This window comes from Achromobacter sp. SD115 (genome assembly GCF_017355315.1).
Classification (GTDB): domain Bacteria; phylum Pseudomonadota; class Gammaproteobacteria; order Burkholderiales; family Burkholderiaceae_B; genus Achromobacter; species Achromobacter xylosoxidans_B.
The window spans coordinates 226,689-281,837 of record NZ_JADIJM010000007.1 but is presented as its reverse complement, the minus strand read 5'-3'; the positions used below and the strand labels follow the sequence as shown (position 1 = coordinate 281,837).

Genomic DNA, 55,149 nt, shown 5'->3' with positions numbered 1-55,149 from the left:
GTCAGGATCAGCGTCATGATGAGATAGAAGGCGGCGGCGACCAGGAACGGCGTGGTCGTGAAATCGCGCTGCACGATGCCGCGCGCGGTGCGCAGGATGTCGTTGAGCGCCAGCACGTAGATGAGCGAGGTGTCCTTGACCAGGGTGATGGTCTCGTTGCTCATGGGCGGCAGCACCCGCTGCACCATCTGCGGCAGCACGATGCGGCGCAGGGTCTGCAGATAGGTCATGCCCAGGACCTTGCTGCCCTCGTACTGGCCGCGGTCCACCGACTGGATGCCGGCGCGGAAGATCTCGGCGAAGTAAGCCGCGTAGTTCAGCGCGAAGGCCACCACGGCGGCCGGGAAATCCGGCAGCCGGATGCCGATCACGGGCACGAACGGCAGCGCGAAGTAGATGAACAGCATCTGCAGCATCAGCGGCGTGCCGCGCATGAGCCAGATATAGCCATTGACCAGGTTGCTGGCCAGCCGCCATTTCGAGATCCGCACCAGCGCCAGCACCAGCCCCAGGGGGACGGCCAGCGCCAGCGTGATGAAAAACAGCGTCAAGGTGACTTTCGCGCCTTGCGCCAATGGCCCCAATAGGGAGAGTACGTAGTCCATGCAGTGGGTTCGCGCCGTCAGCGTCCGTGGACGCCAAGGTTGGATCGATTCATGAGCAAGCCCGCCTGGCGCACCGGCGCCGCGGCGGGCTATGGAACTTGGGTCTGGACGTCCGGGCGCGATGGCCGCGGGCGCCGCTGGCCCCTTACTTGATGATGTTGGCGCCGAACCACTGGGTGGCGATGCGGCCGGCGGTGCCGTCCTGCTTCATCGAATCCAGGGTCTTGTCCAGCTTGCCCAGCAGTTCGGTGTCGTCCTTGCGCACGCCCACGCCGTAGTCTTCGGTGCCGAAGTTCTCGTCCAGCACGCGGTATTCGCCGGCGCGCTTGCTGATCAGGTAGCGGCCCACCACTTCGTCCACCACGATGGCGTCCAGGCGGCCGGCGGCCAGGTCCATCAGCGCGGTGACGTTGTCGCCGAACTTCTTGACTTCCTTGATCTGGGCGGCGACCGGGTCCTTGGCGATGGCGTCGGTGGCGCTGCTGCCGTCCTGGGCGCCCACGACCTTGCCGGCCAGGTCAGTCTTGAGCTTCACGGGGGACGCATTGCCCACGATGATGATCTGGTGGTTGGCCATGTAGGGGGCGGTGAAGCTGATGTTCTTCTTGCGCTCTTCGGTAATGGTCAGGCCGTTCCACAGCACGTCGACGCGCTTGCCGTTGAGTTCGGCTTCCTTGGCGCTCCAGTCGATGGGCTTGAACTCCACTTCCAGGCCCAGGCGCTTGCTGGCTTCCTTGGCCATGTCGATGTCGAAACCGACGATCTGGTTGTTCGAGTCGCGGAAACCCATGGGCGGGAAGTTGTCATCCAGGCCAACCACGACCTTCTTGGCGGCGGCAGGCGCCTGCGCGCCGGCGGCGGGCGCATTGTCGCTGGGGCCGCAAGCGGTCAGCAGCGCGGTGGCGGAAGCGAGGAGTACAGCTGTCAATTTTTTCATCGTTATGGATGCGCCGGGCGCAAGAATGAAGAATGCCGGAATGGCCAGTCAAAAAGCCGCGAGCCGGTATTTTATCCTCTTGCGGGGGCGCGAGCCGTCCCCCCCTGGCAGATACCACAGGAAAGCGCGGGTCGCCGCCGCCCGGCGACGCCCGGAGCCCGCGTCAATCCTGCTTGATGCCCGCGGCCTTGATCAGGGTTTCGTAGCGGCCGGCCTCCTCCTTCATGGCGGCCAGGGTGGCCTCGGGCGTTGAACCGCGCACCAGCAGGCCGCGCGCCTCATACGTCTGGCGGAAGGAAGGATCCGCCGTGACCGCCGTCACCGCCTCGTTGATCCGGGCCACTAGCGCGTCGGGGGTCTTACCCGGGGCCAACAGCGTGAAGACCGTGGACGGAATGCTGCCGGCCTTGCCGCCGGCCTCCTGCAGGGTCGGCACGTCGGGCAGCATAGCGGCGCGCTGGTTGGCGCCGGCCACCAGCAACCGGATTTTGCCGGCCTTGTACTGTTCCGACACCGCCAGGCCGCCGGCCATGACGCTGTCCACGTCGCCGGCCATGGTCGCGGTCATCGCCGGCGCCACGCCCTTGAACGGCACATAGGTGAACTGCACCCCTTCGGCGCTGGCCAGCATGGCCATGCCCAGGTGGTTCACGTGGCCCTGGCCGCCGGTGCCGACATTGATGCGCTGCGGATTGGCGCGGGCGTAGTCGATGAATTCCTTGTAGGTCTTGGCCGGAAAGGCGTTGCTGACCGCGACGTACAACTGCACCTGGCCCAGGTCGGTGACGGGTTTGAAGTCTTCCTGCCAACGGTACGGCACCTTGGCGTACAGGAAGGGATTGGTCTCCAGCGCCAGCCGGTCCACCATCAGCAGGGTGTTGCCGTCGCCCGCCGCCTTGGCCACGTAGTCGCTGCCGATGATGGCGTTGGCGCCGGGCCGGTTCTCCACCACCACGGTCTTGCCGCTTTCCTTGAAGAGGCGGTTACCCAGGTCGCGCGCCAGCACGTCGGGCTCGGTGCCGGGCGGATACGGGACCACGATCTTCACGGTGTCCGACGGCCAGGCCTGGGCCGCGGCCTGCGCGGCCGGCAGCAGCGCGAGCGCCGCCCACAATACAGGTTGAAAACAACAACGGTACGGCGATCCCATGGTACTTCCCCTTGTATGCGTCGTTCCGGTCGAAGCCGGCGACTGAATTGCCGCCCAGGGCCAGAACGGCCCTGGACGGCTGGAAACCCAGATCAGGACCGGCGCGCTTCACCAGCGGCCGATCAGAATGCCCATCATCCGTTCGTGCGCATGCGTGCGCTCGCGCACCTCCTCGTCGGTTTCACTGGCGCGGCGCTTCAGGCCCTGGTGCCAGTCCAGCAGCGCCGAGCGCATCCGGGCCGCGACCGGCGCCATGCCTGGATCGGCGCCCAGATCGTGCAGTTCACCGGGATCGTCGCGCAGGTCGAACAACTGGCTGCGATAGCCTTGCCAGTGCAGGTACTTGTAGCGCTCGTCGCGCAGCATGAGCCCAGTGCATTCCCGCTCGCCGCGCCCCAGAAACAATCGGGCCTCGCGGTAGGCGTAGTCCAGGCTGCCGACCACATACTCGCGCGCGGGCGGCGCCGAACCGGACTCCCCGCGAATCCCGGGCAGCAGCGACCGGCCCTCGACGCGGTGCGCCTGGGGTGGCAGGTCGAGCGCGTCCAGCACCGTGGGAACGATATCTATGCATTCGACGAAGGCGTCGCTGCGGGTGCCGCGGGTCGCGTCCGCCGCGGCCGCCGGGTCATAGACCAGGCAAGGCACGCGCATGGCGCTGTCGTAGAAGTATTCCTTTTCGCCCAGCCAATGGTCGCCCAGGTGGTCGCCGTGGTCCGAGGTGAAGAGGATCAGCGTGTCCTGCAGCCGGCCGCTGCGCTCCAGGAAGTCCAGCACCCGGCCGATCTGGTCGTCGATCTGCTTGACCAGCCCCATGTAGACCGGCCGGATGCTGCGCCAGACCTCGTCGCGGGCGAAGGACTCCGACTCCTCCAGCCGCTGGTAGGCGCCGTGCACCGGATGCGGGCGTTCCCGTTCCGCCTGCGAGCGCACGGGCGGCGCGCAGTCATCCGCGCCGAACAGGGCGTGGTAAGGCGCCGGCGCCTTGTAAGGCCAGTGCGGTTTGATGTAGGACAGATGCAGCGCCCAGGGCTGGTCGCCCTGCTCCCGCATGAAACCCAGGGCGCGGTCCGTAAGGTAAGCCGTCTCGGAATCGGCCGCGTCCACCCGGGCCGGCAGCGGCGCGTTGCGCATCAGCCAGCCGCTGGCGAGGCTGCCATCGGCCGCCTGGCTGCCCACCACATAGTCTTCCCAGGGCCGCTCGCTGTCGTAGCCGCGTTCGCGCAGATAGCGGCGGTACGGGCTGTCCTTGGCCAGTTCGAAATGGCCGTCGTAGCGTTCGATCGGCACGAATCCGCCCTGCAGGAAGCGTTGCTCGTCTTCGGCGGCGTAGCCCTTGGCGCGCAATCCGGCGCGGTCCGGCACGAAGTGCGTCTTGCCCAGCAGGTGCAGCGGCAGCCCGGCCTGGGCCAGGTGTTCGCCCAGGCACCATTCGTCCACCGGATGCGGCACGCGGTTCCAGGTGACGCGGTGCGACAGCGGATAGCGGCCGGTGTAATACGACGCGCGCGACGGGCCGCAGACCGCGGACGTCACGTAGGCGCGGTCGTACTGCACGCCCATGCGCGCCAGCCGGTCGATATTGGGCGTGCGCAAGGCGCCGGCGCCGCCGTAACAGGACAGGTGATCCGCGCGCAGCTGGTCGCACATGATGAACAGGACGTTGCGGACCTTGGGGTTCGCGACCGGGGCGGACGCGTTCATGGCTGCGCTCCGTTCAGGATGGCCCCGGGCACGTGTGCGGCGTTGTCCGCCGGCTGGGCGGCTGCCTGGGTTGCCCCAGGCACGAAGCGGACGGCAAAGCGGCCCAGGGCGTCGGCCGCGTCCTCGCTGCGGCCCAGCGCCGCCACGTAGCGGTCGGGACGCACCAGCACCCAGTCGGCGCGCGTGCGCTGGAACCAGAAGTGCAGCGCGTTCTCCGTGTCCTGCAACACCGGCAAGGCCCCGGCCTGCAGCGCTTCGGGATCGCAACCGCTGCGCGCGCGCTGCGCCGCCACGTAGCGGCAGCCCAGCTTGTCCAGCTGCGCCCGCAGGGCCGGCGGCAGCCCGGCGCGCGGATCGCGGCGCCAGCCTATCAGGGCGAAGCCCGCGCCCAGCGCCTCGTCCAGGCGCAGCGTGGCGCCGTCCTCGCATTCCACCAGCGGCTGGATGAACATGCGGCCGATGCACTCGCGCTGCGCGCGGTCCGCGCTATCGCCCACCACGCCGCGGCTGTAGCGCGGCATGGGCTTGAACTTCATTTGCAGCACATAGTCCCGGATCTTCGGAATATTCCGGATCGACAGGAAGAACGTGTCGCGCAACGCCGCCAGCACGGGGTTGGTCTGCGACAGCATGGCGCCGAACATGTCGGCCAGCGAGATCATGGCGCGCGCGTGGCTGTGGCGTTCGTCGTGGTAGCTCTGCAAGGCGGCCGGGTCCAGGCGGCCTTGCACGATCCAGGCCACCTTCCAGGCCAGGTTGAAGGCGTCGCGCAGGCCGGCGTTCAGGCCCTGCCCGATCCAGGGCGGGGTCAGGTGCGCGGCGTCGCCCGCCAGGCAAACGCGGCCCGAGACGAAGCTGCGCGCCACGCGGGAATTGTGGGTATAGACGCGGGCGCGGATGACATTGAGCTTGCTGGGGTCGGCCACGTGGTGGCGCAGCAGTTCCTGCACTTTTTCCGGCTGCAGCATTTGTTCGCCGTCCTCGCCGGGGAACAGCATGAACTCCCAGCGCCGCAGGCCGTAAGGCAGGCGCAGGCAGACATAGGGGCGGCGCGGCTCGCAATGCAGCGCGGTGTAAGGCGCGTCCAGCGGATCCTGGTCGCATTCGATGACCACCCACTTGCGCGGATGGGTGTTGCCGTCGAACGGCAGTTGCAAGAGGCGTTCGCGCACCGTGCTGCGCCCGCCGTCGGCGGCCAGCAGGTACTGCGCGCGGATCTCGCGCTCGGCGCCGTCGGCCTGGCGCACCCGCACCGTGACGCCGCGCTCGTCCTGCTGCAGCGACAGCAGCTCGCTGCCCAGTTCCAGCGTCACATGCGGAAAGCGCTGCAGCCCGGCGCGCAGGGTGCGTTCGCCCAAGGGCTGCGAAAACAGGTTGCGGCGATACCAGCCGTACTCGCGCGTGGCCGGCAGGATCTCGGCGAAACAGCGCTTGGTGCGCGTGTACATGCGCATGGGTACGTTCTGGATCATGTCGCGCAGCATCTCGTCGGCCAGGCCCGCGCTCTGGAAAGTGCGCATGGCCTCGTCGTCCAGGCCCACCGCGCGCGGATAGTCCAGCACGTCCTGGTTACGCTCCAGCACCAGCGTTTCCACGCCATAGCTGCCCAGCAGGTTGGCCAGCGTCACGCCGACCGGCCCGGCGCCCACCACCAGCACCGGCACTTCTACGATATGCGCCATATTGGCTCTCCCTTGGATTCTTGTTGTTGGCCTTGCGGGCGGCGGGTCAGGCGCGCCGCAGGAACCCGCCCACGGCCTGATTGAAGACCTCGGGCTGGTCGTCGTGGATGTAATGGCCGGCGCCGGCGATCTCGATCCACTCCACGTTCGGGTTGCGCGCCGCCATATCGCAGGCGGTCTGGGCTTGCAGGTAGTCCGAGCGCCCGCCGCGCACCACCAGCGTCGGACACGCCAGCGCCGCCACTTGCGGCCACAGGTCCACCACGCGCGCCGGATCGGGGTCCAGCCGGGTGGCGGCGATGCCGGCATGGTCGTGCCGCCAGGTCCAGCCCCCCGAGCCGTCCTCCTTCAGCATGTGCCGCAGCCGTTCCTCGCGGGCGGCCTCGGTCACGCTGGGCCGCAAGGCGCGCAGGTACTCGCGGGCCGCGCCGATGTCGGGAAAGGACGCGGGCGTCTCGCGCAGTTCGCGCTGGATGCGCGCCGCGCCCGCGCTGCCTTCAAATGCAGCGGGTCCGGCGTCCTCGACGATCAGGCGCCGCACGCGCCGCGGATGGCGGGCAGCGAAGACAATGGCGGCGATGCCGCCCATCGAGTGGCCCAGCAGGTCGAAACTGTCCAAACCCAGGGCGTCGGCCACGCCCGCCAAGTCGTCCACGTAGGCGTCGGTGTAGTAGTTGCGCCCCGGATCCCAGCTGCTGGCGCCGCGGCCGCGCTGGTCATAGGCCAGCACGCGGAAGTCCGGCTGCAAGGCCTGCGCGATGCCGGCAAAGGTCTCGGCGTAGCCGCGGATGCCATGCAGCATGAATAGCGGGCGCCCGTCCTGCGGGCCCCACTCGGTCAGATGCAGGGTCATGCCGTTGACGGCGATGTCGGTGTCGCGACGTTGCATGTCGGGTTCCTTCAGCAGAGTCCGTCTTTGCCCTGGATTTCGCTGGCGGGGATGCCGCCCAGGCGCGCATGCAGGCGGCCGCGGGTAGCGAAGGCGAAGGCGATCAGCACTTCGTCGCGGTTGGGCGCGTCGCCGAACAGCGCGCTCACGCTGTCGTAGTGCGAACGGACATAGAGCGCGTCCTTGTGCGCCAGCGGAATGTCGATGACGGTGCCGGGACCGCCGCGCTTGCCGGTGGACGGGACCCAGGCCTTGCCGCCACCGAGCGCCGCACGCACGGGTTCGGCAAAGATGGTGGTCAGCAGCGCGTTGCCGTGCTCGTACTCGCCGTCCGTGCCCACCACGCAGGCCTTGCCGTAGCTTTCCAGCGGCTGGCCGCCAGCGGCTGCGATGACGCGCCGGCCGAATTCCTCGCCCAGCATGCCCGAGGGTTCGACGTAGGCCGACAGGTCGCGCTCGAAGCGGCCCGCATAGGGGTTGTGCAGCGCCGCCGCGACGACGATCTTGCGCAGCGGTTCGCCGTCAGCCGGTTCGCCGGTCTCGGTGGCCAGGGTGTCTTCGATCTGCAAATACCATTTGCGGATGCGGTAAGGGCCGAAGTTGGTGTTGCTCATGGATGCTCCAGAAAGTGTCGGATCGGGAATGGATGCGCCGAGCGGGCGCTCAAAGCGGTTCCAGCGTCATCGGGACGCTGGGCGCGTTGTGGTCGTGCAGGACCTGCTTGCCCTCTTCGTCGCCGTGCACGGTCTCGCAGAAGAATTCGAAGCGGTGGCCGTCGGGATCGGAGAAATACAGCCCGTAGCCCACCTTGTGGTCGGTGATCTTCACCACCTCAACGCCCTTGGCCAGCAACATGCCGTACAGGCGGCGCAGTTCGTCCACGTCACCCTCGATCTCCAGGCCGTAGTGCTGCATGTTGACCGGGCCGCGGGCGGGCTCGCCTTCGGCCGCGCGGATCAGGGCGATGTCGTGGTGCTTGCGCCCGAAGGACAGGAACACCCATTGCTCGCCGCGCGCCGTCTCCTGCATGCCCAGCACGGATTCGTACCAGGGCGCCGAAGCGAAGGGGTCCCGCACGAACAGGGCCAGGTGGGTGCGCGCGATGCGCGGCCGGCGGTCTGCCGGCGCAAGCGTGGTATTCGTGGACATGGCGGTCTCGGGCTTGGGTATCAGTTGATGGACTGGGGATGCGCGGTCACGGGCGCGGCGTACGGCGTCCAGGCCACGGCGGTGATTTCGCTGAAATCGCGCCATTCCTTGAACCAGCTGCGGCCGCCGTCGGTAGAACGGAACAGATGGCCGTACTTGGTGCCGGCAAAGGCCAGCCGCGGATCGGCGGCGTGCACGCCGAAGGCCCAGAAGGTGGAATTGGGCGCCGTGTGCAGCAAAGCCGGCTGCCAGTTGCGGCCCCGGTCGGACGAGCGGTAGATCTTGCTGCGCGTGCCGGGCGTGCCGTCGCCGATGGCCAGCAGCAGCGTGTCGGGGTCGTCCGGCAGCGCCTGCACGGTACGGGTGTAGTACATGCCATCGAAGCGCGACTTCGACGCCACGCCGTCCCAGCGCCGGCCGTCCTCGCTGAGATAGACGGAGTTCACGGTCAGCACCATGGCCGTCTTGGGCGCGCTGGCCGTGGCCGGCAGCACCGCAACGCAATGGATGTCGGGGTTGGCGATGGCGTCGGCATTGCCCTCCTCGTCCTGGCGCGACCAGTTGTCGCCGCCATCGCGGCTGTGCCAAAGCCCCCCTTCCTCGACCCCGAACCAGACTTCGCGGCCATCGTCCGGATCGACGCAGACCGACAGGATGCGCGGGCGGTTCACGCCGCGGCAGAACTCCGGCAATTCCGGCGACAGCCGCTGCCAGCTGGCGCCGCCGTCCACCGAACGGAACATGGCGGCGCGCGACGGCGCGCCAGTACCCGCATACATGCGCCGCGGATCCTTGGCATCGATGGCGATGGCCCAGACGGTCATGCCGTTCATCGGGCTGTCGACCCGGGTGAAATGCGCGCCGCCGTCGGTGCTGACGCACATGCCAACGTCAGCGCCGGCAAACACGCGGCGCGGGTCGGCCGGGTCCACGGCCAGGCTGCGCACCGTGCCGTCGAACTCGATCGCTTCCTTCAGCCCCAGGCGATGCCAGGTAGCGCCGTCGTCCACGCTGCGCAGTATTCCTTGGCCAGCCGTGCCGACCAGTATCGTGCCTTGCATATTCAGACTCCCGAACAAGAATCAGCGGTTCAAAGAAAGATGCCGCGCGTGATGCCGCCGTCCACCCCCAGCGATTCGCCCGTAATGGCCCCTGCCCGCGGCGATGCCAGGAACAGCACCGCGTCGGCGATCTCCGCCGGCTGCAGCACCCGGCGTATGGGCGTGGCCTTGGCATAGTTGGCCTCGACCTGGGCGGCGGTCAGTCCCTGCCTGGCGGCTTCCTTTTCGTACAGTTCGTGGATGTGGGGCGTCTCGACCACGCCGGGATGGATCACGTTGACCGTGATGCCGTGCGGACCCAACTGGTCCGACAGGGTCTTGGTCAGGTGGCAGATGGCCACATTCCGCATGCCCGACAGCTGCTTGCTGCCGCGCCCGGTCAGGCCGCCGATGTTGACGATGCGGCCGAAACCGCCCTGGCGCATGTGCGGCGCCGCGGCCTTGGCGCAGCGCATATAGCCCACCACCTTGATGTTGATGTCTTCCAGCAGACCCTCGGGATCGGCCTCGTCGATCTCGCTGCGCACCAGGCCGCCGGGATGGGCGGCGCCGTTGACCAGAATGTCGATGCGGCCAAAGTGTTCGGCCACGCGCTGCATCATGGCGTTGACCTGGGCCGTGTCCGACACGTCGGCGGCCACGCCCAGCACTTCCACGCCCGTGGCCTTGGTGATCTCGGCGGCCACCTCGTCCAGCTGCGCCTGGCGGCGCGCCACGATGGCCACGCGCACGCCCTCGGCCGCCAGCGCTTCCGTCACCGCGCGCCCGATGCCCAGGCTGCCGCCGGTGACCACTGCGACTTTCCCCTTGAGTTGCAAGTCCATGCTTTGAAGCTCCTTGTATATGGCGGCGCCTACAGCGCCATCTCGATCAGGACCGGTCCCGGCTGGCGCAGCGCCGACTCCAGCTGCGCGGCTAGTTCTTCCGCAGTGGCGGCGCGGCTGGCCTGTACCCCGTAGCTGGACGCGAGCCCGACCCAATCGATGCGCGGGCGGTCCAGCGACGTCAGTTCGGCGGCGCGTTCGCCCAGCACGGCATTGCCGCGGCGCAGCTCGTTGCGCAGGATGGCGTATTGGTGGTTGGCGGCGATCAGCACCGTGACCGGCAGGTTTTCATGCGCCAGCGACCACAGCGTCTGGATCGTGTATTGGGTGCTGCCATCCGACAGCACGGCCACCACGCGGCGGTCCGGGCAGGCGATCGCCGCGCCCATGGCGACGGGCAGGCCCTGGCCGATGGCGCCGCCGGTATTGGTCAGCACCGTGTGCGGCGCGGCGCCGGCGGACGCGGCGTACAGCGGATAACCGCAGGTGCCGCCCTCGACCGAGACGATGGCGTCATCCGGCAAAGCGCGCGCCACCACGGCGGCAATCGACTGCGGCGTCAAGACGCCCGGGACGGGCTCGGGGAGCATCGCCGCGGCGGGCGCAAAAACAGGCGCACCCGCCAGCTCGGCCAGCGCTTCCAGGCGCGACGCGGCATCCTGGCCAGGCGCCGCCAGCTCCAGCAGGCGCTCCGCCGGCACCAGCCGGCTGGGGTGGCCGGCATAGCCGAAGTAGGTCACCGGCGGCAGCGCCCCCACCAGCACCACCAGATCGGCCGCGTCCAGCGCGGCGCGTGCCGGTTCCGGGAAGTACGGCAGCCGGTCGAAGTCCGGCAGGCCCCGGCCGCGCTCCGATCTGGCGGGGAAAGTCTCGGCGTAAGCCTTGCCGCCCAGCGCCGCGCACAAGCGGGCGGCGGCAATCTGCGCGCGGCGGCCCAGGCCGCTGGCCGGCCCGCCCCCGCCCAGCAGGAACAGCGGGTTTTGCGCCCGGCTCAGCCGCTGCCATGCGCTGGCGGCGTCGAAGGCCACAGGTTCCGAAGCGGCCTCGACGGCAGCGACATCCGCGGGCTCGTCCACGACGCTTTCCGCCTGGAAGTCCGCCGGAAAGATCAGCGTCGCGCCCTGGCCGCCATCGGCCAGGCTGGCCCGCACGGCGGCGCGCGCCGCGCTGGCGGCGTCCTGGGCGGACGCGATGCGTTCCACCCAGCCCGATACCGGACGGGCCAGCGACTCGATGTCCGAGGTCAGCGGCGCGTCGCACTCCAAGTGCCAGCTGGCGTGGTCGCCGATGATGTTGACGATGGGGGTACGGGCGCGGCGCGCGTTGTGCAGATTGGCGATGCCGTTGGCGAATCCCGGCCCCAGATGCAGCAGGGTCGCGGCCGGCTTGCCGGTCAGGCGGCCGTAGCCATCGGCCGCGCCGGTGCAGACGTTCTCCTGCAGGCCGACGACGCAACGCATGCCGGGCACCTCCTCCATGGCCCGCACCAAGTCCAGCTCGGTCGTGCCGGGATTGGCGAAACAGACTTCCACGCCCTGCTTGCGCAAGGCCTCCAGCAAGACACTGGCTCCGCTCATGATTACCGCCTCCTTTTTTTGCTACTTTATCGTAATTTGATAAATGTGCAATTTCTTTTGGCGGATTGATGCCTGATAATTTATTAGAATTATCTATTTGATAGTTCTGCGCGGATCTTCTATACGCACGCATGCGCGCCGCGCGCGGCGCGGCGATTTGCCAATACGCGCCCCTTGGTGCACCCTCGCAGCACGTCAGCTTTCCCCACACCTCGCACCCATGAACAGTCTTCGCCGCATGCTCGATGTCCTGGACCTCTTTCAGCCCGACCGGCCGGTCCTGGACGTCGACGCCATCTGCCAACTGCGCGGCTACGCGCCCGCCACCGCCTACCGCTACGTGCGCGAACTGTGCGCCTGCGGTTTGCTGGTGCGCCTGCCCGCCGGCTATGCGCTGGGGCCGCGCATCATCGCGCTGGACCTGCAGATGCGGGAATACGACCCCATGCTGACCGTCAGCCGCGACCTGATCGAGGAACTGTCCGGCCAGACCGGGCTGGACGTGCTGCTCAGCGCGCGCTATGACGACAAAGTGATCAACGTGCATCAGCAGCCGGGCCGCAATACCCAAGCCTTGAATTTCGGCCGCGGCCGCTTCATGCCGCTATTGCGCAGCGCGACCGCGCGCGTGATCCTGGCCAATCTGGGGCCGCGCCAGTTGCGGCGGGTGTACGACGAGCATGCGCAGTCGCCTGACATGCAGCGGCTGGGGCCCGACTGGAAAGCGTTTTCCCGCGCCATGCTGCAGGTGCGCAAGGCCGGCTACTGCGTATCGTCGGGGGAGCTGGATTCCGGCAAGACCGGTATCGCCGCGCCGATCTTCGATGAAGAGAACCATGTGCTGGGCAGCATCACCATCATCGGCGCGCAGGACGCCTACGCGGCGTTCCGCGAGGACTATCTGGCCGGCCTGATACTCCGCGCCGCCACGGAAATCACGCGCCGCATCGCCCAGGCGCCGGCCAAGCTGCAACATGCGGCCTGATCCTCAACGCCCGCCGCAGGCACTTTCATGACGCCCGCCATCCGCATCGGCCCCCTTGTCTTTCCCTCGGAGCTGCTGGTTCTTATCGTTGCCGCCGCCATCGGATTGCTGGCCGCCAAGCTGTTTACCCGCAAGCAGGCGGCCGCGACCATCGCGCCGCCCGACACCGGCGCGGTGCTATGGCGCGCGCTCATCATCGGCCTGATCGTCGCCCGGCTGGGTTTCGTCTGGCAATACCCGGCGCATTTCCTGGAGAACCCGCTGCGCATTCTGGACCTGCGCGACGGCGGCTGGGCCGGCATGGCCGGGCTGACCGCGGCCTGGCTTTATACGCTGTACGCAGCGCTGCGCCGCAAGGCGCCCCGGCCCGCCCTGCTGGGCGCGCTGACGCTGGCAAGCGTGGTCTGGATAGGCGGCGGACGCTGGCTCGCGCCCACGCCCCAGGCGCAACCCGAACTGGCCGAGCTGGTCCTGCATCAGTTGGACGGCGGGCCGGCCGGACTGGCGGCCTATCAGGGCAAGCCCACCGTCATCAATCTGTGGGCGAGCTGGTGCCCGCCCTGCCGCCGCGAAATGCCCGCCTTCGCCGCGGCGCAGGCGGCGCATTCCGGCGTGAATTTCGTCTTCCTGAACCAGGCCGAGGCCCCGCCCGACGTCACGGAGTTCCTCGCACAGCATGCGCCGTCCCTACGCAACGTGCTGCTGGATCCCGCAGGCGCGGCCTCGCGCCAGATGAGCAACCGCGGCCTGCCCGCCACGCTGTTCCTGGATGCCCAGGGGCGGCTGGTGGACCTGCGCGTGGGCGAGCTGTCGGCCGCCTCGCTGGCCCAGCGCCTGGATGCGATCCAGGAGCCGGCCAGCGGCGATTGAGGGGACACCCTTCAGGTTTGCGGCTCGGCCGGGACACGGGCCCAGGGCAAAGCCTGCCCATCCATATCCCGTTCGAACAGCGACAAGCGCTGGCCTGCCTGGACGGGAGATTCTTCCAGGCGCACAACCAGCACCGGTCCCGCAGGCAGCGCCCGGACGGTCGCGACTACCGTGGCAGGCGCGCCGTCCCTGGACGGCAACACGGTCCAGGCCTGCAGCTCCGCATGTTCGACCGCAGTTGCCCGCGCCTGATCATCGCCGCAAGCCGGACACCACAAGCGGGCGGGATAGACCAGATGGCCGCAGCTGCAACATTGGCTGACCTTGATGCTCATGCTTCCTCCCGGGCCAACACCGCGGCGTTGGCGCACATGCCGTAGCGCAACTGCACCATGCCGTAGCCGGTGGCTACGCCATGGCGCGCGCCGCGCACCTGCCGGTCGCCCGCCTGCCCCAGCAGTTGACGAGCCACCTCGACCAGGCCATGCATGCCGCCCGCCGTGCCGGCTTGCCCCGCGGACAACTGACCGCCCGCGGTATTGACCGGCAAGTCGCGGCCAGCCAGGCGGCGCGCGATGAATCCCGGCAGATCGTCCGTCCTGGCGAAACCCAGATCGCATAGCTGCGCGAGCGCCATGGCGGGATAGTCATCGTAGACACTGACTACGTCCATTTGCTCCGGCCCCAGGGCCGCGCGCTGCCAGAGCGCGAGCGCAAATTCGGCGATACCGGTCTGCAGCCCGTCTCCTTCCTGCTGGTCACCGTTATAGCGGGCATCGCTAGCCAGCAGCCTGACGCGGATCCCCGCCGGACGCGCGCTCAACACCAGCGCGCAAGCGCCGCTGACCACCGGCACGCAATCCATGCGCCCCAAGGGAGGCGCGACCATGGGCGCCGCCAGGTACTGTTCCAGGCTCAGGGGCTGGCGATACGCGGCATTCGGATTCGCTGCCGCCCATTGCCGTTGCGCCACGCACAGCGCGCCATAGTCTTCCCGCGTGAGCCCGGTCTGCGCCATCTGCCGTTGCGTAAGCATGGCGAACAAGGGGTTCGGGCCCTCGCAGCCCAAGGGACTGAGATAGTCGCGCGCGCTGCGGTTATAGCCGCGCACCAGTCCGGCGAAATCGGCCCCGGTGAAATGGTCTCCCGCCACCAGCACGATCGTCTCGGCCTGCCCGGCTTCCAGCGCGAGCCAGGCCTGGCGCAGCAGATTGATGGCGCTGGCGCCGCCCATCTCGTCCTGCATGCACCAGTTCAGCCGCAGCCCCAACTGCCACGCCAGATCGATGGCGCGGTCCGGACGCAGCGTGAACGAGGCCACGCCCAATCCGTCCACGCGATCTGGCGCCAACCCAGCGCTGCGCAGCGCCTGGGTGATCGCCTCGGCCATCAGGCCGGCCGTGCTGATCATGGGACCGGGATGGCGCAGGGCGGGCGTTTCGCCCACGCCGATGATGCCCGGGCCGCGGGCCGCGCTCACGCCGACTCCTCGCGCGGCGGTTCGCGCGTCAGCAACAAGGTCAGCACGGTAACCGCGGCCATGCCCACCAGGAACCACGCCACGGGCGTCGCCGATTCATACTTACGCAATAGCGCCATGGCGATCAGCGGCGACAAGCCCCCGGCGAAAACAGAGGCAAGTTCGTGCCCCAGCGCCAGTCCCGTGTAGCGGACTTCCGCGGGGAACAGTTCGGCGAAGTACGCCGGCTGGGTCCCGATCATGGCGGCATGGCACACCGTGTTGCCCAGGAAAAACGCCAGGAAGATCCACATCGGCTCCTTGGTCTGCACCAGCCAGAAGAACGGAAAGGCCACCAGCACCAGGCCGGCCGAACCGATCAAGTACACCGTGCGCCGGCCGATCCGGTCGGACAGGTGGCCAAACCAGACCAGGGTCCCCAGTTCGATGAACATCGACACCAGCACGCCGCCCAGCATGACGTCGTTGGGTATGCCAAGGAACTTGCCATAGGCCAGCGCGAACGCCAGGAAGATGTACGAGCCGCCGTTCTCGGCCACGCGCAATCCCATCGCGGTAAAGACCTGGCGCGGATAGCGGCGAAACACTTCCACCGCCGGCATGCCGCGTTTGGCGGTCTTGGCGGCCTGCACGAATTCATCGCTTTCCGGGATGTGCTTGCGGATGTACAGGCCCACGCCGAAGATCAGCACGCTCAAGAGAAACGGCAGGCGCCAGCCCCAGCTCATGAAGGCCTCCTGCGGCAGCTGCTGTGCCAGCATGAAGACACCCGATGACAGCACGAAGCCGCCCGCCACGCCCAATTGGCTGAAGGACGAGAAGTAGCCGCGGCGCTTGCCCCCGACCGCCTCGCTGATCAGCAACACGCCGCCGCCCCACTCCCCGCCCGCAGCCGCGCCCTGCAGGATGCGCAGCACCACCATGGCCACCGGCGCCCAGAAGCCCACCTGATCGTAGGTGGGCAGCAACCCGATCAGGAACGTGGCCGCGCCCATCAGGCCCAGGGTCCACTCAAGCGCCAGCTTGCGGCCGTAGCGGTCGCCGATATGGCCGAAGATCACGCCGCCCAGCGGCCGCGCCAGGAATCCCACGGCGAAGCCTGCAAAGGCCCCCATGGTGCCCAGCAGCGGATCGGTGCCCTTGGGAAAGAACAATTCGCCGAACACCAGCGCCGCCGCCGTGCCGTAGATGAAGAAGTCATACCATTCCATCGCGTTGCCTGCGACGGAGGCCATCACCACGCGCCGCGTGCGCTTTCTGCGCGCATCGTCGCCAGCGGCCGCGGCCGCCCCCTTGTATGCCATCGTCATTGCCGCCCCTTGTATGTTTTGAATGGAACCATGGCGCTCAGCGCGCCACGCGATAGCCGGCGGCGTCCCGGTCCCAGGCGTCGCCAGTGATACCTTCATCCCGCAACTGGAACTTGCGGATCTTGCCGTTCTCGGTGCGCGGCAGATCGCCCAGCACGCGCAGATAGCGCGGCACGGCGAAATACGGCATGCGAGGCTGGCAGAAATCAAGCAGCGACTGAGGCGGGACGGCCTGCCCGGCCTTGTAGACCAACGCCGCCATGACCTCGTCCTCGGCCAATTCCGAACGCACCGCGTAGACCGCCACGGCGGCAACCGACGGATGCGCCAGCAGCACCTGCTCCACCTCGTACGAGGAAATGTTCTCGCCGCGCCGGCGGATCGCGTCCTTCATGCGGTCCAGGAAGCGGAAGTAGCCGTCCGCGTCGCGAACCACGCGGTCCCCTGTGTGGAACCAGAGGTTGCGCCATGCGTCCACCGTCTTGTCGTCCATGCCGAAATAGCCGGTGGCGATGGCGAACGGCATGCGCGCGCGCAGCAGCAGTTCGCCCGGCGTGCCGTCGGGCACTGCGGCGTCGTGCTCGTCGGCCGCCATCGCGTCGAATTCGGGCGCGGCGCGGCCCATCGTGCCTGGGCGCTGTCCGGCCAGCGTGCCGCCCAGCGCGAAATTGGTCTCGGTGGAGCCGTAGCCTTCCAGCAGCGCGATGCCGGTGCGCTCGGCAAACGCCGCGTGGAAGCGTTCGGGTACTCCTGGCGCCAGCGCAATCCGCGCACGGTGGCGCCGTTCGGCCGCGGCAGGCGGCTGCGCCAACAGCATGGGCACCATGGCGCCCAGCAGATAGGTCACCGTGGCGCCCGTGGCCTCGAGCCGGTCGAAATAGCGGCTGGCGGAAAAGCGTTCATCGCAGACGATGGTCGCGCCCGTGACCAGGGCCTGGAAGCAGGCGTTCAAGGCATTGGTGTGAAACAGCGGCAGGCTCGTGTAGAGCACATCGCTGTCGGTGATTTCCAGATTGCGCGCGGCGATCCTGCCCCACCAATAGAACTGCGCTTGCGGACAGCACACGCCCTTGGACAGGCCGGACGTGCCCGAGGTGTACAGGATGGCCAGGGTATCTCCCGGCCCGACGTCGGCCGCCGGCGGGAGCGGCGTGTCCGGGGCAGGCGGCGGCGCGCTGGACGGGACCGGGAGCGCGTCGGCATCCCCGTCCAGCAGCCAGATGCGGTTCAAGGCCAGGGACTGCGTGTCCAGCGCCGCCAACGCGGGACAGGACGCGGCGTCGGCCACCAGCAACCGGCAACCGCTGTTGGCCAGGATGTGCTGCAACTGCATGCCGCGCGACGCCGTGTTGATGGGCACCACCACCGCGCCCAGCCAGCCGCAGCCCAACACGATGGACAGGAATTCATGCCGGTTGCCGGCCATCAAGCCGACCCGGTCGCCCCTGGCGACGCCGGCCGCGATCAGGCGCGCGGCCCACGCCGCCGCATGATCGGGCGCATCGCCATAGCGCAGCGAGCCGCCCGGCGCCTGCACCCATGTGCGTTGGCCCCAACGGGCGCCTTGTTCCAGCAACAACGACGGCAGTGTCAACGCATGCATGGCGGTGCTTCCCCTGTGTTGCGGCCATTGGCAAGCGTTGCCCCAGCCTTTTGAAATTAGTCTAGGAATCAACTATTTATATGTCAAATTTATGGATATTATTTATCTTATAAATCAGGCTGATATGAGAGGCATGCATGGACTTCGATCTGAACCTCATGAGGGTTTTCCTGACCGTGCTGCACGAGCGCAGCGTCACCCGGGCAGCGCAGCGCCTGAACCTGACGCAGCCCGCCGTGAGCTACGCGCTGGCGCGTCTGCGCGAAAAGTTCGACGATCCCTTGTTTGCCCGCACCGCGTCCGGCATGCAGCCCACCCCGGTGGCGTTCGCCCTGGCCGAGCCCATCGAACGCGGCATGAACAGCTTCGCGGAAGCCGTGAGCCTGCGGCAGCGCTTCGAGCCAGCCAGCAGCACCCGGCGCTTTCGCCTGTCCATGTCCGATATCGGCGAAATGGTGTTCCTGCCGTCCCTGATGGAACGCGTTCACGCCTTGGCGCCGCGCCTGCAAGTCGAGGTATTGGAAATTCCATTGGAACGGCTGCCGCAGGCGCTCAAGGAAGGCGAGGTCGATCTCGCCATCGGCAACCTGGCCGGGCTGGGCAGCGAAACCTGCCATGCCGAACTGTTCAGCGAGCGCTACACGTGCATGGGACGGCGCGGCCATCCGGTTTTGTCGGCCGGCCTGACGCGCAGCCAGTTCAAGCGGCTGGACCACATCCTGGTAGCCTCCCGCGCCAGCGCCCACCGCTTGCTGGACGACGTGCTGAGCGAGGCCGGGCTGCCGCGCCGGCCGTATCTGACCTTGCCGCATTTTTCAGCGGCGGCCGAGATCGTGCGGCGCACCGATCTCACCATGACCTTGCCCCTGCGGGCGGCGATCTGGTTCAACCGGGACGACGCCTTTCAGATACGCCCATTGCCCATCGCCCTGCCGCCGCTGTCCGTGACCGTGCATTGGCACGCGCGCTTCGAAAGCGACCCCGGCACGGTCTGGCTGCGCCGCCTGGTGGTGGAGACGCTGGCGGACCCTGCGTAAGCCAGAGCTGGCCACGCAGGCTCTTACCGCCGCGCTACCTGATCGCGGCCAGCATCAGGTCCAGGTTCTGCACCGCCGCGCCCGACGCGCCCTTGCCCAGGTTGTCGAACACCGCCGTCAGCAGCACCTGCCCTTCCCTGGCATTGCCATAGACCGCCAGGCGCAGATCGTTGGTGCCATTCAAGGCCTGCGGATCCAGGTGGGTATGGGCGGCCGCCTCCTGCGGCGCCACCACCTGCACGTGCCGCGCGCCCTCGTAATGCTGTTGCAGGCAGGCGTGCAGGCGCTGCATGTCCACGCCCTCAGGCAGCAGGCGCAACTGCAGCGGCACCGTCAGCACGATGCCCTGGCGATAGGCGCCATAGGCCGGCACGAACACCGGCCGCTGCGTCAGGCCGGCATGGCGTTCGATCTCCGGCGTGTGCTTGTGCGCCAGGCCCAGCCCATAGAGCTGGAACGCCGGTCCGCCAGCGCCGTCCGCGGCCTCGTAGGCGTCCACCGCGGCGCGGCCGCCGCCCGAGTAACCCGACACCGCATGAATCACCACGGGATAGTCGGCCGGCACCAGCCCCGCCCGCAGCAGCGGACCCAGCAAGGCGATCGCCCCCGTGGGATAGCAGCCGGGATTGCTCACGCGCCGGGCCTGGGCGATCAGCCCGGCCTGCTCCGCATTCATTTCCGGGAAACCGTAGACCCAGCCTGCCGTCGTGCGGTGGGCGGAACTGGCGTCTATCACCCGGACTGCGGGATTGACGATGGAAGCGGCGGCCTGCCGGGCGGGTTCGTCGGGCAGGCACAGGATGGCGATGTCGCAGCCGTTGATGGCCTGCGCGCGGCGCTGCGGATCCTTGCGTTCCGCCTCGGGCAGCGTCAGCAGCCGCAGGTCCGCACGCCCATGCAGGCGTTCGTGGATCTGCAGGCCGGTGGTGCCCTGGTCGCCGTCGATGAAAACTAGAGGATGAGTCATGGCGCTTGCGTCCTGGATCAAAAGGGAGCGCCGGAACGTTCCGGGCGCAGGACCTCATCATCGGTCTGGATCGTAGATAACAAAAGTCGAATATCATGACTATCCAATTCAGCTTTCCTGAACGAGACCGCCATGCGTGAAATCAGCCTGGACCGCCTGCGCACCCTGGTCGCCATCGCCGACCTGGGCTCGTTCGCCGACGCGGCCCGCGCGCTGCATCTGGCGCCGCCCACCATCAGCCTGCACGTGGCCGACCTGGAGGCGCGCATCGGTGCGCCGCTGCTCACGCGCAAGCGCGGCCAGGTCCGGCCCACCTCCATCGGCGAAACCCTGCTGGAGCGCGCGCGCCGCCTGCTGGCCGACGCCGACCAGGCGCTGGATGACGTGCAGCGGCAGGTGCAGGGGCTGGCCGGACGCGTACGGCTCGGCGCCTCCACCGGCGCCATCGCCCATCTGCTACCGCAGGCCCTGGAAACGCTGGGGCGCAATCATCCGGGCATCGACGTGCAGGTGGCCGTGCTGACTTCCCAGGAGACCCTGTTGCGCCTGGCCGACGGCTCTCTGGATGTGGGGCTGGTGGCCCTGCCCCAGCCGCCGCTGGAAGGCCTGGTGCTGCGCCCGTGGCGGCGCGACCCGGTCATGGCCTTCCTGCCCGCAAGCTGGAAGGCGCCCGCGCGCCTGACCCCAGCCTGGCTGGCCGGACGGCCGCTGATCCTGAACGACGCCAGCACTCGGCTGTCGCGCCTGACGGGGGAATGGTTCGCCGCAGCAGGCCTGAATCCGCGTGCCCGCATCCAGCTGAACTACAACGACGCGATCAAGAGCCTGGTAGGCGCGGGCTACGGCGCCACCCTGCTGCCGCACGAAGCCACCGCGCCGCAGCCGGATCCGCGCATCGAGATGCGCCCGCTGCGGCCCGCGCTATGGCGTCCGCTGGGCATCGCGCACCGCGCCGGGCAAGTGGAGCAAGCCACCCGGCACGTGCTGGACGTGTTGTGGGAACTGCGGGCCTCATCGGCCCGGTGAAGGCGTGCGGCGGAAGTAGGCGTTGCGCTGGCTTTCCTCGCGCAGCCGGCGCGCGCGCGAGCGGAACAGGTCCTTGCGCCCCACGATGCCCACCAGCCGGCCGTTGGCCCGGTCCAGGATGGGCACGCGGCCCGCACCGGTCAACGCCATGCGGTCGGCGATCTGGCTTGCCAGCTCCTCCGGATGACCGTACACCAGGTCGCGGCCTTGCAGCGCTTCCCCCAGCGTGCGTCCGGTCTGCTCGTCATCAATCGCCCAGGCCAGGGTGTCGGCGCGCGTGACCTCGCCCACCACCACGCCTTGCACGTCCAGCACCGGGTAGCTGGTATGCACCGGCTGCGCCGTCGTGAAATGCGCGATGGCCTGCGCCACCGTCCAGTCGGCCGGCAGGGTCTCGACCGGCGCGGTCATGACCTGGCTGACGCGCAGCAGGTCGAAGGGATCGACGCGGTACTCGCGGCTGATATGGTGGCCGCGCCGCGCGATTTTCTCGGTCAGGATGGATCGTTTCAGCAGCAGCACCGTGACCCCGTACGCGAACACGCAAGCCGCCAGCACCGGCAGGAGCGCGCCCATGTCGCCGGTCAGCTCCACCGCGAACAAGGTCGCGGTGAGCGGCGCGCGCATGGTGCCGCCCATCATCGCGGCCATGCCCAGCAACGCCCAGAAGCCCGGATCGGCCTGGGGCAAAAGCGGCGTCGCCAGCGCGCCCAATGCGCCGCCGAATATCAGCAGCGGCGCCAGCACCCCGCCCGAGGTCCCCGAGCCCAACGCGATGGACCAGATGATGACCTTGACCACCAGCAGCAGCAACACGGCCTGAAACGCCAGATCGCCCGCCAGCAGATGGCGGATGTTGTCGTAGCCCACGCCCAGCGCCGCCGGCTCGATCAGCCCGCCGATGCCGATGACCAGGCCGCCAAAGGCCGGCCACCACATCCAGTGCAGGGGCAGTTTTTCGAACAGGTCCTCGGCGGTGTAGACCATGGACGTCAGCACGCCCGAGCCCAGGCCCGCCAGCACGCCCACGACGGCGCAGGCCAGCAGATGCGCGGGCGTGAACGGCAGCGCGCCGGCGTAGGCGAAGATCGGCCCGGCATCCAGCACGAAAGCGCGCGTGGCCGCCGCCACCAACGCGGCCATGGCCACCGGCAGGAAGCTGCGCGGCTTCCATTCGAACAGCAGCAGCTCGACCGCCAGCAGCACCGCCGCCAGCGGCGTGGCGAAGATGGCCGTCATGCCCGCAGCGGCGCCGGCCACCAGCAGGGTCTTGCGCTCGCCGTCGTCCAGGTGGATGGTCTGCGCCAGCAGGGAACCGATGGCGCCGCCCGTCATGATGATGGGTCCCTCGGCGCCAAACGGGCCGCCCGTGCCGATGGAGATCGCGGAAGACACCGGCTTCAAGACCGCCACCTTGGGCTGGATGCGGCTCTTGCCGATCAGGATGGCCTCCATGGCTTCCGGAATGCCGTGGCCGCGGATCTTCTCCGAGCCATAGCGCGCCATCAGGCCAATGATGAGACAGCCCACGACGGGAATGGCGACCGAGGCCAGCCCCAGCTGCCCCGTCGTGATCGGCATGTCCGCGAACGAGAACTGGTGGTGATAGGCCAGGTTGGTGCATAGCGCGATCAGGCGCAGCAAGGCCCAGGCCGCGGCCACGCTGGCCAGGCCGACCGGAATGGCCAGGCCCATGAGCAGGACCACGCGCTTGTCCGTGGTGAAGTCGCCCAGGCGCAGCGCGGCCCGGGCAGAGGAAGAAGTGGGAGGCATGTTCGGAGGGAGGAAGAATCCCGCAGGGATTTGCGAAATGTCATATATATCGTATCACGACATATATTAGAATCGGTCGGGTGAAACAGCCCCCGCCCCCTCCCCAGTTGACCGCCACGGACTACGAACTGCTGGCCGACTTCCGCTACGCGCTGCGCCGCTTTGCCGCTTTCAGCGAAAACGCCGCCGCCGGCCTGGACCTGATGCCGCAGCAGCACCAGGCCCTGCTCGCCATCAAAGGCACCCGCAAGAGCACGCCCAGCCGCCGCGGCCTGTACGTGGGAGAAATCGCCGAACGCCTGCTGATCCGTCCCCACACCGCCGCCGAACTGGTCGGCCGGCTGGCGCGCCTGGATCTGGTCAGCCGCGAAGCCGACCCCGAGGACGGCCGCCGCGTCGAAGTGGTGCTGACCGCCCGCGCCGAGCGCATGCTGGAAGACCTGTCGGCCTCGCACCTGGAAGAATTGCGCGCCATGCGCCCGCTGCTGACGCGCCTGCTGACCCGCATCGGCGACGACCCCGGCGACGCCTGAACCCCGCCCGGCTGCATAAGCTTATGCAGCGCCGCCAGTCCCCGCGTGATAAATTGTCGCCCCGCGACATATCGATGCGCGAGGAGATCGTTTTGGGTGTAGCAATAAAGCGCTGGCTGGGCTCGTTCGCGCCAGCGCCGGTGGGCGTCAACGGACGCGAGAAACTCTACGGCGTGCTGGGCGCGCTGCTCGGCCTGTTCTGCACGGAATGGGTGGGCCGCCACGCGCTGGGCGACGCCAGCCCCTGGTTCATCGCTCCCATGGGCGCCTCCGCGGTGCTGCTGTTCGCCGCCCCCGCCAGCCCGCTCGCCCAGCCTTGGTCCATCATGGCCGGCAACCTGGTATCGGCCCTGATCGGCGTGTTCTGCGCCCAATTCATCCCCGTGCCTGGCGTCGCGGCCGCCGCGGCGGTGGCCCTGGCCATCGGCGCCATGTTCTCGCTGCGCTGCCTGCATCCGCCCAGCGGCGCGGTGGCGCTGACCGCCGTGCTGGGCGGCCCCACCGTCGCCAGCCTGGGCTACGGCTTCGCGCTGTGGCCGGTGGCGCTCAACTCCGCCATCCTGCTGTGTATCGCCGTGGTCTTCAATGGCGCGCTCAAGCGCAACTATCCGCGCCGCCACGCCGACCCGGCCGCGGGCCACAACACGCGCGACCTGGCGCCCAGCGCCCGCCTGGGCTTCAGCCTGGCCGACCTGGACGACGCGCTCACGCAGCGCGGCGAGCTGCTGGACATCAGCAAGGAAGACCTGGAAGAAATCGTGCTGGCCGCGGAAATGCGCGCCAGCGTGCGCCGCTTCGGCGACGTGCATTGCGCCGACATCATGTCGCGCGACGTGGTGACGGTGCAGGCCCAGGACCCGCTGGACTACGCCGTGCGCCTGTTCGACAAGCACCGCCTGCAAGCGCTGCCGGTGCTGGATCCGGCCGGCCGCTACGCCGGCATGCTCAGCCAGGGCGACGTGCTGGCGCGCCGGACCCGGCTGGCTGCCGTCGCCGCCGAGACGGACGGCGCGCCCGACCTGCTGGTGGCCGATTGCATGCGCAGCGAAGTCCCCTTCGCCACCCCCGGCCTGCCCGTTATCGAGCTGGCCCGCCCCATGTCGGACAGCCTGCACTGCGTGCCGGTGCTGGATGAAGCGCGCAACCTGGTCGGACTGGTGACGCAATCGGACCTGGTGGCGGCGCTCTACCAGATCGCGCTCGCGGCCAGTTCGCAGACGCCGGACCCGGCCGCCCAACGGTTGGCCGCCTGAGCGCGGCCCCTCCGTAGCCCTACGGATTCCTGCGCGCGCCGGCCGCAAGGCATAATTTCAGGCGTGAATCCCCTATCGCGCGCTCGCGCCTTCTTCTGCTGGCTGGTCCTGTTCGCCCTCGGCGCCCTCTGGATCGGGCGGCAGGATTACGTCGACCAGTACGAGCGCTTCACCCAGAGCACCAGCGTGGCCCAGCGCATGCTGAGCCAGAAGACGGTGCAGCATGAAGCCGTGCTGGCGACCCTGGCTGCCCTCTCCCATCCCCCCGCTCCGGAACGACTGTATCCCAGCCTGCAACCGGCCATGCCGCAGTTGCTGGGGCTGGGCTACCTGCCTGGCGGCGCCTGGAGCGGCAGCGTGGCGGAACCTGCCGGCCTTGCAGCCGCCGTCGAACGCGCGCGCGGCCTGGCCCGGCCGGTGACGCTGCCGGTGGACAACGCCCGCTACTGGCTGGTGGCGCCTTCAGGCTGGAGCCTGCTGCTGGACGCCCGCCAACTGGTGCCCGCCGCCGACTTTCCTCCCGGGCTGGCCAACCTGACTCTGACCGTGGACCAGACGCCGCTGCCACTTCTGGACAAGCAGCCCGACGCCGGCGTCCTGGGCTGGCCTCTGGCCCTGCAGAAACCGCTGGGCGCGGCCAGCCAGCCCTTCCAGATGCGCAGCACGCGCAAGCTGACTCCCGGCGTCTGGCCCTGGGCCACGTGGCTGGCCTGGGGACTGGCCAGCGCGCTGCTGGTGGCCGGCGCCGCCGCCTGGCAGCGTTCGCGCGCCCAGGCCCGCCGCCAGCAGGAGCAACTGCGCCTGGGCGCCATGGCGCGCCTGAGCACGCTGGGCGAAATGGCTGCCGGCATCGCCCACGAACTGAACCAGCCGCTGACCGCCATCCTGGCCCAGACCCGCGCCGCCGAGCGCCTGCTGGACGACGAAGAGGAACGGCCGGCCGTGCGCCACGCCCTGTTGGCAAGCGCCGAACAGGCCAAACGCGCCGCCGACATCATCAGCCGCATGCGCGCCCTGGTGCAGCCCAGTTCGCCCGCCCGCCGTGAAGCGCTGGATCCCGACGCGCTGGTGGCATCGCTGCGCTTCCTGCGCGAAGCCGAATTGGCGCGGCAGGGCATACGGCTGAGCTGGCACAACGCCAGTCCCGGCGTGCGCCCGCTGGGCGACCGCGTGGCCCTGGAGCAGATCCTGCACAACCTGGTGCAGAACGCCGCCGATGCCCTGGCTGGCGTTGTGGGCCCGCGCCAGATTTCACTGGCAGGCCGCGTCGAAGGCGACGACTACCTGTTCAGCGTCAGCGACACCGGCCCCGGCATCGCCGCCGACGCGCTGCCGCGCCTGTTCGCCCCCTTCTACACCACGCGGCCGCAAGGCATGGGCCTGGGACTGGCGCTGTGCGAAACGCTGGCCGGCTCCATGGACGGCCGCATCGCCGCGCGCAATCTCAGCCCGGCGGGCGCCTGCTTCACGGTAAGCCTGCCGCGCTCCGGCGCCGCCGCATGACTACGCAGGACATTCCCATGCTCGAACAATCTCCGCTGGTCTACCTGGTCGACGACGACGACGCCGTGCGCGACGGCCTGGCCCTGCTCTTGCGCAGCGTCGGCCTGCGCAGCGAGGGTTACGGCGATCCGCTGGCCTTCCTGGCCCAGTTGCATCCGCAAGCCATCGGCTGCGTGGTGCTGGACATCCGCATGCCCGGCATCAGTGGCCTGGACGTGCTGAGCCGGCTGGCCGAACAATCGGACCTGCCGGTGGTCATGCTGACCGGACACGCCAACGTGGACCTGTGCCGCCGCGCCTTCAAGGGCGGCGCCATGGAGTTCCTGCAAAAGCCGGTGGACGACGACGTCTTCCTCGACGCCGTGCAGGCCGCCGTGCGCACCCACATCGCCAGCCGCGAAAAGCTCGCGGTGACCCAGGCCGCGCAGGAACGGCTGGACAAGTTGTCGGGGCGCGAGCGCGACGTGCTGGAACGCGTCGTCCAGGGCCTGAGCAACAAGGAGATCGCGCGCGAATTCGACCTGTCTCCGCGCACCGTCGAGACCTACCGCGCCAATGTCTTCACCAAGCTGGCAGCGGAAAACCTGGCCGGGTTGATCCGCGAATACGCGGGGCTGCTGGACTAACGCCCGCCCACGCCGCAAGCCGCCTTGCGCAGTCCGCCTCCGTAGCCCTACGGAGCCCCCAGCGTAGCCGACCGAATACCGCTGATCGGCTGCCATCCTTAAGCTGTCTGTTCCTGTCACCGACCCACTAAGGACACAGACATGTCGCCCAAACTCATCGCCTTCGCTACCCTGTTCGCCTGCGCCGGCGCCGCCAATGCCGCCGTGCTCACCGAAAGCAACCTGTCCATGGCCGACGCGCAGAAGCTGGCGACGGCCACCGTCGCCGCCTGCCAGGCCAAGGGCTACAACGTCAGCGCCTCGGTGGTGGACCGCGCCGGCCTGCTCAAGGCTTTCGCCCGCTCGGACAATGCCGGCCCGCACACCATCGAAGCCAGCCGCGCCAAGGCATTCACCGCCGCGTCGGCCAAGACCCCGACGCTGACGATGCTGGAAAACGTGCAGAAGAACCCGGCCGCGGCCACCCTGACCGACATCCCGGGCTTCCTGGTGCTGGGCGGCGGCGTGCCCGTCAAGGCCGGCTCTGCCGTGATCGGCGCCATCGGCGTGGCGGGTGCCCCCGGCGGCAACCTGGACGCGCAATGCGCCGACACCGCTCTGCAAGAGAACGCCGCGCTGTTCAAATAAGCCGCGGCCAAACCGGCGCGGCGTGTTTGCCGCGCCGGCGGCATCGCGGTAGGCTTGGGGCGCCATGCCCCAACCGCCCTCCCTATCCCTGCTCGACGCCACGCTGCGCGGCACCGCCCGGCGCTATCGCGTGCCATCGATTTCCCGAATACCCGCCGAGGGCGCCCCGCCCGCCACCGCGCTGGCCGTCGCCATCGAACAGGCCCGCCTGTCGCTTGAATCCAGCGGCGCGCCGCCCGCCATCAAACAGGCCTTTCTCGATGCCCTGGCACGCCTGATCCGCGACGCCATGCGCGAGTCCGACGGCGATCCCGTGTTCCAGGCCATGCTGCTGCGGCACCGCCTTGCTCCCGTGCGCGAGTACGCCTCCCTGGCCGCCCGCGCCGCCCAGGACCGCCGCGAGATCATCGCCGCCGCCAACGCCATCGCCCATCCGGCCAAGGTCGAGCGCACGCCGGCCGGCGCGGCACGCGAGGCCATGGCCGCCCTGCAAGCGGCAGCAGCGTCCGAATCATGGACGGCATTGCCCGAAGCCGCGCGTCGTCTTCTGAGCCTGCCCGCCGACTCGCAGCCAGCCGCAACCTCCGCAGTGCTCGACCGCCTGCTCGCCAGTCCGGCGCTGGAGCATCTGCAACGACTGGACGTCTTGGCCGCCGACGCCGACGTGCGCCACTACCGTGCGCTGTGGGAACGACAGGGCCCGCGTCCGGGCAGCGCCACTGCCCTTGCTGAAGGCAACGCGTCGCGGCTGCGCGGCGACGCCGTCGAAGCGCAGGCCTTGCAAGCGCTGGAGGCCCTGGCCCGCCACCTCAACGACGCCGATGGCCAAGACAACTACCAAGCCGTGTCCTCCATGCGCGTGCCGCCATCGCTGCCTGTCAATGCCGAACGCGCCAAGAGCGAATGGGACGCCGCCCTGCTCCGCAAGGCAGAGGGGGCTAATGCGCCGCCCGCTTGGGATCTGTGCCTGCTGCTCGAAGCCAAGGCCTCGGCCGACGCCGCCGCCACCGACTTCCCGCGCCTGTTGCGCGGCCTGCGCCTGCTGGCGCACGCGGACCCTCAGACCGACTACGCCTTCAACACGCGCCAGGGCCGCTTTCCCCTGCGCGGCGTGTCGCTGCGTACGCTGCCCACCGACGGTCCGCAACTGGACACCAGCGTGCTGTATTTCTGCGACGGTCCGGCCGAGGCCATTCCCCGCCTGCTCAGCGCCGCCAGCCGCATGCAGCTGCTGTCCGCACAGCCCAGCCTGGAGTACGCCGACCGCCTGGCGCAGGGCCTGGACGCGCCCCTGGAAACCCTGGACCCCGTCTGGCGCCTGCTGCTGGAATCGGCGCAATGGACCGGCGTGCTGCAGCAGTATCCGACCCTGTGCCAGGCTCGCCAACTGATGGTGCACCCGGATGACCTGATGGCCGCGATCGACGGCGCTACGCCCTGACGCCAAGGCCTGCGGGAGGACAGCGCCGCCCGCAAGGCCGCCAACTCATTCCTGCCCGATCAGCCGGAAATCCCCGCTTCCCTCGCGCTCCAGCTGCGCCACCAGCCCCAGCTCCCAATCCAGGTACTCCCGGAAGCCCTGATCGCGGGCAGCCAGGTCAGCGAACAGATAGGGGCTGATGCTCTGGTCATCGTCCCCGGTCAGCACGCCGTCGGCGCCACGGGCCAGTTCCAGGCCCTGGGACTTCCAGCCGCGCGTACCGCCCACCAGATAGTGCACCGGCCGCTGGCTGCGCCACGCCAGTTCGGCCGCCACGATACTGGCCAGCACGCCGTCGGCAGACGTCAGCACGATGGGCCGCTGCCGATCCTCCGGCAGAAACTCGGCCAGGCGGTCGGGGGCGGCGTAGCGGGAGCCCGGCACGTGGCCGCGTTCATAGGCGATTCGTGCATCCACATCGAACAGCACGGCCTCGCCGCTTTCCAGCGCGACCCGCAGGGCGTCCGGCCGCAACCCGGGCGCGTCGGGACGGTGGCGCAGCACGCTGCGTGGCTCAGGCCCGCTCTGCAGCGCAGCCAGCGCGGGCGGTCGGTACAGATAGACCTCTACCGCACCCAGCTGCGCCAGCCAGGCGCCCGTGGTCAACGCGCGCACGCCGTCCCAATCCGCCAGCACCACGCGGGCGCGGCGCGTCGCCAGGTACTCGTCCGTGGCCTGCACCAGCTGGCCGCCGGGGGCCCAACGCCAGCCCTCCAGGTGGCCGGTCTCGTATTCCTCGCGCGTGCGCACGTCGAACTTGTAGAGGGTGCGCGCGTCCTGCTCCGCTTCGAATGCGCGCAAGGTGGCGGTATCGATGTGCGCGATGCCGGCGCGGTGCGCAACGCCGGCCGCCTGCGGGCGGGCCGCTGCCAGCGCCTGCTCTCCGGGTTCCGGCAGCGCGGCCTGCCTGCCGTAGGCGAGTTCGCGACCAGACAGCAGCCACTGCATGGTGCCGTTGCGCAGCGACGCGACGCGGTTGGGTATGCCGGCATCGATCAGCGTCTGCGCGCCGACGATGCTGCGGGTGCGCCCGGCGCAGTTCACCACCACAAAGGTTGTGGAATCCGGCGCCAGTTCGCCGATGCGGTAGACCAGCTCCGCGCCCGGCAGGCTGTGCGCGAAAGGCAGCGTGAAATTGTGGAATTCTTCGGGGGTCCGGCTGTCCACCACCACGATGTCGTCGCCGCGCGCCACCCGTTCGTGCAGCTCGTCCACGTCTATCCAGGGGGTGTGCTTTTCGTGTTCGATCACTTCGCCGAAGGCCTTGCTGGGTACATTGGTGCCCGAGTAAAGCTCGCGGCCCTCCTTCTCCCAAGCGTCCGTGCCGCCGGCCAGCACCGCAATATCCGTCCAGCCCAGGCGCGCCAGCTTGGCGGCGGCCTGATGCGCCAGCGTCTCGTCATCGTCCACCAGCACGACGCGGGCATTACGGCGAGGCACCAGCCTGTCCGCCAACTGTTCCAGCCGCCACAGCGGCGCCGGCACGGCATGCAGCAGGTGGCGGCGCGCGTAGCGCCCCGCCTCGCGCACGTCCAGCACGGCGATTTCACCCGCGCCGCGCAACTCGTCCTGCAAGGCCTGCGCCGGGATGCGCGCGTGATAGATAGCGGCGGGCGGAGAAAATGTGCGGTAGCTGCCACCCGCGGTGCTCTCGAACACCACCCGGCCATGCAGGCGGTCCAGGGCCAGCCCGTAGAAATGCAGATGCGCGCCGGCCTGATCGCCTACCAGTTCGATGGTATGCACGTCCTCCGGACCCAGCACGATGGAGCTGCCCGGCCCCACGTCCACCCGCTGCACATGGGTCAGCACGTCCCGCAAGGGATCGGCGCTGCGCTCGCGCGCATAGACCTCGTTGCGCTCATTGCCTTGCACGCCGGCGATGATGGCCCAGGTCGTGTGGTCGTGGGGCGGCTGGGCCTTGCCCGGCGCACCCAGGGACAGGTACAGCGCATGGCCGCCGTCCAGGTCCTCGGCCAGCCGGTAGATGGCGGTGGGCCTGCCGGGGACCACGGCGAACGCCTCCTCCGGGAACAGTTCCCGGCGCCGCCCCAGCGCTTCCAGCAGCGTTGCCACTGCGGCCAGCTGTTCGCGCGTGGCGCTGGCGGCGTCGGGCGCCAGCCGCCGCGCCTGGGCGATGAATTCGCGCACAACCTCTGCGCGTTGGTTGTGGATGTTCGCGGCCGCTGACGACGGTACAGATGTGTTCATGGGATGACCCTGGATTCCGAGGGGAAGAAAAGGTCAGCCTACTTGCGCGGCGTCGCAAGGGAAACGAAGCGATGCAACTATGGTTATGCGCAAGACGGTGGCGCGTCCGCCTATTGCCTCAGCCCGCGCCCTTCAGCTCGCGTTCAACGATCTCGCGCGTCAAGGTCGGCACGAACATCTCGACGAAATGAAAGGCGTAGCCGCGCAGCCATGCGCCGCGCCGTATCGCCAGCCGCGTCAGGTTGATCTCGAACAGATGACGGGCGTCGATGGCGCACAGGCGCGTGTCGCGCTCGGCATCCCAGGCCACGGAGGCCACGATGCCCAGGCCCAGGCCCAGTTCGACATAGGTCTTGATCACGTCCGCGTCCATCGCCGTCATGACGATGTCGGGCGTGATGCCGGCCCGCGCGAAGGCCTCGTCAATATGCGCCCGGCCCGTGTAGCCGCGCCCGTAGGTAATGATGGGGTAGCGCGCAAGCTGCGACAGGCTGACACCATCCGGCTGGCGCTCCAGCGGGTGGCCGCGAGGCACGATGACGCTGTGGCTCCAACGGTAGCAAGGCAGGTTGACCAGCCCCGGATAGTCGGCCACGGCTTCCGTCGCCACCCCTATATCGGCCTCGCCCTCCAGCAGCATTTCCGACACCTGCTTGGGCGAGCCCTGGTGCAGGTGCAGCACCACCTCGGGATAGCGTTCGCGGAACTCCTTGACGACGGGCGGCAAGGCATAGCGCGCCTGCGAGTGGGTCGCCGCGATGGACAGCACGCCGCTCCTGCTGTCCGCGTATTCGGCGCCAGCGTGCCGGATGTTGTCCGCGCATTGCAGGATCTGCTCGACCAGCGGCAGGATCAATTCGCCCGGCGGGGTCAGGCCGATGAGCCGCTTGCCCGAACGCACGAAGATGTCCACGCCCACCTCTTCCTCGAGCTCGCGGATCTGACGGCTGACGCCGGGCTGCGAAGTATGCAGGCTTTCGGACACGTCGGTCAGATTGAAATCCTGGCGCACGGCTTCGCGCACGGAGCGCAATTGCTGGAAGTTCATCGCGCGCCTCAGCCCAGGAAAGCCAGCTGATTGCCGGACGGATCTTTCACGTACATCACGCGCGGCTCGGCATCGGGCAAGGAACAGACCGGATGGAGACCCGCTAGGCGCAGCCGCGCCAGGATGTCGTCGTAGGCGCGGGTCTTCAGCGCCAGATAGTCGGGCCTGACCTCGCGGCTGACCTCGTCCACCGGAGACAGCGACAAGGTCGCCTCGCCCAACGCGAACAACAAGCGCTGGCCGCCGGCCCCGGCCACTTCATCCAAACCGATGATGTGACTATAGAACTCGCGTACCGCCTCCCGTCGTTGAGCAAGAAAGGAAAGCTGCACCGACCCGATGGAATGAATAGTAGACATGCCCTGCCGCCAATCATGGAACAGGGCAAATTCTAGTGGTCGCGGGTACCAACGGACAAAGAGGTATATGTTGCTTCTACATAGCCGGAAACCCTAAAGAAAACCGCTCATTTGCATATGCTTCAAGCACTGCGCCGCAGAGCTTCGCGCGTGGCCGCGAAAGCGCGCTCCAGGTCGGCAATCAGGTCCAGCGGACTTTCCAGCCCGATGTGCAGGCGCACCACCGATTGCGTCTGCGGCCCGTCCTGCCAATAGCTGTGCTCAGCCAGGCGCTCGGGCGCGGCCTCCAGTGCCAGGCTTTCGTAGCCGCCCCAGGAGGCGCCGATCGAAAAATAGCGCAAGGCATCGATGAAGCGCGCCGCGGCCGTGGCATCGGCATGCCGGAACGCGAACGACACCAGGCCGCTGGCGCCGCTGAAATCCCGCCGCCACAGGGCGTGACCCGGGTCCTGCTCCAGCGCCGGGTAATAGACGCTTGCGACATCTTCATGCCGCGCCAGATATCCAGCCACGGCAAGCGCGTTCTTATGGTGCCGCGCAAGCCGCACGTCCAGCGTGCGCAGGCCGCGCAGGGTCAGATAGGCGTCGTCCGCGCCCACCGACAAGCCCAGGGCGTCGTGCGCCGCCGCGACTTGCCGGGCCAGGTCGGGACTGTCCACGGTGACCACGCCCATCATCACGTCGGAATGCCCCGCCAGATACTTGGTCGCCGCCTGGATGGAAATATGCGCGCCCAGCGCCAGCGGCTGATAGTACAGGCCGCCGCTCCAGGTATTGTCCGCCGCCACCAGCACGCCATGGCGCCGCGCCACGGCCGCCAGCGCCGGCAGGTCCTGCACCTCGTACAGGAGCGAACTGGGCGACTCCAGATACAGCAGGCGCGTGTTCGGACGGATCAGCGGCTCAAGTTCGTCGCGCGTGGCGGAAAAATATTCCACCTCGATCCCATAGCGCTGCAACAGCGCGCGGTCCACCTTGCGCACTGGCGAATAGACGCTGTCGGCCACCAGCGCGTGCTCGCCCGGCGCCAGCGTCGCCAACAGCACCAGCACAATGGCCGACAAGCCCGAAGGCGCCAGCAAGGTGCGATAGCCGCCTTCCAGCGAAGCCACCGCCTGTTCCAACGCCTGATGGGTGTCCAGGCCATGGCGGCCATAGGTCGCCACGCGCTCGCCGGCGGCGCGTTGCCGGCCCAAGGCCACCTGCGCGGCCGTGTCGGCAAAACGCACGGTGCTGGTGCGCACCACCGGCACGTTCACCGGCCCGGCACCCTGCTTCAGGTCGGGCGATCCGGCATGCACCAGCCGGGTCTGGACGCGGGCGTCTGCCAGGCTCATGCGCGCACCTCGGCAAGGTTGGAGATCGGGGATACGAAAGTCATGTGCAGCTCCATCATGGTTCACACTGCCAGACGCAGTGGATCGAAATTCAAGTAGGCCTGTATGGGATCGGCAACGCTTTCCCGTGGTGGCGCCGCGCCGACCGCCCGTTGCAGGAAGGCGCGGGCGCGCTCGCTGGCGGGCGCCCGGAACAGGCGCGCCGGCGGACCGGACTCGACGATGCGGCCGGCCTCCGTGAAATACACGATGTCGCTGACCTCTTCGGCAAAGCGCATTTCATGGGTCACCAGCACGCAGGTCAGGCCGTCCTGCACCAGTTCGCGGATCACGGTCAGGACTTCTCCGACCATCTCCGGATCCAGCGCGGAAGTCACCTCATCGAACAGGATCAACTCGGGCTGCAACGCCAGCGCACGCGCAATCGCCACCCGCTGCTGCTGGCCGCCGGACAGCTCGCCGGGATAGGCGTCCTCCTTGTGCGTCATCCGCACCTTGGCCAGTAGCTCGCGCGCCCGCGCCTCGGCCTGCGCGCGCGGCAGCCCGGCCACCTTGATGGGCGAGATCGTCAGGTTCTGCAGCACGCTCAGGTGCGGGAACAGGTTGTACTGCTGGAACACGAAGCCCACGCGCCTGCGCAACCCAATCAGCTCGGACTCGGTCTTCAAGGCATCCACGCGCACGCCGCCGACCAGGATGCGGCCGCGCTGCGGACGCAGCAGCCCGGTCATGCAACGCAGGATGGTGGACTTGCCCGAACCCGAAGGCCCGATGATGGACACCGCCTGGCCCTGCTTGATCTCGACGTCTATGCCCTTGAGCACCTCGGTCTGGCCAAAAGCCAGGTGCACGTCCTGCAGGCTGACCAGCGGCGTCTGGGCGGCCGTTTGGAAGGCGGCGGCGCGCGCCCCAGATTCAATAATGCTCATGGCGTCTTTCCAGATACCGCGTCCAGCGCGCGATGGGATAGCAATAGGCGAAGAAAAGCGCCAATAGCGTGAAATAGACCAGTATGGTGAAGTCGGTACGCGACACGGTATTGCTGGCCACCGTGGCCGCGTCGACCAGATCGTGCACGCCCACCAGCGAGGCCAGCGACGTGCTCATGGTGATGCTGGCGTACAGGTTCATCCAGGACGGCAGCATCCGCCGCAGGCACTGCGGCAGCACGATCATGCGGAAGATCTGCGAGCGCCGGAACGCCAGCGATTGCGCGGCCTCCCATTGGGCGCTGGGGATGGACTGGATCGCGCCGCGGAAAATCTCGGCCACATTGGCGCTGGCCGGCAGCCCCAGGCCGATCACCACCTTGATCCAGTCCGGAAACGGCAGGCTCCATCCGCCCAGCATGAGCTCGAAGGGAAACACGTAGGTGGTGAAATACACCAGCACCAGGATGGGCGCATTGCGGAACAGCAGCACGTAGGCGCGCGTCAGGCGGCGCAGCAGCGGCGACGGCGACAGAGATAGTGCGCCCACCACCAGCCCGGCCAGTGTGCCCAGCATCATGGCCAGCACGCTGAGCTGGATGTTCATCGCCAGCCCGCGCAACAAGGCGGGCGACCACTGCCATAGCGCTCGCACCGCGGCCGGCGCCGTGCCGCTGGCCGCCCATGCCAGGTTCAGGGCCGCCAGCGCCAGGAATATTGCCAGCCAGGGATCACGCAACGCCGCCGGCAGCCGACGCCCCGCTGCCCCCGCCTGCAAGACCAGATCATTGCCCATAGCCCGGCATCCTCAAATGCGCTTCCAGCCATCTCCCGCCCAGGCCAACCAGCCACGTCAGCAGGCCGAAATACAGCAGGATCAGCAGCAGCAGTTCCAACACGTTGTCGCGATACGACCAGATCATGATCGATTCATAGGTCACGTCGCCCACGGCGATAGCGGAAGCGATGGCGCTCATCTTCACCAGGTCCACCAGGTTGTTGACCAGCGCCGGCAAGGCAAAGCGCAGCGCCAGCGGCAACTGCACCTGGGTAAGGATCTGGCGCCGCGAAAACGCCAGCGAGCGCGCCGCCTCCATCGTCACCGCAGGCACCGCTTCGATGCCCGCGCGCAGGGCCTCGGCATGGAACACGCCCTTGTGCAGCGCCACCACGATCACTACCCAGGCGAACGGCGCTATCGGACTGCCGCCGCCCAGTTTTTGCGTGATCAGCATGTTCAGCACCAGGAAGGCGCAGTACAGCTGCACCAGCGTGGGCGTATTGCGCGTGACCTCCACGAAGGCCTGCAGCGGCCGGGCCAGCCAGGCGCGGCCGCTGGTCAGCCCCGCGGCGATCAGGACGCCGAACAGCAGGCTGGCCGGTATGGTCCACGCGCATAGCTGCAGCGTGACCAGCAGTCCGCGGCCAAATGCGGACAGCTCGCCTGCGTCCAGCACAAAGCTGTAGTTCAGGCCCAGCGGCTTGAAGAAGCCGACCCAGGCTTGCAATGCCGATTCGAACATGCTCCGGCCCGCCTCAACTGCCCTGCTTGTACTTCGCGTGCAGTTCCTGCAGCAGCGGTTGCGGCGGAGCAATGCCCAGGCGCGTTTCGGTGGCGATCAGCCACCCCCTGCGGTGCCAGTCCTGCACCACCTTGTCCACGGCGGCGATGGTGTCGGCCTCGCCCTTGCGGGTCCAGACCACCGAGTTGGCCGGCAGTACCTCGGAGGCGATGGGCGCGTGGTAGTCCTTCCATTCCGGATTGCTGCGCAGCAGCGGCTGAATCAAGGTCGAGTCGTGCACGGCCGCGACGCACTGGCCGCCGCGCAGCGCCAGCAGCGAATCCGAGGAACTCTTGTAGCCCTTGACCACCGCGCCGTAGTCCGCCGACAAAGGCCGCGCGAAGCTGCTGCCCTGCGACACGCACACCGGCTTGCCCCGCAGGTCTTCCCATTTGGCGATGCCACTGGTCTTGAGCGTGGCGGCCGTGCCGCCCACCCGGAAGAACGGCGTAGGCGCATAGCCCAGGATCTCGGCGCGCTCGGCGTTGAGTTCCATGGACGCGATCAGCAAGTCCACCTTGCCGGATATCAGGAACTGCGTGCGCGTGGCGGTCTGCACCTGCACCAGTTCCGCCTTCACGCCCAGATCCTTGGCGAGCTCGCGTGCCAACTCCGGATTCCAGCCCACCAGCTGCTGCGTGGCCGGATCCAGCGAGCCGAACACGCCGCCATTGGCCAGCACGCCTATGGTGATCGTTCCGCGTTCCTTGACCTTGTCCAGGGTGGCGTCGGCCTGCGCCGTGCCGGCGCCCAGGGCCAGCGCCAGGGAAATTGCGATGCGGGCGCCGCCGGGTGTCTTGCGAGTTGCCATGTCGTTGTCTATTGGAGAGCAGTGAACGGACCTCCATGCTGCTTGCCCACGCACGCCACGACAAAGAAGACTTTCAGATATGAATATGCGGGCCGCCCGATTCCGCTTGAAATCCACCGGCGCGCCCGTGCCCGGCGGCGTGGCAGAACCACATCGCCGCGTACTCGGCAGAAACTGCTGCGGAGTGGAACAACGGCGCTACAGGCCAGGTACGGTCTCGAAGCCGGAAAAGAAAGCGCAATGACCCGGATAGCCCGGCCGTGCGTCGCAAGCCTTGAGGCAGCCCGGCTTGCCGCCGGGGAAACTTGCCGAGACCGACATGCCGAAGCCGTAGGTGGGCGTCGTCACGTCGAAGCTGCTGTCGCACGTGGTCTGGGCGCTATAGGCGAACGTCATGCCCTCGCGCCGGCCATTGACGGCGAACGACACCTGGAAGCTGTCCAGGCTGCGCCAACCGGGCCGTGGCAGGACCAGGAAACGATAGTGCCTGGCATCCAGGCGTTGGCCGAAGATCTTCAGCTTGACAGTGGACGCATCGACCTTGGGCGAGGGATACGGCAATGCCAGCAACGCCCGCGGATCCCCCAGCACGCCCAGTTCGAAACCCAGGCCCTTTCGATAGAAGGGCACGTCGATACTGGGATAGCCCGAATACTCGACACGCTGCGCGGCGCCGCCGTACACATTCGACTTGGGATCATGGTCGGGCGCGCGGGCGAAGGTGACGTCCAGCGTCAGCGCGGCGTCCGCAGGGTTCGCGTCTTCGCTGCGCAGGTGCTTTTCAAAAACATCAGGTTGCGTCGCGCACCCCGCCATCAGCCCCGCCGTCAGCCCCGCCAGCAACGCCGACGCCGCCAAGCGCGGCATGCTTCTTGCGGCCCGCCTGAACCTGGCGCGCGCCATCATTGGACCTCTCCGCGTTCCCGTGCCGGGACTGGCGATGAGTCCAGCCCCTGCCCCCGCAGTTGCCAGCCTTGCGCGGTCTCGTGCCAGCGGAAATTCCGGTTGATCCATTCGGCTTTCAGGTTGTCGTACAGGCGGCGCTGATCGATGCGGCGTCCCTCGTCATGCGTCTTGCGCGCAGTCGCATAGCTCTCGTCCCATAGCGGCTTGAAGGCCTTGCCCTGCATCGCCCTCGTGAATGGCACGCGCGCGTAGACACCCTCGTCCGTCCTGCTCAGACGGATCTCATTGTCCAGCAGCAAGGCGCCGCTGCCATTGTCCGGCGATACCGACACCAGCATGCCTCCCGACGGTTGGTATTCCTTGGGCAGCAGCAGATGCTCGAACCACAGCACTTTCCCGGTCGACGTGACCAGCGCGCGCGAGCCCGCCGTAAACAACAGCAAGTCCTGGCGCCCGGGCTGCGGCAGGCCCAGATCGGGATCGCGTGTGTCGATGGTCGGGCTCAGCACGCGCGCCAGCGGCGTGTCGTTCTGCACCGCGATCAATATCGTGCCCGCGCCCATGAAATCGTTCGACACGGCCAGCAGCACCGGCTGGCCGCCCATCGTCGGGCCCAGCGCGCGCACATGGATGAACTCGTAGGCATTCAACGGCCGATAGGTATTGCCGCGGTATTTGATCTGGCGCAGCCGCGAATCTTCATATCCCTCGATCCGGAAATCGCCCATGGCCTCGCTGACCTTGCCAGTCGCGGGCGCCGCACCCTGCGCCTGCACGGCGCCGGCCATCAACAATGCGAGCGCCAGCGCAATGCTGGCGGGGGCTTTGGCGCGATAGCTGGGGGGTGAACGGACAACAGACACGGATTTTTTCTTGCTGGCAGGACGCATGTCGGAGTCCGCATTCTATCGCCACGCGGAACCCCTCATCAGAAAACAGATATCCACATGCGAATTCAATCGTTCTGGCCCGACTTCGCATCGGCCAGACTGCCTGTTTCCGTCAAGCAAAATCAGGAAATGCGATGTCCATACCCTCCGTCACAGGACTCGACCACTACATCATCCGGGTGCATGATCTGCAGGCCGCAACCGAGCAATATCAGAAGCTGGGATTTGCGCTGGCGCCGCAAGGCCGGCACCATCGCGGCACGCGCAACCAGACGCTGATCCTGGACGCCAACTACCTGGAACTGCTGGCCTTTCCGCCGGAACTGCGAGACCAGTCGCGCTTCGCAGGCTTTGACGACGCCTACGAAGGTCCGGTATCCGTTGCCCTGCAAACCACCGACAGCACAGCCGTCCACGCCGAGCTGGCCCGCCTGGGCATAGAGGCCGAACCGCCGCAGCGCGGCGGCCGGCCGGTGCACCTGCCCGAAGGCAGCGAGGACGCGGCCTGGAACAATACCCAGTTTCCCGCCGGACTGTTCGCGGTGCCGGACTTCTTTACCTGCGGCCATCTCACGCGCCATCTGGTCTACCGCCCCGAATGGCAGACTCACCCCAATGGCGCGCGCCGCATCGAGTCCCTGATCGTCTTACATCCCGAACCGCAAGCCCTGCGCCCCGCGTATGAACGCGTGCTCGGCCCCATTGCCATCAGCGAGCTGCCGGAGCAGGGACTGCAAGTGCGGCGCGGCAGCCTGCGCATCGACTTCCTCACGCCCGCCGCCTTCGAGCAACGCTATCCCCATGTGCGCGTGCCGGCGGGCCTGCCCACGAGCAGCCAGGGCGGCTGGTTCGCCGGCTCCGTCATCGGCGTGCGCGATATCGGGCAGACGCGCGCGTGGCTCGACAGCAAACAGGTCCCCTACCGCGCCAACGCGCAAGGCGAACTGGCCGTGGCGCCGGAGCATGCCGCGGGCGCGCTGCAAGTCTTCGTGCTGGAGGCATGATGGGCCAGCCCCTGCCCGACTACTGGAATTGCTTTTCCACCGACTACGCGGCGGCGCGCGAGGCCTTCGTGGCGGCCGCCGCCGCACGCGGCGCCGTGCTCTCGCGCCATGAGCACCCCACGGCCAAGGATCCGCAAGGCCGGCCGCTGACGGTGGACGTGGCGGTGCTGGGGCGCCCGGACGCCTCCCGCAGCCATCTGGCCATCAGCGGCACCCACGGCCTGGAAGGCGCCGCCGGCTCGGCGGTGCAGCTGGCCTGGCTGCAGGCGGACGGCGGCCTGCCCTTGCCGGACGACGTCAACGTGGTGCTGGTGCATGCGCTGAATCCCTATGGCTATGCCCATGACACGCGCACGACCGAGAACAACGTCGACCTGAACCGCAACTTCATCGACCACACCCGGCCGGCGCCAACCAATCCGCACTACGCCGCGCTGCATCCGCACCTGATCCCGCGCCGTTGGACGGAGGCCTCGCTCGATGCCGGCGCCGAGGCGCTGGAACGCTTCCGCCTGGAGCATGGTGCAGACGCGTTGTTCAACGTGACCGCCAGCGGCCAATACACGCATCCGGATGGCCTGGTCTACGGCGGCAATGGCCCCGAATGGTCCAACCGCACGCTGCGCCGCATCGTCGACGAGCACCTGGGCGCAAGCGAGCGCGTGGCCTTCATAGACTGGCACACCGGAATCGGCGAATACGGCGAACCCTTCTTCCTGTGCTTCAACGCCGATGGCAGCGCGGAACAGGCACAGGCCGCCGCCTGGTGGGGCGTGGACCGCGTGCTGGGACAGCGCCCGCACGGCCTGGCCCGTCCCGACTACCAGGGCCTGGTGTTCCGCGGCGTGCAACAGGCCCTGGGCAAACGGCCCCTGGCCGGCGCGGTGGTCGAGTTCGGCACCCGCGGCTTGCAGATGCGGCCGGCCCTGAGGCTGGACCAATGGCTGCGTTTCAAGGCCCCCGCCGCGCCTGACGCGGCGCGCGATGCGCAACTGCGCGCGGACCTGGTCGATGCCTTCGTGCCCGTGTCCAGCGTCTGGCGCCGCAATGTGGTGGCCCACGGCCTGCAGATCACTCGCCAGGCCATCGCCGGCCTGGCGGCGTGGTGATTTCTCCCTTCCTCCCTTCTTCAAGACACTCATGAAAGCCATTGTTTTGCGTGAACACGGCGGCAGCGACAAGCTGCGCCTGGAAACCGAATTCCCCGATCCCGTCGCCGGTCCCGATGACGTGGTGATCCGCGTCCAGGCTTCGTCGCTGAACTACCACGACGTCTTCACTCGCCGCGGCATGCCCGGCATCAAGCTGCCCTTTCCCGTGATCATCGGCCTGGACGTGGCCGGCGTGGTGGTGCAGACCGGCGCCAACGTGCGCGACTGGAAGGCGGGCGACCGCGTGCTGGTCGATCCGATAGACCGTGTCGACGGCGGCCTGGTGGGCGAGACCATCCACGGCGGCCTGGCCGAACTGTGCCGCGTGCCGGCGCATCAGCTGTTGCGCCTGCCCGACGAAGTCAGTTTCGACCAGGCGGCTGCGCTGCCCGTGGCCTACGGCACCGCCCTGCGCATGATGAACCGCATCGGCCAGGTCCAGCCCGGCGAGAAAGTCCTGATCCTGGGCGCCAGCGGCGGCGTGGGCGTATGCGCCGTGCAGTTGGCCAAGCTGGCCGGCGCTGAAGTCATCGCCTGCGCCGGCAGCCCCGAGAAGGCCGAGACGCTGCGCGCCCTGGGCGCGGACCACATCATCCTGTACACCGAGGAAGACTTCCTCAAGGCGGTCCAGGAGCGTTTCGGCAAGCCGTCGCGCCGCCGCTCCGGCAAGCCCGGCGGCGTCGACGTGGTGGTCAACTTCACCGGCGGCGACACCTGGGTCAAGTCCTTGCGCTGCCTGCGCCTGGGAGGCCGCCTGCTGACCTGCGGCGCGACCGCAGGCTTCGACCCCAAGGAGGACCTGCGCTACATCTGGACCTTCGAGCTGCAGATCCGCGGCTCCAACGGCTGGGAACGCGAGGACCTGCACGAACTGCTGGCGCTGGTGCGCGACGGCCGGTTGCGCGTCCATGTGGACCGCAAGTGGCCTCTGGAACAAGGCGCCCAGGCGCTGGCCTCGCTGGAAGATCGCAAGATCGTCGGCAAAGTGCTGGTGTCGGCATGAGCGCGAATCCGAAAGCGCCCGCCGCCACTCTGGACGCGGCGGCGATCCAGGCCAAGTTCGACGATTCGCCGTTCATCGCCTGGCTCGGCCTGTCGGTGCGCGAGGTCAATCACGAGCAAGGAGAGTTGACCGTGCTGGCCTCCATGCGCCCCGAATTCGAGCGTGGCGCGGCCAGCGGCCAATGGCATGGCGGCCCGCTGGCCGCCGTGATCGACACCGTGGGCGATTTCGCCGTGGGCATGTTGCTGGGCCGCGGCCTGCCGACCATCAACTTCCGCGTCGACTATCTGCGTCCGGCCGTGAACACCGCGCTGACCGCCGTGGCCCGCGTGCGCCGCAACGGCCGCAGCGTGGGCGTGGCCGACGTGGATCTCTACAACGACCAGGGCGCGCTGGTGGCCATCGGCCGCGCCACCTACGCCACGCTCAGCCAGGGCTGAGCGGACTCTCATCTTCAAGGACACCATCATGACCACCGCGCAGCGCCCCGGACGGCGCGCCTTCCTGACCCGTACCGCCGCGAGCGGCCTGGCCGCCAGCCTGGGCATCGCGCCCCAGGCGCTGCTGGCCGCGACTTCCCAACCCGGCGCCGACGCCGGTCCCGCCCGCAAGGGCGGCACCTTGGTCGCAAGCTGGGGCGGCCTGGAACCGCAAGCCCTGTTCGTGCCGGGCGGCGGCGGCTCCAGCCCGTTCCAGACCGCGACCAAGATCCTGGAACGCCTGCTCAAGCTGGACGCCGACCTGAAGTTCCAGCCCGCCCTGGCCTTGTCCGTCACGCCGGCCGCGGACTTCCGCAGCTACACCATCAAGCTGCGCGAAGGCGTCACCTGGCATGACGGCGCGCCCTTCACGTCCGCCGACGTCGTCTACAACGTGCTGCAGCACTGGAAGCCGATCTCGGCTGGCATCGCGCTCAAGTCGCTGACGGGCGCCACTGCGTCCGATCCGCTGACCGTGGTGCTTAGCTTCGATGCGCCGGTGCCGGAGTTCTTCCTGAAGTCCACCCTGGCCGGCCAGTTCCAGCTGCTGCTGCCCAAGCACCTGTACGACGGCCGCGACATCATCACCAACCCGCTGAACAACACGCCGGTCGGCACCGGCCCCTGGAAGTACGGCAAGTGGGTGCGCGGCAGCCATGTCGAATACCTGCGCAACGACAGCTACTGGCATGCCAGCCAGCCCAACCTGGACCGCCTCATCATCCGCTGGTGGGGCGACCCCGCCACCCGCGGCGCCGCGCTGGAGACCGGCGAGCTGGGCCTGGCCTACTCCAATCCCGTGCCGGCGCGCGACATCGACCGCCTGCTCAAGACCGGCAAGGTGGTGGCGGACACGCGCGGCTACCAGAACTCGGCCTGGACCGTGACCGCCGAATTCAACCAGCGCCGCGACATTGTCAACCGCCGCGAGGTGCGCCAGGCCATCCTGCATGCCATCGACCGCCAGTTCATCGTCGACACCATCTACTACGGCCGCGGCAAGCCCGCCATCGCGCCAGTCTTCAGCAGCAACCCGCTGTTCTACACCGAGGACGTGCCGCGCTATCCCTTCGATCCCAAGAAGGCCGCCGCGCTGCTGGACGCCGCCGGCCTGCCGGTCAAGGACGGCAAGCGATTCACCGTGAACCTGGTGGCCGCCGCCTGGTTCGAGGAAAACGCCAAGCTCGGCCAATACCTGAAGCAGGCGCTGCAAGACGTGGGCATCGAGGTCAAGCTGGATTCCGTAGACCGCGCCACGGCGCTCAAGCGCATCTATGGCGACTACGACTACGACATCGCCGTCTCCAACTTCACGGCGCCGCTGGAGCTGGTGCCGACCGTGACCCAGTTCTACACCACCGACGGTATCGTCAAGGGCGCCGCTTTCCGCAACGCCACCGGCTACTCCAATCCCGAGATGGACGCGCTGGTGGCCAAGCTGACCCAGGAGACCGCCCCGGATGCGCGCCGCGCGCTGGCGCACCAGTTCGCCCGCCTGGCGTCTACCGACGTGCCCCACGTGCCGCTGGTGGAGATCCAGTCGTTCACGCTGGCCGGCAAGAACGTGCGCAATTTCACCACCGGCGCCAACGTCCAGGGCGAGAGCCTGGCCGACGTCTGGCTGCAGGCCTGAGGCGCGCGCATGCCGATCCGACTGATCTTGCGCCGGCTGGCCCAGGCCGTGCCGCTGCTGCTGGGCGTGGTAGTTCTGAACTTCGCGCTCATCCAATCCGTGCCTGGCACCTTCCTGGACGTGATGACGGCCGAGCAGCAGGTCACCGATCCGGCGCTCATCGAGCGCCTGCGCGTGACCTACGGCATGGACCAGCCGCCCGCGGTGCAACTGCTGAAGTACGTAGGCTCGGTGGCGCGCGGCGACCTGGGCTATTCCTACCGCCACAACCTGCCGGTGCTGGACGTGATCCTGGCGCACCTGCCGGCCACGCTGCTGCTCATGGGCGCCAGCCTGGCCATCGCGGTGCTGGTGGGCATGGCGGCCGGAATCGTGTCGGCCGTCAAGGTCAACACCTGGTGGGACAGCGCCGTGTCGGTGTTCGCGGTGCTGTGCTTTGCCGCGCCCAGCTTCTGGCTGGGCATCATGTTGATCGTGCTGTTCTCGGTGAAGCTGGGCTGGTTTCCGGTGGGCGGCATGGTCACCATCGGCCTGACGGGCGGCGCCTGGCGCCAGGCGCTGGACGTGCTGCATCACCTGGCGTTGCCGGCGCTGGCGCTGGGACTGTTCTATTCCGCCGCCTATGCCCGGGTGATGCGCGCCTCGATGCTGGAAGTCAGCCGCATGGACTTCGTGCGCACCGCCTACGCCAAGGGCCTGACGCGCAGCGCCGTGGTGCTGCGCCATGTGTTGCGCAATGCCTTCCTGCCCATCGTCACCTTGCTCGGCCTGCAACTGGGCGCGGTGCTGGGCGGCAGCATCGTGGTCGAAGCCGTATTCAGCTGGCCCGGCATCGGCGCCGTGCTGTTCGACAGCGTCATGAGCCGCAACTATCCCGTGGTCCTGGGCATCCTGGTGCTCAGTTCCTTCGTGGTGATCATCGCCAATATCGCCGTCGACCTGATCTACACGCGGCTGGACCCGCGCATCAAGGCTGCCTGACATGTCCGCATCCCCTACCCTTGCACCTCCCCTTCCCGCAGCGCCTTCCTACCCCCGCGCCTCCTTTGCCGCCCGCTTTGCCCGCAACCGGGGCGCCGTCGCCGGTGCCGCGCTGCTGGCCCTGGTGGCCTTCCTGGCGGCGGGCGCCGGCTGGCTATACCCCACCGACCCGCTGCGCATCGTCGCTGCGCCGGAAATCTGGCCGTTCGAGTCTTGGCGTCATCCGCTGGGCACCGATTCCATGGGCCGCGACATCGCCGCCATGATCGCCCATGGCGCGCGCGCCACCTTGCTGATCGGCCTGGTGGCCGCGGCCACCGCCACGCTGATCGGCGTAAGCGTGGGCGCGGCTGCCGCCTGGGCCGGCGGCTGGATCGACGAAGGCCTGATGCGCGTGGCCGAACTGTTCCAGATCATCCCCAACGTGGTGTTCGTGCTGACGGTGGTTTCCATCCTGGGGCCGCGCATCGAACACATCACGCTGGCGGTCGGGCTGGTGTCCTGGCCGCCCATCGCCCGCCTGACCCGGGCCGAGTTCCTGTCCTTCAAGGAACGCGAGTTCGTGCAGGCCTGCCGCGCGCTGGGCATGAGCCCGCTGCGCATCGTCGCCGCCGAAATCCTGCCCAATGCCTTGCCGCCCGTGATCGTGATGTCCTCGCTGGTGGTGGCCGGCGCCATCCTCTACGAATCGGTCGTGTCCTTCCTGGGCCTGGGTGATCCCAACATCGCCAGCTGGGGCCGGCTGGTCGGCGAAGGCCGCAGTCTGATCCGCTCGTCCTGGTACATCTGCGCCGTACCGGGCGTGGCCATCATGCTTGCGGTGCTGTCGCTGAACCTGGTCGGCGACGGCCTGAACGACGCGCTCAATCCCAAGCTGCAAAAGCGCTGAGCCGCACACTTTTCGGAAAACCCCATGACGCATTCCCTGCTCAACCTGGGCCACCTGGCCGATCCGGAACTGTCGCCCGATCTGCCCGCCATCATCGATCTGCGCCTGCCCGGCGCGCCGCTGCGTTACACCCACGCACAGGTCCGCTTGCTGGCGGGCGGCGTAGCTGCTTGGCTGTCCGCGCGCGGCCTGCCGCCGGGCAGCCGCATCGCCATCGCCGCGCTGAACCGGGCCGAGTACCTGATCGCGTACTTCGGCATCATGCGGGCCGGCTACGTGGCCGTACCCATCAACATCAAGCAATCGCAAGAGAACATCGACTACGTGCTGCGCGATGCCGGCATCGCGCTCGCGCTGGTGGACGGCCCGCGCCGCGCCGCTTTCGAGGCCAAGGTGCCGGTGCTGGACTTCGACGATCCCGGCCCGCAAGGCTTTGCCGCGCAGATCGCGCCTACGGACTTCGGCTTCGTCACGCCGCAAGACGACGATATCGCCCAGATGCTGTACACCTCCGGCTCCACCGGCAAGCCCAAGGGCGTGCCGCTCACGCACCGCGGCCAGCTCTGGGCGCTGGCAGCGACCTCCGGCGCCGTCGTCGCCCGCGCCGGCACGCAGGAACGCTATCTGCTGGCGCAGCCGCTATTCCATATGAATGGTCTGTTCATGGCCAAGCGCGCCTTCGCCAGCAACAGTTTGCTGGTGATCCAGCCCTCCTTCGACGTGGCCGCCTACGCCGACGCGCTGGAGCGCTACCGCATCTCGGTCCTGACCGCGGTGCCGACCATGTTCGCCCGGCTGGTCAAGGATCCTGCGCTGCTGCAGGGACGCGACCTGTCCGCGCTGACCCGCGTCATGCTGGGCTCCGCTCCCATGACCGTGGCGTTGCTGGAACGCATCCAGCGCGCGCTGCCCGGCGTGCGCGTGACCCATGGCTATGGCACCACCGAGGCCGGTCCCGCCGTGTTCGGCCCGCATCCCGACGGCCTGCCCACGCCCGCGCTGGCGTTGGGCTACCCGCTGGATCCCGCCCAGGTACGGCTCGCGGACGGCCCCGGCCCGGACCAGGGCGTGCTGCTGATGAAGAACCCCGCCGTGCTCGCCGGCTATCACAACCTGCCCGAAAAGAGCGCCCAAGTGCTCAAGGACGGCTGGTACCACAGCGGCGACGTGCTGCGGCGCGACGCCGACGGCTTCTATTACTTCGTCGGCCGCGCCGACGACATGTTCGTCTGCTCCGGCGAGAACATCTATCCGGTCGAGGTCGAGAAGCTGCTGGAATCGCACCCCGACGTGCGCCAGAGTTGCGTGGTGCCGCTGGCCGACGAGGAACGCGGCCACATCCCGGTCGCCTTCGTCGTGCGCCGCGACGGCAGCCTGCTGCACGCCGACGCGCTCAAACGCCATGCGCTGGCGCATGGTCCGGCCTATCAGCATCCGCGCCGCATCCGCTTCGTGGACGAACTGCCCTGGGCCGGCACCAACAAGGTCGACCGCAACGCACTGATGAACGCCGCCTGCCAACTCGAAGCGCGACAAGCATGGACCCAACCCGAAACGGAAACCGCATGAGCAAGCCTGAATCCCCCGACAGCCTGACGGGCAAGACCGCCCTGGTCACCGGCGCCAGCCGCGGCATCGGCCGCGCCATCGCACTAGCCCTGGGCCGGCGCGGCGTGCGCGTCGCCGTACACTACAACGCCGCCAGCGACGCCGCCGACGAGGTCGTGCGCCAGATCCGGGCCGACGGCGGCGAAGCCTGGGCCCTGCAGGCCGACCTGTCGCAAGCGGACGCCGCAGCAGTGTTGGCGCGGAGCTTGCGCGCCTCGCTCAAGGAACGCTACACCGACGACGGCCTGGACATCCTGGTCAACAACGCCGGCGTGGGCCTGCGCGCCCGCCTGCCAGAGGTCACGCCGGACGCGTTCGACCGGGTGCTGCAAGTCAACCTGAAAACCCCGTTCTTCCTGATCCAGCAAACCCTGCCCTTCCTCCGCGACCATGGCCGCATCGTCAACGTGTCCTCCATGGGTACGCGCGCCGCCTATCCGGAAATGAGCGTCTACGCGCCGGCCAAAGCCGGGCTGGAAGCGCTGACCCTGCTGCTGGCGAGCGAGCTGGGCGAACGCGGCATCACCGTGAACGCCGTGCTGCCGGGCGCCACCGCCACCGACCTCAATGCCCGCGCGCGCGACCCGGAGCAAAGCAAGGTCATTGCGAAGACGATTGCGTTGGGGCGCGTGGGGCAGCCTGAGGATATTGCGGATATCGTCGCGTTTCTGGCGTCGCATGAGGGGCGCTGGATTACGGGGCAGAGTATCGATGCGACCGGGGGGCAACGCTTGTAGAACTGGAGGTCCGGACTAAGGCAGGCGACCTTTAGCTTGCCCCTTCGGCGGCGCCTGCGGCAATCTCTTGACACGACATGGACGCTGACGCGCTACCAAGCCCTACGTCTGCGCCTCCGCTTGTGGATCCTCCCTGGGGAAATCCCGCGTGATATGAGATGCGCGCATCCTGGACCTCATACTCTGCGGATCCCTTGCGTGACACGAGCACCATGCGCGATCCACTCGCCCCCGCCACGATCCCTTCCCCAACGATCTGACCATCACGCTCCACACGCGCGTAGCTCAGACCTGCTCTCAGGACAGCAGGACAGCGCATGACCTCGCCCAGCAACCGGTTAGCCTCGTCTTTTCCCGCGATAGAACCGACAACTGTCGGAATAATGATGACGGAACCTACCAGCACAGGCGCAAACGCCAGACCGTAACAGATCACAACCAGCAAAACTAGGTAGCGAACAAGAAACTGGGCCAGCTTACTCAATCTGGACCGGGTAAACGGTTGACGGTAAACCTGAATGCGGCTTCCTGAACGATCAAGGGCCAACGACAGTATCAGCAAAGGGGCAGCCACGAACAATGCCAGTACTACCCAAACCCAAGGGTCGGAGAACACGCGAACCGTTGTGTCAAAGGCGGACGCCCGAATGGCGTCCACGCCATTTAGCAAGTACGTGACTGTTTCCTGGGGAAACCGCGCATGCGCGATACGCAAGGTGGAGTAGTAGGCCTCGTGGTACTTAACACCGATGAAGTACAAGACCGCCGTGCCTATCGTACCCACGGCAGGCAAAAGCAATGCAACAGGCAACGTCATAAATTTTCCAACACTCGACTTGATGCACCAAATCGAGTAACGGACGCTGCACAAAAAAATTAAGCTCATGGCAACGCCAGATGAGCCCGGCCGTGCCGCCAGAAATACGAACTACCGCCTACGATTCCTACTGCATACGGCATGCGAAATTGTAGGCTGACACATTTCTTCTCAGCGCCACGACCACGGACCTCAATACCCGGGCTCGGGATCCCGAACAAAGCAGGCTCATGCAAGCGGCAAGCTCAAGATGCGTTCATATTGAAGGAGATCTTCCGCTGAAAAACAGCAGAAGATCACTTCTTGAACAGACGAATCCCTGGCCAGGCTTTGGCGGACAGTTTTGACCGCGATCTCTGCCGCCAATTCGATGGGATAGCCGTATATGCCCGTGCTGATGCTAGGGAACGCAATCGTAGCGACAGCCCTTTCTTCCGCCAGCGCTATGCACCGGCGATAGCAGCTGGACAGCAATGCTGGTTCGCCACTATCTCCACCCCTCCATACCGGGCCCACCGTATGAATGATGTATTGAGCGGCAAGACGATAGGCTTTGGTCACCTTGGCATCCCCGGTCTTGCAACCGCCGAGCAGCCTGCATTCATGCACAAGCTCCGGCCCTGCGGCACGATGGATGGCGCCATCGACTCCACCGCCGCCTAGCAGCGAAGAGTTTGCGGCGTTGACGATGGCGTTCACCTGGAGTTTCGTAATATCCGAATGGATTGCACGTAGGTTTGTGGGCATGTTTGTGCTCCTGGTAGCTGCGTGCGCAGCTGCAAACTGTGATGCCAGTCTACAATTTCGCCGGCCCTATACCGTCAAATTGTAGATTGGCACCTATTCCTCCCATGCAACGACGCTTTCTGAATGCCCTGCTGATTGCCCTCCTCGCCAGCTTCGGCGTGGCTGGCGGTCCGGCGCAAGCCCAGGCCCAATCCACGGCAAAGATACAGCCTGGCGAGGGACGCCCCTACGAAATCGCCGATAGCGAAGTATGGGACGTGCCCGACCCCATGTCGGGCCGCGGCTACCAGGTCTTCGTCGCCTTGCCGCCTTCCTATGCGAAGCAGCCGCAGCGGCGCTACCCCGTGCTTTATGTGACCGACGCCGACTATGCTTTCCCCGTCATCCGGCAGCTGGGACGCCGCCTGAACGTTGAAGGCCCGCAGATCGAGGAATTCATTCTTGTCGGCCTGTCCTATGGCAAGGGCGAAGACGGCGGAGTCAGCCGCCAGCGCGACTACACCCCCACCCCGAACGGCCCGAGCACTGCGCCAGCCAACGCGATCCATGGCCAGGCGCGTGCCTATCAACAGTACCTGCGCGATCAGGTAAAGCCTTTCATTACCGCCCGCTACCGGGCCGACCCAGACAAGGCCCTCTTTCTCGGCCACTCCTACGGCGCTCTGCTAGGGACACAGATCCTTTTCACCGAGCCCGGCATGTTCAACAGCTATATCCTGGGTAGCCCGTCACTCTGGTACGACAAGCGATATGCCTTGAAACTCGAAGCACGCTATGCCCAGCAGCATCAGGATCTGACCGCGAACGTTTATCTTTATGTCGGCGCCTATGAGGCCCTGCGCAAAGGTGACCGGCGCTACAACCAGACGGTGGACATGGTCGCCGACAACCGGGCGCTGGAGACGGCGCTGCAAGGCCGGAAATATCCAGGCTTGAAACTGAAGTCCGTGGTCCTGAACGACGAGGACCATCTCACCGTGGCGCCGCGCGGCTTCACGCAGGCCCTGAAGTATCTGTTGCCGGTGCGCTGACCAATTACACAGATCTGGCCTGAATCCACGTCGGATAAGCCTGCCCTAGATCGCAGGCCCCTTCAGTTCGATCTGATTGCCGTCGGGATCGAAGCAATAGATCGAAGGCCCTTCGCCTTCCGCGCCATATCGCATTACGGCCTTGTCCGCCGTTACGCCGAAAGCTCGCAGATGCTCCAGGATGGCTGTTTCATCGAACGGATCGACCCGCAGACAAAAGTGGTCGAGATTGTGCCGGTCTTTCCCTGGGGCTCCGCCGCCTGCCGCGCCCAATGGCCCTTGCACGTCGACCAGATCGATCATGGAGCCGCCTGCGCCCAGATGGATCATGGCGTACTCATCGTTCTTCTTCTTGATGGAACAGCCTAGTACCTTGGTATAAAACTCCAGGCTACGCGCCATGTCTTGCACTCTCAGGACGACGTGGTCCAAGTGCTTGATCTGAAATACCGGCATGATGATCCTCCTGGGCAGAGTGAGATTCGGTTGGATATTGGCCAACGCCAGACAGATGGCGGTCCTCAAAGGGATGATCGGAACTTCACGAACACGAGCTCAGGGTCGCCGTCATCCAGATTTTCGATTTGGCCACTACTGATAAAGCCCAGCTGGCCAAGCAGTTGGCGCATCGCGATATTTGAAGTATTGGTCGACGTGAACAGTTTTCCTCCCCGGCATTGCGACTCCAGCGTCCGCAGGATTGCCGTAGCAACGCCACGGCGTCGCGCCGAGTGCTTAACGACAACCAGCGGGATGAAATCGTGTTCGAAGAACGAGTGGTCAAGCACTCCGTAACCGATCAGCGCCGAAGCATCATCTGCTTCCGTCGCGGCCCAGCATTGGCCGGCAGCCACCGCATGGGCGATAAATGTCCTCCTGCCCGGTTCTTGCCTGGCGATCGGATCCAGTTCAACCATCGAATCGATGTCTCCGCTCTGGGCTATACGGACGTACGTTTGGAGAGACATGGTCGCCGTGCATCGGGATGGGAGGATTCTTAGTCTACCGTGCCAGCTAGAACCGATCGAGCTTCAGCCCAGCCGCCAGATAATCAACAAAAGCGCGCACCTTGGCGGGTGGAAGCCTGTTCTCCTGCCAGAGCGCGTGTATCGGCACCGGCTTGGACTCGAAATTTTCCAGTATGACTTCCACCTGTCCCGTATCCAGCAGCTGCCTGATCTGCCACAGCGGCGAATAGCCGATACCGAGCCCGGCGCTGACGGCGGAATAGATCGCCGCCATCGTATTGGTCCGGAACGGACCCTGGACCCCGACGTTGCGCCGCTTGCCGTCTATCTGAAAGGCCCATTGAGCCGACTGTTGATCGACGGTCCTGACGATACAGGCATGCTGGCGCAGTTCCGACGGATGCGCGGGACGGCCGTGCTGTTTGAAGTAGGAAGGCGCTCCGAATACGACTCTGCGCAAGGCTCCCAATCGCCGCCCTTGCAAGCCGGAGTCCGGCAGATCGGCGATGCGTACGACCAGATCGAGGCCTGCGGCGGCAAGATCGACAAAGGCATCCGTCAGTTGCAGATCGACCTCGATCTGTGGGTATGCGCGCATGTACTGCGCGATGATTGGAACCAGGAAGTCCGGGCCGAACAGTACCGGGGCGCCGACGCGCAACAGGCCCGACGGCGCGGCTCGACGGTCGGCGACATCCAGCCGGGCCTCGCCTATCTCTTCCATTGCCGGTTTCACCCGCCGGAAGAAGGCCTCGCCCGCCTCGCTGAGCGAGGAGTGCCGCGTGGTGCGATGTACCAGTTGAACGCCGACATCCTCTTCCAGCGCTGCGAGAGAACGGCTGACGGCTTGTAGCGAGCGGCCAAGGTTTCGCGCGGCCTTGGTCAGGCTTCCGGTTTCAGCGATATGGATGAACGCTTCCAGGTCTTCGAGGCGGCTCATTATTTATCTCGATTATCGTGATTCACATTCAATTTTCACACGTATTGTTTCACTAATCGGTAGAAAATACACTGCCTTCGTATTCACACGCATACGAAGGAGAAACCCTGTGAACCCCACTCAACCTATCGTTTTGGTCGTCGGGGCCACCGGCAAATTCGCAAGCCTGGTGGTTCCTGAATTGCAGCGGCGCAAGGTCACGGTCCGGGCGCTCGTGCGCGACGAGGCACGCGCCGCGCGGGCCCGCTCGCTGGGCGCGACAGAGACCGCCATCGGCGACCTCCGCGACGTCGACAGTCTCGCGGCCGCCGCGCATGGCGTGGACGGCGTGTTTCATATCGGCCCGGCGTTCACCGCGGACGAAGCGCCGATGGGGGTCGCCTTGGTCGAGGCGGCCGAGCGCAGCGGCGTGAGGAAGTTCGTCTTTTCATCGGTCATCCAGCCGACGAACATGCGCCTGGCCAATCACGCCAGCAAGATTCCGGTTGAGGATGCCCTCTATTCCTCACGGCTGGAATATACGATCCTGCATCCCGCCAACTTCATGCAGAACATCGGTTTGGCCTGGCCATCGATCCGCGACCATTCCAGCTACGCCGAGCCCTTTCCCCGGGACATAAGAATCGCTCGCGTGGACTATCGCGATGTGGCCGAGACTGCCGCAATCGCCCTGACCGGGGACAGGCTGGCCTACGCGACCTTGGAGTTGTGCGCCGGCATGTACAGCCGCACGGACATCGTCGCGGCACTGACCGAGGAACTGGGATCTCCGGTCGCAGCGCTCGAGCCCGGATTCAGCGCATGGGCGGAAGGCGCGCGCCTGCCGTACGGGGATCAGCAGTTGCCTTTGCTGTCGAAGGTTTTCGATCACTATCGCGCCTATGGGCTGGGCGGAAATAGTCTGGTACTAAGGGCTGCGCTCGGACGCGAGCCGCGCTCGCTGCGCGCATACGTCAAGGACCTGATCGCCGAGAAAAACTCGGCTCGGAATGGCGGGGAGTACTGAAATGTCCAAGAACCCGACTAGATCCACCCTGAAAAAACTCCCACCGCGCTATGCACCCTTCCTGATGCCGCTGGTTCTTTCGGTTTTCATGTCGGCCATCGTTTCCGCAGTGGCGACTGCCACGAGCGTGGGCGTGGGCTCCGACTTTGTCATCAACTGGCCCAGTGCCTGGGCCGCCTCCTGGATCGTGGCTTTTCCCAGCCTCTTGCTGCTACTGCCGGTCGTGCGCCGGATAGTCGCCTGGATGGTCGTCCAGCCCTAGGCTGCGCCGCGCCGGCATCAATCCCGCGTGGCTGCGCCGGCGTGCGTCAACCGGCTGGCCACGCAAGCATCGCGGCATCGATGATCGTGTTGAGCTTCTTCACGCCGGCGCCGTCGCGGGCCTGGATCGACAGGCCTTCGAGCACGGTCGTGTAGAACGCGGCAAGCTGACGGACATCGGCGGACGGCGCGAGGTCGCCCTCGGCAATGCCTTGCGCCAGCCGGTCCCTCAGCATCGATTCCCCATCCTTCCGGTTCGCGGCAAGAAACGCGCGCACGCTTTCGTTTTCGGGCGCGCCCAGCAACGATGACAACACGACCATGCAACCCCGCGGCCCCTCGGCCACGGCATAGGCGCGCGCGTTCGATCGCAGCATGGTTTCGACGGCCTCGCGCGCCGTGCGGGCTGCGCTGAGGCTCTGCGACGTCGCCCGCCCCTCGACACGGTCGTAGAGTTCGACTGCCTGCCGGAAGATCTCTTCCTTGCAACCGAAAGTCGCATAGAGGCTGGGCTTGTTGACGCCGGTGGCGCTGACGAGATCCTGGATCGACGTGCCTTCATAGCCTTGCGTCCAGAAGGTTCGCATGGCCGCCAGCAAGGCCTGGTCTTTGTCGAACTCCTTCGGACGCCCGATTTTCGGCGCGGCGGCCGATTTTGTTTGATTGCCAGAATTCACGATTCAATTATCCGCAGGCCCGCCACGCCAACGCCGATCAGCCCCAGGAACAACAGTTTGGCCAATGACATCTGCTCTCCGAGCACCAATGTTCCGAAAACCGCCACGCCGAAAGCACCGATACCCACCCAGATTGCGTAAGCAGTGCCCACTGGCAGATGCTTCAGGGCCAAGGCGAGCAGCACCAGGCTCAGCATGGCGACGCTGATGCCGATCAGGCTCGGCCAGAATCTCGTCAAGCCGTCTGCCTGCTTCAGCGCCAAGGCCCAGACGATTTCAAGCACGCCGGCCAAAACCAGGAGTCCCCAGGCCATTTGCATCCCCATTGCTGTTTGACTGTGATTGGATCATGCCACCAACGGCTCCGCCATGCGGAAATCCTAGGCGGTGAAACCTCCATCAATCGCGAGCGATGCTCCGGTGATGAATTGGCTCTCGGCCCCTGCCAGATACGCCACAGCGGCCGCAATCTCCCTGGGTTCGGCATAGCGCTTGACCGCCATGAGCTCCAGC

57 protein-coding genes (2 of these 57 running past the window's edge) are annotated in these 55,149 nt (G+C 67.3%); 22 read left to right on the top strand and 35 right to left on the bottom strand.

The window, feature by feature from the left end; translation table 11 throughout:
- The 11 genes from IPU70_RS13090 to IPU70_RS13040 all read right to left on the bottom strand — a co-directional run.
- A protein-coding gene (locus tag IPU70_RS13090; protein ID WP_013393691.1) for an amino acid ABC transporter permease crosses the window boundary here: on the bottom strand, positions 1-605 show its 5' portion. 49 nt of this gene lie to the left of the window's left edge; only the first 605 of its 654 coding nucleotides appear in the window; the start codon lies at positions 603-605; the stop codon falls past the left edge of the window.
- A gap of 145 nt (positions 606-750) precedes the next feature.
- Positions 751-1,542: an amino acid ABC transporter substrate-binding protein gene (locus IPU70_RS13085; RefSeq protein WP_207467815.1), complete on the bottom strand. Its 792-nt coding sequence runs from the start codon at positions 1,540-1,542 to the stop codon at positions 751-753.
- A gap of 163 nt (positions 1,543-1,705) precedes the next feature.
- Positions 1,706-2,656 (bottom strand): tripartite tricarboxylate transporter substrate binding protein, encoded by a 951-nt coding sequence (locus IPU70_RS13080; RefSeq protein ID WP_242702463.1) that lies wholly within the window; start codon positions 2,654-2,656, stop codon positions 1,706-1,708.
- Between the two features lie 144 nt (positions 2,657-2,800).
- The gene (locus IPU70_RS13075; protein WP_207467811.1) at positions 2,801-4,396 is read right to left on the bottom strand and encodes a sulfatase-like hydrolase/transferase; all 1,596 of its coding nucleotides are present in this window, start codon (positions 4,394-4,396) and stop codon (positions 2,801-2,803) included.
- Positions 4,393-6,078, bottom strand: coding sequence for a bifunctional 3-(3-hydroxy-phenyl)propionate/3-hydroxycinnamic acid hydroxylase (locus IPU70_RS13070; RefSeq protein WP_207467809.1), 1,686 nt, complete (start codon positions 6,076-6,078; stop codon positions 4,393-4,395). Before IPU70_RS13070 ends, IPU70_RS13075 begins: the two co-directional genes overlap by 4 nt.
- A 46-nt stretch (positions 6,079-6,124) precedes the next feature.
- A complete protein-coding gene (locus tag IPU70_RS13065) occupies positions 6,125-6,967 on the bottom strand; it encodes an alpha/beta fold hydrolase (protein ID WP_207467808.1) in 843 nt (280 codons plus the stop codon).
- A gap of 11 nt (positions 6,968-6,978) precedes the next feature.
- Positions 6,979-7,581 (bottom strand): amino acid synthesis family protein, encoded by a 603-nt coding sequence (locus IPU70_RS13060; RefSeq protein WP_207467806.1) that lies wholly within the window; start codon positions 7,579-7,581, stop codon positions 6,979-6,981.
- 49 nt (positions 7,582-7,630) lie between these two features.
- Positions 7,631-8,116 (bottom strand): VOC family protein, encoded by a 486-nt coding sequence (locus tag IPU70_RS13055; protein ID WP_207467804.1) that lies wholly within the window; start codon positions 8,114-8,116, stop codon positions 7,631-7,633.
- 20 nt (positions 8,117-8,136) lie between these two features.
- A complete protein-coding gene (locus IPU70_RS13050) occupies positions 8,137-9,177 on the bottom strand; it encodes a glycosyl hydrolase (RefSeq protein ID WP_207467797.1) in 1,041 nt (346 codons plus the stop codon).
- Positions 9,178-9,206: 29 nt separating this feature from the next.
- Positions 9,207-10,001, bottom strand: a complete 795-nt coding sequence (locus IPU70_RS13045; protein WP_207467795.1) for an SDR family NAD(P)-dependent oxidoreductase — start codon at positions 9,999-10,001, stop codon at positions 9,207-9,209.
- Positions 10,002-10,030: 29 nt separating this feature from the next.
- Entirely contained in the window at positions 10,031-11,578 is a 1,548-nt protein-coding gene (locus IPU70_RS13040) for an acetolactate synthase large subunit (RefSeq protein WP_207467793.1), read from the bottom strand.
- A 220-nt stretch (positions 11,579-11,798) separates the two neighbouring features.
- On the opposite strand from IPU70_RS13040, the gene IPU70_RS13035 reads away from it, so the two are divergent.
- Both IPU70_RS13035 and IPU70_RS13030 read left to right on the top strand, forming a co-directional pair.
- Positions 11,799-12,563, top strand: coding sequence for an IclR family transcriptional regulator (locus IPU70_RS13035; RefSeq protein ID WP_242702462.1), 765 nt, complete (start codon positions 11,799-11,801; stop codon positions 12,561-12,563).
- A 27-nt stretch (positions 12,564-12,590) separates the two neighbouring features.
- Positions 12,591-13,433, top strand: coding sequence for a TlpA disulfide reductase family protein (locus tag IPU70_RS13030; RefSeq protein ID WP_207467791.1), 843 nt, complete (start codon positions 12,591-12,593; stop codon positions 13,431-13,433).
- Between the two features lie 11 nt (positions 13,434-13,444).
- Here IPU70_RS13030 and IPU70_RS13025 read toward each other — a convergent pair whose 3' ends face one another.
- Genes IPU70_RS13025 through IPU70_RS13010 form a run of 4 tightly spaced genes read right to left on the bottom strand, consistent with a single transcriptional unit; the run spans position 13,445 to position 17,883 of the window.
- Positions 13,445-13,768, bottom strand: a complete 324-nt coding sequence (locus IPU70_RS13025; RefSeq protein ID WP_207467789.1) for a zinc ribbon domain-containing protein — start codon at positions 13,766-13,768, stop codon at positions 13,445-13,447.
- Complete coding sequence (locus tag IPU70_RS13020) at positions 13,765-14,913, bottom strand: thiolase family protein (RefSeq protein ID WP_207467787.1); 1,149 nt, start codon at positions 14,911-14,913, stop codon at positions 13,765-13,767. Before IPU70_RS13020 ends, IPU70_RS13025 begins: the two co-directional genes overlap by 4 nt.
- Positions 14,910-16,223, bottom strand: coding sequence for an MFS transporter (locus IPU70_RS13015; RefSeq protein WP_207467785.1), 1,314 nt, complete (start codon positions 16,221-16,223; stop codon positions 14,910-14,912). The genes IPU70_RS13020 and IPU70_RS13015 overlap by 4 nt, the downstream gene beginning before the upstream one ends.
- Positions 16,224-16,260: 37 nt before the next feature.
- Complete coding sequence (locus tag IPU70_RS13010; RefSeq protein ID WP_371818934.1) at positions 16,261-17,883, bottom strand: ATP-dependent acyl-CoA ligase; 1,623 nt, start codon at positions 17,881-17,883, stop codon at positions 16,261-16,263.
- An 80-nt stretch (positions 17,884-17,963) separates the two neighbouring features.
- Between IPU70_RS13010 and IPU70_RS13005 the strand changes: the two genes are divergently transcribed.
- Positions 17,964-18,863 (top strand): LysR family transcriptional regulator, encoded by a 900-nt coding sequence (locus IPU70_RS13005; RefSeq protein WP_207467781.1) that lies wholly within the window; start codon positions 17,964-17,966, stop codon positions 18,861-18,863.
- A 34-nt stretch (positions 18,864-18,897) separates the two neighbouring features.
- Here the strand turns inward: IPU70_RS13005 and argC are convergent, their stop codons facing one another.
- Complete coding sequence (gene argC / locus IPU70_RS13000; protein ID WP_207467780.1) at positions 18,898-19,830, bottom strand: N-acetyl-gamma-glutamyl-phosphate reductase; 933 nt, start codon at positions 19,828-19,830, stop codon at positions 18,898-18,900.
- 132 nt (positions 19,831-19,962) lie between these two features.
- Here argC and IPU70_RS12995 point away from each other — a divergent pair, with 132 nt between their 5' ends.
- Positions 19,963-20,856 carry a LysR family transcriptional regulator gene (locus IPU70_RS12995; RefSeq protein ID WP_207467779.1) on the top strand — a complete coding sequence of 298 codons (894 nt, stop codon included), beginning with the start codon at positions 19,963-19,965 and terminating at the stop codon, positions 20,854-20,856.
- Here IPU70_RS12995 and IPU70_RS12990 read toward each other — a convergent pair.
- Positions 20,842-22,629: a chloride channel protein gene (locus IPU70_RS12990; RefSeq protein WP_207467778.1), complete on the bottom strand. Its 1,788-nt coding sequence runs from the start codon at positions 22,627-22,629 to the stop codon at positions 20,842-20,844. The genes IPU70_RS12995 and IPU70_RS12990 overlap by 15 nt on opposite strands.
- 80 nt (positions 22,630-22,709) lie before the next feature.
- Here IPU70_RS12990 and IPU70_RS12985 point away from each other — a divergent pair, with 80 nt between their 5' ends.
- The 6 genes from IPU70_RS12985 (at position 22,710) to IPU70_RS12960 (ending at position 28,612) form a co-directional block, all read left to right on the top strand.
- Positions 22,710-23,162, top strand: coding sequence for a MarR family winged helix-turn-helix transcriptional regulator (locus tag IPU70_RS12985; RefSeq protein ID WP_207467777.1), 453 nt, complete (start codon positions 22,710-22,712; stop codon positions 23,160-23,162).
- Between the two features lie 92 nt (positions 23,163-23,254).
- Complete coding sequence (locus IPU70_RS12980; RefSeq protein WP_371818930.1) at positions 23,255-24,415, top strand: HPP family protein; 1,161 nt, start codon at positions 23,255-23,257, stop codon at positions 24,413-24,415.
- A 63-nt stretch (positions 24,416-24,478) separates the two neighbouring features.
- Positions 24,479-25,918, top strand: coding sequence for an ATP-binding protein (locus tag IPU70_RS12975; RefSeq protein WP_207467775.1), 1,440 nt, complete (start codon positions 24,479-24,481; stop codon positions 25,916-25,918).
- A gap of 17 nt (positions 25,919-25,935) precedes the next feature.
- Positions 25,936-26,544, top strand: coding sequence for a response regulator transcription factor (locus IPU70_RS12970; RefSeq protein WP_242702461.1), 609 nt, complete (start codon positions 25,936-25,938; stop codon positions 26,542-26,544).
- 141 nt (positions 26,545-26,685) lie between these two features.
- Positions 26,686-27,171 (top strand): heme-binding protein, encoded by a 486-nt coding sequence (locus tag IPU70_RS12965; protein WP_207467772.1) that lies wholly within the window; start codon positions 26,686-26,688, stop codon positions 27,169-27,171.
- 64 nt (positions 27,172-27,235) lie between these two features.
- Complete coding sequence (locus IPU70_RS12960) at positions 27,236-28,612, top strand: 3-deoxy-D-arabino-heptulosonate 7-phosphate synthase (RefSeq protein ID WP_207467770.1); 1,377 nt, start codon at positions 27,236-27,238, stop codon at positions 28,610-28,612.
- Between the two features lie 45 nt (positions 28,613-28,657).
- Here the strand turns inward: IPU70_RS12960 and IPU70_RS12955 are convergent, their stop codons facing one another.
- From IPU70_RS12955 to IPU70_RS12910, 10 genes are all read right to left on the bottom strand, one after another.
- Positions 28,658-30,862: a rhodanese-like domain-containing protein gene (locus IPU70_RS12955; protein ID WP_207467768.1), complete on the bottom strand. Its 2,205-nt coding sequence runs from the start codon at positions 30,860-30,862 to the stop codon at positions 28,658-28,660.
- Between the two features lie 118 nt (positions 30,863-30,980).
- Positions 30,981-31,910, bottom strand: a complete 930-nt coding sequence (locus IPU70_RS12950) for a CysB family HTH-type transcriptional regulator (RefSeq protein ID WP_207467766.1) — start codon at positions 31,908-31,910, stop codon at positions 30,981-30,983.
- An 8-nt stretch (positions 31,911-31,918) separates the two neighbouring features.
- Positions 31,919-32,269 (bottom strand): VOC family protein, encoded by a 351-nt coding sequence (locus tag IPU70_RS12945; RefSeq protein ID WP_207467764.1) that lies wholly within the window; start codon positions 32,267-32,269, stop codon positions 31,919-31,921.
- Between the two features lie 122 nt (positions 32,270-32,391).
- A complete protein-coding gene (gene metC / locus IPU70_RS12940; RefSeq protein WP_207467762.1) occupies positions 32,392-33,606 on the bottom strand; it encodes a cystathionine beta-lyase in 1,215 nt (404 codons plus the stop codon).
- A 62-nt stretch (positions 33,607-33,668) separates the two neighbouring features.
- Positions 33,669-34,535, bottom strand: a complete 867-nt coding sequence (locus IPU70_RS12935) for an amino acid ABC transporter ATP-binding protein (protein ID WP_207467760.1) — start codon at positions 34,533-34,535, stop codon at positions 33,669-33,671.
- On the bottom strand, positions 34,522-35,331 hold the full coding sequence (locus IPU70_RS12930; protein ID WP_207467759.1) for an amino acid ABC transporter permease: 810 nt from the start codon (positions 35,329-35,331) through the stop codon (positions 34,522-34,524). The genes IPU70_RS12935 and IPU70_RS12930 overlap by 14 nt, the downstream gene beginning before the upstream one ends.
- On the bottom strand, positions 35,321-36,058 hold the full coding sequence (locus tag IPU70_RS12925; RefSeq protein WP_207467758.1) for an amino acid ABC transporter permease: 738 nt from the start codon (positions 36,056-36,058) through the stop codon (positions 35,321-35,323). The genes IPU70_RS12930 and IPU70_RS12925 overlap by 11 nt, the downstream gene beginning before the upstream one ends.
- A gap of 13 nt (positions 36,059-36,071) precedes the next feature.
- Positions 36,072-36,908 carry a transporter substrate-binding domain-containing protein gene (locus IPU70_RS12920; RefSeq protein WP_207467757.1) on the bottom strand — a complete coding sequence of 279 codons (837 nt, stop codon included), beginning with the start codon at positions 36,906-36,908 and terminating at the stop codon, positions 36,072-36,074.
- Positions 36,909-37,106: 198 nt separating this feature from the next.
- Entirely contained in the window at positions 37,107-37,775 is a 669-nt protein-coding gene (locus tag IPU70_RS12915) for a hypothetical protein (RefSeq protein ID WP_242702460.1), read from the bottom strand.
- Positions 37,776-37,810: 35 nt separating this feature from the next.
- Complete coding sequence (locus IPU70_RS12910; protein WP_371818929.1) at positions 37,811-38,677, bottom strand: hypothetical protein; 867 nt, start codon at positions 38,675-38,677, stop codon at positions 37,811-37,813.
- A 161-nt stretch (positions 38,678-38,838) separates the two neighbouring features.
- Between IPU70_RS12910 and IPU70_RS12905 the strand changes: the two genes are divergently transcribed.
- From IPU70_RS12905 to IPU70_RS12865, 9 genes are read left to right on the top strand one after another with little or no spacing between them, the layout of a single operon-like run.
- Positions 38,839-39,708: a VOC family protein gene (locus tag IPU70_RS12905; RefSeq protein WP_207467753.1), complete on the top strand. Its 870-nt coding sequence runs from the start codon at positions 38,839-38,841 to the stop codon at positions 39,706-39,708.
- Positions 39,708-40,817 carry a DUF2817 domain-containing protein gene (locus tag IPU70_RS12900; protein WP_207467843.1) on the top strand — a complete coding sequence of 370 codons (1,110 nt, stop codon included), beginning with the start codon at positions 39,708-39,710 and terminating at the stop codon, positions 40,815-40,817. Before IPU70_RS12905 ends, IPU70_RS12900 begins: the two co-directional genes overlap by 1 nt.
- A gap of 31 nt (positions 40,818-40,848) precedes the next feature.
- Positions 40,849-41,862, top strand: a complete 1,014-nt coding sequence (locus tag IPU70_RS12895) for a zinc-binding dehydrogenase (protein ID WP_207467752.1) — start codon at positions 40,849-40,851, stop codon at positions 41,860-41,862.
- Complete coding sequence (locus IPU70_RS12890) at positions 41,859-42,302, top strand: PaaI family thioesterase (RefSeq protein WP_207467751.1); 444 nt, start codon at positions 41,859-41,861, stop codon at positions 42,300-42,302. Before IPU70_RS12895 ends, IPU70_RS12890 begins: the two co-directional genes overlap by 4 nt.
- A 28-nt stretch (positions 42,303-42,330) precedes the next feature.
- Complete coding sequence (locus tag IPU70_RS12885) at positions 42,331-43,974, top strand: ABC transporter substrate-binding protein (RefSeq protein WP_207467750.1); 1,644 nt, start codon at positions 42,331-42,333, stop codon at positions 43,972-43,974.
- 9 nt (positions 43,975-43,983) lie between these two features.
- Entirely contained in the window at positions 43,984-44,955 is a 972-nt protein-coding gene (locus IPU70_RS12880) for an ABC transporter permease (RefSeq protein WP_207467749.1), read from the top strand.
- 1 nt (position 44,956) lies between these two features.
- On the top strand, positions 44,957-45,844 hold the full coding sequence (locus IPU70_RS12875; protein ID WP_207467748.1) for an ABC transporter permease: 888 nt from the start codon (positions 44,957-44,959) through the stop codon (positions 45,842-45,844).
- A gap of 24 nt (positions 45,845-45,868) precedes the next feature.
- The gene (locus tag IPU70_RS12870; RefSeq protein ID WP_207467747.1) at positions 45,869-47,413 is read left to right on the top strand and encodes a class I adenylate-forming enzyme family protein; all 1,545 of its coding nucleotides are present in this window, start codon (positions 45,869-45,871) and stop codon (positions 47,411-47,413) included.
- On the top strand, positions 47,410-48,189 hold the full coding sequence (locus tag IPU70_RS12865; protein WP_207467745.1) for an SDR family oxidoreductase: 780 nt from the start codon (positions 47,410-47,412) through the stop codon (positions 48,187-48,189). The genes IPU70_RS12870 and IPU70_RS12865 overlap by 4 nt, the downstream gene beginning before the upstream one ends.
- Positions 48,190-48,220: 31 nt before the next feature.
- Here the strand turns inward: IPU70_RS12865 and IPU70_RS12860 are convergent, their stop codons facing one another.
- Both IPU70_RS12860 and IPU70_RS12855 read right to left on the bottom strand, forming a co-directional pair.
- Positions 48,221-49,075: a hypothetical protein gene (locus IPU70_RS12860; protein WP_207467743.1), complete on the bottom strand. Its 855-nt coding sequence runs from the start codon at positions 49,073-49,075 to the stop codon at positions 48,221-48,223.
- Positions 49,076-49,234: 159 nt separating this feature from the next.
- Positions 49,235-49,753 (bottom strand): O-acetyl-ADP-ribose deacetylase, encoded by a 519-nt coding sequence (locus IPU70_RS12855; RefSeq protein WP_207467740.1) that lies wholly within the window; start codon positions 49,751-49,753, stop codon positions 49,235-49,237.
- A gap of 104 nt (positions 49,754-49,857) precedes the next feature.
- Here IPU70_RS12855 and IPU70_RS12850 point away from each other — a divergent pair, with 104 nt between their 5' ends.
- A complete protein-coding gene (locus IPU70_RS12850) occupies positions 49,858-50,784 on the top strand; it encodes an alpha/beta hydrolase (protein ID WP_242702459.1) in 927 nt (308 codons plus the stop codon).
- Positions 50,785-50,829: 45 nt separating this feature from the next.
- Here the strand turns inward: IPU70_RS12850 and IPU70_RS12845 are convergent, their stop codons facing one another.
- The 3 genes from IPU70_RS12845 to IPU70_RS12835 form a co-directional block, all read right to left on the bottom strand.
- Positions 50,830-51,240: a VOC family protein gene (locus IPU70_RS12845; protein ID WP_207467738.1), complete on the bottom strand. Its 411-nt coding sequence runs from the start codon at positions 51,238-51,240 to the stop codon at positions 50,830-50,832.
- A 65-nt stretch (positions 51,241-51,305) separates the two neighbouring features.
- Entirely contained in the window at positions 51,306-51,701 is a 396-nt protein-coding gene (locus tag IPU70_RS12840) for a GNAT family N-acetyltransferase (RefSeq protein WP_242702458.1), read from the bottom strand.
- A 97-nt stretch (positions 51,702-51,798) separates the two neighbouring features.
- Positions 51,799-52,692, bottom strand: a complete 894-nt coding sequence (locus IPU70_RS12835) for a LysR family transcriptional regulator (RefSeq protein WP_207467734.1) — start codon at positions 52,690-52,692, stop codon at positions 51,799-51,801.
- A 109-nt stretch (positions 52,693-52,801) separates the two neighbouring features.
- Between IPU70_RS12835 and IPU70_RS12830 the strand changes: the two genes are divergently transcribed.
- Positions 52,802-53,698, top strand: a complete 897-nt coding sequence (locus IPU70_RS12830) for an NmrA/HSCARG family protein (RefSeq protein WP_207467732.1) — start codon at positions 52,802-52,804, stop codon at positions 53,696-53,698.
- Between the two features lies 1 nt (position 53,699).
- Positions 53,700-53,960, top strand: a complete 261-nt coding sequence (locus tag IPU70_RS12825) for a DUF2798 domain-containing protein (protein ID WP_207467730.1) — start codon at positions 53,700-53,702, stop codon at positions 53,958-53,960.
- A gap of 46 nt (positions 53,961-54,006) precedes the next feature.
- Here IPU70_RS12825 and IPU70_RS12820 read toward each other — a convergent pair whose 3' ends face one another.
- From IPU70_RS12820 to IPU70_RS12810, 3 genes are all read right to left on the bottom strand, one after another.
- The gene (locus IPU70_RS12820; protein WP_207467728.1) at positions 54,007-54,636 is read right to left on the bottom strand and encodes a TetR/AcrR family transcriptional regulator; all 630 of its coding nucleotides are present in this window, start codon (positions 54,634-54,636) and stop codon (positions 54,007-54,009) included.
- The gene (locus IPU70_RS12815; RefSeq protein WP_207467727.1) at positions 54,633-54,950 is read right to left on the bottom strand and encodes a multidrug efflux SMR transporter; all 318 of its coding nucleotides are present in this window, start codon (positions 54,948-54,950) and stop codon (positions 54,633-54,635) included. The genes IPU70_RS12820 and IPU70_RS12815 overlap by 4 nt, the downstream gene beginning before the upstream one ends.
- A 66-nt stretch (positions 54,951-55,016) precedes the next feature.
- Positions 55,017-55,149 carry the end of an SDR family oxidoreductase gene (locus IPU70_RS12810; protein WP_207467726.1) on the bottom strand. 605 nt of this gene lie beyond the right edge of the window, so only the last 133 of its 738 coding nucleotides appear in the window; its start codon lies beyond the right edge, outside the window — the gene reads right to left on this strand; its stop codon occupies positions 55,017-55,019.

Coding starts and splice junctions, on each gene's coding strand:
- IPU70_RS13045 (WP_207467795.1), bottom strand. CDS start 10,001: ATGGACTTGCAACTCAAGGGGAAAGTCGCAGTGGTCACCGGCGGCAGC.
- IPU70_RS12880 (WP_207467749.1), top strand. CDS start 43,984: ATGCCGATCCGACTGATCTTGCGCCGGCTGGCCCAGGCCGTGCCGCTG.
- IPU70_RS12815 (WP_207467727.1), bottom strand. CDS start 54,950: ATGGCCTGGGGACTCCTGGTTTTGGCCGGCGTGCTTGAAATCGTCTGG.
- IPU70_RS12900 (WP_207467843.1), top strand. CDS start 39,708: ATGGGCCAGCCCCTGCCCGACTACTGGAATTGCTTTTCCACCGACTAC.
- IPU70_RS13040 (WP_207467793.1), bottom strand. CDS start 11,578: ATGAGCGGAGCCAGTGTCTTGCTGGAGGCCTTGCGCAAGCAGGGCGTG.
- IPU70_RS12970 (WP_242702461.1), top strand. CDS start 25,936: ATGCTCGAACAATCTCCGCTGGTCTACCTGGTCGACGACGACGACGCC.
- IPU70_RS12995 (WP_207467779.1), top strand. CDS start 19,963: ATGCGTGAAATCAGCCTGGACCGCCTGCGCACCCTGGTCGCCATCGCC.
- IPU70_RS12835 (WP_207467734.1), bottom strand. CDS start 52,692: ATGAGCCGCCTCGAAGACCTGGAAGCGTTCATCCATATCGCTGAAACC.
- IPU70_RS13050 (WP_207467797.1), bottom strand. CDS start 9,177: ATGCAAGGCACGATACTGGTCGGCACGGCTGGCCAAGGAATACTGCGC.
- IPU70_RS13035 (WP_242702462.1), top strand. CDS start 11,799: ATGAACAGTCTTCGCCGCATGCTCGATGTCCTGGACCTCTTTCAGCCC.
- IPU70_RS13085 (WP_207467815.1), bottom strand. CDS start 1,542: ATGAAAAAATTGACAGCTGTACTCCTCGCTTCCGCCACCGCGCTGCTG.
- IPU70_RS12855 (WP_207467740.1), bottom strand. CDS start 49,753: ATGCCCACAAACCTACGTGCAATCCATTCGGATATTACGAAACTCCAG.
- IPU70_RS12890 (WP_207467751.1), top strand. CDS start 41,859: ATGAGCGCGAATCCGAAAGCGCCCGCCGCCACTCTGGACGCGGCGGCG.
- argC (WP_207467780.1), bottom strand. CDS start 19,830: ATGACTCATCCTCTAGTTTTCATCGACGGCGACCAGGGCACCACCGGC.
- IPU70_RS13025 (WP_207467789.1), bottom strand. CDS start 13,768: ATGAGCATCAAGGTCAGCCAATGTTGCAGCTGCGGCCATCTGGTCTAT.
- IPU70_RS12960 (WP_207467770.1), top strand. CDS start 27,236: ATGCCCCAACCGCCCTCCCTATCCCTGCTCGACGCCACGCTGCGCGGC.
- IPU70_RS12955 (WP_207467768.1), bottom strand. CDS start 30,862: ATGAACACATCTGTACCGTCGTCAGCGGCCGCGAACATCCACAACCAA.
- IPU70_RS13005 (WP_207467781.1), top strand. CDS start 17,964: ATGGACTTCGATCTGAACCTCATGAGGGTTTTCCTGACCGTGCTGCAC.
- IPU70_RS12850 (WP_242702459.1), top strand. CDS start 49,858: ATGCAACGACGCTTTCTGAATGCCCTGCTGATTGCCCTCCTCGCCAGC.
- IPU70_RS12935 (WP_207467760.1), bottom strand. CDS start 34,535: ATGAGCATTATTGAATCTGGGGCGCGCGCCGCCGCCTTCCAAACGGCC.
- IPU70_RS13065 (WP_207467808.1), bottom strand. CDS start 6,967: ATGCAACGTCGCGACACCGACATCGCCGTCAACGGCATGACCCTGCAT.
- IPU70_RS12865 (WP_207467745.1), top strand. CDS start 47,410: ATGAGCAAGCCTGAATCCCCCGACAGCCTGACGGGCAAGACCGCCCTG.
- IPU70_RS13060 (WP_207467806.1), bottom strand. CDS start 7,581: ATGAGCAACACCAACTTCGGCCCTTACCGCATCCGCAAATGGTATTTG.
- IPU70_RS12915 (WP_242702460.1), bottom strand. CDS start 37,775: ATGCCGCGCTTGGCGGCGTCGGCGTTGCTGGCGGGGCTGACGGCGGGG.
- IPU70_RS12950 (WP_207467766.1), bottom strand. CDS start 31,910: ATGAACTTCCAGCAATTGCGCTCCGTGCGCGAAGCCGTGCGCCAGGAT.
- IPU70_RS12990 (WP_207467778.1), bottom strand. CDS start 22,629: ATGCCTCCCACTTCTTCCTCTGCCCGGGCCGCGCTGCGCCTGGGCGAC.
- IPU70_RS12870 (WP_207467747.1), top strand. CDS start 45,869: ATGACGCATTCCCTGCTCAACCTGGGCCACCTGGCCGATCCGGAACTG.
- IPU70_RS12920 (WP_207467757.1), bottom strand. CDS start 36,908: ATGGCAACTCGCAAGACACCCGGCGGCGCCCGCATCGCAATTTCCCTG.
- IPU70_RS12840 (WP_242702458.1), bottom strand. CDS start 51,701: ATGGTTGAACTGGATCCGATCGCCAGGCAAGAACCGGGCAGGAGGACA.
- IPU70_RS12945 (WP_207467764.1), bottom strand. CDS start 32,269: ATGTCTACTATTCATTCCATCGGGTCGGTGCAGCTTTCCTTTCTTGCT.
- IPU70_RS12895 (WP_207467752.1), top strand. CDS start 40,849: ATGAAAGCCATTGTTTTGCGTGAACACGGCGGCAGCGACAAGCTGCGC.
- metC (WP_207467762.1), bottom strand. CDS start 33,606: ATGAGCCTGGCAGACGCCCGCGTCCAGACCCGGCTGGTGCATGCCGGA.
- IPU70_RS12875 (WP_207467748.1), top strand. CDS start 44,957: ATGTCCGCATCCCCTACCCTTGCACCTCCCCTTCCCGCAGCGCCTTCC.
- IPU70_RS12905 (WP_207467753.1), top strand. CDS start 38,839: ATGTCCATACCCTCCGTCACAGGACTCGACCACTACATCATCCGGGTG.
- IPU70_RS13015 (WP_207467785.1), bottom strand. CDS start 16,223: ATGACGATGGCATACAAGGGGGCGGCCGCGGCCGCTGGCGACGATGCG.
- IPU70_RS13030 (WP_207467791.1), top strand. CDS start 12,591: ATGACGCCCGCCATCCGCATCGGCCCCCTTGTCTTTCCCTCGGAGCTG.
- IPU70_RS12930 (WP_207467759.1), bottom strand. CDS start 35,331: ATGGGCAATGATCTGGTCTTGCAGGCGGGGGCAGCGGGGCGTCGGCTG.
- IPU70_RS12965 (WP_207467772.1), top strand. CDS start 26,686: ATGTCGCCCAAACTCATCGCCTTCGCTACCCTGTTCGCCTGCGCCGGC.
- IPU70_RS12845 (WP_207467738.1), bottom strand. CDS start 51,240: ATGCCGGTATTTCAGATCAAGCACTTGGACCACGTCGTCCTGAGAGTG.
- IPU70_RS13055 (WP_207467804.1), bottom strand. CDS start 8,116: ATGTCCACGAATACCACGCTTGCGCCGGCAGACCGCCGGCCGCGCATC.
- IPU70_RS12825 (WP_207467730.1), top strand. CDS start 53,700: ATGTCCAAGAACCCGACTAGATCCACCCTGAAAAAACTCCCACCGCGC.
- IPU70_RS12885 (WP_207467750.1), top strand. CDS start 42,331: ATGACCACCGCGCAGCGCCCCGGACGGCGCGCCTTCCTGACCCGTACC.
- IPU70_RS12860 (WP_207467743.1), bottom strand. CDS start 49,075: ATGAGCTTAATTTTTTTGTGCAGCGTCCGTTACTCGATTTGGTGCATC.
- IPU70_RS13075 (WP_207467811.1), bottom strand. CDS start 4,396: ATGAACGCGTCCGCCCCGGTCGCGAACCCCAAGGTCCGCAACGTCCTG.
- IPU70_RS13070 (WP_207467809.1), bottom strand. CDS start 6,078: ATGGCGCATATCGTAGAAGTGCCGGTGCTGGTGGTGGGCGCCGGGCCG.
- IPU70_RS12925 (WP_207467758.1), bottom strand. CDS start 36,058: ATGTTCGAATCGGCATTGCAAGCCTGGGTCGGCTTCTTCAAGCCGCTG.